Genomic DNA, 57,671 nt, shown 5'->3' with positions numbered 1-57,671 from the left:
GCTGAGCCGCTTCGTCGGTATGTTGACCGACAGCCGTAGTTTCCTGTCCTACACCCGCCATGAGTATTTCCGCCGCATTCTGTGCCAGATGATCGGCCGTTGGGTGGAAGACGGTGAAGCACCGGGCGACCTGCAACTGCTGGGTGAGATGGTGAAAAATATTTGTTTCGATAACGCCAAAAATTATTTCGGTATCGAGTTGTAAGAAAAAGGGAGGACGGGTGCCGTCACGCTCCCGTCTGTCAATGTGGTGATTTCGGGCTGGCGCAGGGTGCTGAATCTGGTGCCCTGACGCTGTCGTGCTGACCTGACGCTGTTTAATGATCTGATGGCTGTACCGACTGGCGTTTTTCCCTACTGGGTTTTGTCCCGAACCTACTGGGTTTCGTCCCGAAATAGTGTCGTGTTCTGAGGTAGCTTGTTAATGCAAACGCTTAATCGTCGTGATTTTCCTGGCCGTCGTCATCCTGACCGCGTTATTCAATTTGGTGAAGGCAATTTCCTTCGCGCCTTTGTTGACTGGCAACTGGATCTGTTGAATGAACATACTGATCTGGATGCCGGTATTGTTGTGGTTCGTCCGATTGATACCGATTTCCCGCCTGCTCTGGATACCCAGGATGGGCTGTATACCACCATTATTCGCGGCCTGAACGAACAGGGTGACGCGGTGCGCGAGCCGCGCCTTATCCGCTCGGTTAACCGTGAAATCAACGTGTACCGTCAGTTTGATGAGTATCTGGCACTGGCACATGACGCCAACATCCGCTTTGTATTTTCCAACACCACGGAAGCCGGCATTAGCTACCATGCCGATGACAAACTGGCCGACACGCCACCAGCCAGCTTCCCGGCGAAGTTGACCCGCCTGCTGTTTGAGCGCTTCAACCATTTTAATGGCGCTGCCGATAAAGGCTGGGTGCTGCTGCCGTGCGAATTGATTGATTACAACGGCGAAAAACTCAAAGAGCTGGTGCTGCGTTATGCGGCGCAGTGGGCGCTGCCGGCCGCGTTCACCACCTGGCTTAACGAGCACAACACCTTCTGTTCAACGCTGGTGGACCGCATTGTGACGGGGTATCCACGCAATGAAGTGGACGCGTTACAACAAGAACTGGGTTATCAGGACACCTTCCTGGATACCGCTGAATATTTCTACCTGTTTGTGATTCAGGGGCCGCAGTGGCTGGCAGATGAACTGCGCCTGAACCAACTGAAATTGAACGTGCGCATTGTTGATGACATCAAGCCTTATAAAGAGCGCAAGGTGGCGATTCTGAACGGTGCCCACACTGCGCTGGTACCCGTGGCGTTTCTGGCAGGTCTCGATACCGTGGGCGAATCGATGAATGATGCCCAGATAGGCAAATTTGTCGAAACCACAATTGCTGAAGAGATCGTACCGGTACTGGATTTACCACATGACGAGCTGATGTCGTTTGCCGAGGCGGTACTGAGCCGTTTCAGAAACCCGTTCATTCAGCATCAGTTGCTGTCTATCGCCCTGAACGGCATGACCAAATTCCGTACCCGCATTTTGCCGCAACTGTTGATGTACCGTGAACGTCATAATGCGTTGCCCAAGCGCCTGACGTTTGCGCTGGCGGCTTTGATCGCGTTTTATCGCGGCGAGCGTAACGATGACCGCTATCCGTTGCAGGACGACGCTCATTGGCTGGAGCGTTACGAAGTGCTGTGGAGCGGCGTGCGCGCCGGTACCACGTCGCTGGCGCAGGTCGTGAACGCGGTGCTGAGCGATGCGGAACACTGGGAGCAGGATTTGACGCTGGTGCCCGGTCTGGCGGCGCTGGTCACCGAACAACTGCAGGCTATCGTTGAGCGCGGCATGCGCGACGCGTTAGCAGGTTATTGCTAATCGCATAAGGTCGTCTCCATGCAGAGCATCATTAAAATTCACTCACTGGACAATGTTGCCGTTGCCTTGCGCGATCTGGCGCAGGATGAGACGGTGTCGGTTGGTGATGTCACCCTGGCGCTGCCGCAGGCGGTGGCGCGCGGGCACAAATTCGCCCTCAAGGCGATAGCGTCAGGCGAGATGATCGTGAAATACGGTCTGCCGATTGGTCATGCACTGGCGGCGATTGCCGCAGGTGAGCATATCCACTCTCAGAACGCGAAAACCAATCTGAGCGATCTGGATGAGTACCACTATCAGCCGGAGTTCATCCGTCTGCCGGAACAGATGGCGGATCGTGAAGTCCAGATTTACCGTCGTAAAAACGGCGACGTCGGGATCCGTAACGAACTGTGGATCCTGCCGACTGTCGGTTGTGTTAACGGGATCGCCCGTCAGATCCAGCAGCGTTTCCTCAAGGAAACCAATAACGCGGAAGGTATCGACGGCGTATATTTGTTCACTCACCCATTTGGTTGTTCTCAATTGGGTCAGGACCATGAAAATACCCGTACCATGCTGCAAAACATGGTGCGCCACCCGAACGCTGGGGCGGTATTGGTGATTGGTCTGGGGTGTGAGAACAATCAGGTGTCCGCGTTTCGTGACACGCTGGGCGAGTACGACGCTGATCGCGTTAACTTCATGATCTGCCAGCAGCAGGAAGATGAAGTGGAAGCCGGTCTGGAACGCTTGCACCAGTTGTATCAGGTAATGCGTGACGATCGCCGTGAGCCGGGTAAACTGAGCGAGCTGAAATTTGGTCTGGAGTGCGGCGGTTCGGATGGGTTGTCTGGTATTACCGCCAACCCGCTGCTGGGACGTTTCTCTGATTATCTCATCGCCAACGGCGGCACGACGGTGCTGACCGAAGTGCCGGAAATGTTCGGAGCCGAACGTATTCTGATGAGCCGCTGCCGTGATGAGAGCACATTCGAGAAAACCGTGCATATGGTCAATGATTTTAAACAGTATTTCATTGAACATAATCAGCCGATTTACGAGAACCCCTCGCCGGGCAACAAAGCGGGGGGTATCACCACGCTTGAGGAGAAATCCCTCGGTTGTACCCAGAAAGCCGGGCAGAGCAAGGTGGTGGATGTGCTCAAGTATGGCGAACGCCTGCATACGCCGGGGCTGAACCTGCTGAGCGCGCCGGGTAACGACGCGGTGGCGACCAGTGCGCTGGCTGGGGCAGGGTGTCATATGGTGTTGTTCAGTACCGGTCGTGGTACGCCTTACGGCGGCTTTGTGCCGACGGTGAAACTGGCGACCAACACCGAACTGGCGCAGAAGAAACCGCACTGGATCGATTTTGACGCCGGGCGTCTGATTCATGGGATGTCGATGGATGAGCTGCTGTCGCAGTTTGTTGAGCTGATTGTCGAGATAGCTAACGGTAAACTGGCGAAAAACGAAATCAACGACTTCCGCGAACTGGCGATATTTAAGAGCGGTGTAACGTTATAGAACCGATCGTGATAAGCCTGGCGTTGTAAATCTAAATAATTTCACATAAAATAAAACGGCGTTTCATTATCTGAGCGCCGTTTTTTCATCATGGCGCTTTAAGGCAGGAATCATGACTTCTTACGTGTTTGCCCAGGCTGTTGGTGTACTGGCTTTTTTTGTCGGTATCACCATGTTTTTCAACCGCAGTGAAAAAAAATTCAAAATCCAACTCTCCGTCTATAGCGCGGTTATCGCCTGCCACTTCTTCCTGATGGGCGCGAACGCGGCAGGCATCAGTGCTCTGCTCAATTCAGGCCGTACCCTGGTTACCCTGAAAACCAGCAATATCGTGGTGATGTTCGTGTTTATCGCCCTGACACTGTCGCTCGGGTTGCCGGGCGTAAAACACCCGATGGAACTGCTGCCGATTATCGGGACGGTGTGCAGTACCTGGGCGCTGTTCCGTGCACACGGACTGACGACCCGTTGCATCATCTGGTGTTCGACCGCGCTGTGGGTAACACACAACATTTGGTTGGGGTCGATTGGCGGCTCGTTGATCGAAGCCAGTTTCCTGGTGATAAACGGTTTTAATATCATCCGCTTCTGGCGTATGCAGCGTAACGGTATCGACCCGTTCAGGGTGGATGAGGCGCACTCCTCTACCAAAAGTGCCTGAGAACAAAAAATGCCTGAGAACCGCGCCTGAAAAAAGAACCCGACACACCTAAAAAAATGCCCCGTCTTCCGACGGGGCGCGTAGCGTGATAGGGCGACGTTGACAGGATGGCGTTACTGTCCGGCGCGCCGGTTAACCCAGATGTTGATAAGGATGGTGGCCAGCAGGATAGCGGCCACCACGCTGAGTGAAATGGCGACGGGAATGTGAAACAGGTCTATTAGCATCATCTTGATGCCGATGAACACGAGGATCACCGCCAGGCCGTATTTCAGCATAGAGAACTTTTGTGCCACGCCCGCCAGCAGGAAGTACATGGCGCGCAACCCTAAAATGGCGAACAGGTTTGACGTCAGCACGATGAACGGGTCGGTGGTGACGGCGAAAATCGCAGGGATACTGTCTACCGCGAAAATGACATCACTGATTTCCACCATCACCAGTACCAGAAATAGCGGTGTGGCGTACAGCAAACCACTCTGCCGGATGAAAAAACGATCGCCTTGCAGGGTATCGGTCATCCGCAGGTGGCCGCGCAGCCAGCGCACGACCGGTTTCTCGCCGATGGCGGCATCGTCTTCTTTCGCCAGCGCCATTTTAAGCCCGGTTATCAGCAGGAACGCACCAAACAGGTACAGTAGCCACTGGAACTGAGAAACCAGCCAGCTGCCCGCGAACACCATGATGGTACGCAGGACTATCGCCCCCAGCACGCCGTAGATCAGTACCCGGCGCTGATACTGCGCGGGGATGGCAAAATAACTAAACAGCATCAGCCAGACAAATACGTTGTCGACAGCCAGCGCTTTTTCAATCAGATAACCGGTAAAGAACGCCAGCGCCTGAGTATCTGCCACGTCACGGCCCGCCGTACCGCTGAGATACCACCAGAAGCCGAGGTTGAATAATATGGACAGGCTGACCCACACCAGCGACCAGACGGCGGCCTGTTTAAAGGTCATCACCGTCGAGCCTTTCTTGCCCTGATAAAACAGGTCAATAGCCAGCATGATTACCACGATGATGGCGAAGCTGCTCCACAGCAGCGGGGTTCCTATCGTTACCATAACTGTATCCTTAGTGCCTTTCCCATGAGGTGTTGTGTCGAGGCTCTGTTGTGTCAGAAAACAAAACGGCCTGTGTCAGAAGGCACAGGCCGTTTGCTATTCACGGTGCTGCAAATGGACCTCGCCTTCTGGCAAGGTCTCACTTACAACTTAATGCGGATAAAGTCATTAAGGTTGCCTGGTAACCGAGTGCGCTTGCACTGTAATGACGATTAACCAGCGAGAAGTTACTCCCCTTTGCACGACAAAAGATAGGATAGCTTCTGTTCAGGGTCAACCCCTGACTTGCCACGCATGACAATCTGCTACATACGTGTTCACCGCAATTGCCTGATACCTCAGTATAATAGGGCGTAGAGGTAACGAACTGTCGCTACGTTGCCGGAAAACCATTTACTGCGACGCTGTTTTAAGGGATAAACAGCGCCAGATTTTGTATTGCAGGAGAGGCCATGAGCCAACTTGAGCTGGAAACACATAACCTGACGCTGGTCCGCTATCCGCAGTCTGAACGGGAATCCTCGTTGCAGGCATGGGAAGCGGCGGATGAGTATCTGCTGCGGGAACTGACGACGATGCCGATTGGTCCCGGTCCCCGACTGATTTTCAATGATGCGTTCGGCGCACTGGCTTGTGGCTTGCAGTCGCAGGCTCCTTATTGCATCAGCGACTCGTTCCTGAGTCAGTTGGCGACCCGACATAACCTGTCGCTCAATGGTTACGCGCCGGAGTCGGTTACGTTGCAAGACAGCCTCTCCCCATTGCCGGGCGCACCGGCACTGGTGGTATTGAAAGTGCCGAAAACGCTGGCGTTGCTGGAGCATCAGTTGCGCCAGTTACGGGAGGTGGTGACGCCGCAAACCGTGATTATCGCGGGGGCGAAAGCGCGTGACATCCACACGTCTACGCTGCAACTGTTCGAGCACATTCTGGGGCCAACCCGTACCTCGCTGGCGTGGAAAAAAGCCCGTTTGATTCACTGTCAGCCGCAAGCGTGTGTTGTCGATGACAACCTGGTGGACAGCAACCCGGTGATGACAGTCTGGCCGCTGGATGATGCCGCAAGCCCTATCCACAATGCCCGCATCCACAATTACGCCAACGTCTTTTCCCGCAGCGGGCTGGATATCGGCGCACGGTTTTTTATGCAGCATCTGCCAGAGCAACTGGACGGTAAAATCATCGATTTAGGTTGCGGCAATGGCGTGATTGGATTGACCGCGCTGGCGCTGAACCCGCAGGCATCGGTCGGCTTTTTCGACGAGTCTTATATGGCGGTGGCTTCCAGTCAGCGCAATGTGGAAGACAACCGGCCGCAGGATAAGGACCGCTGCAGCTTTGTCGTGAACCATGCACTGGCAGGCGTCGGGCCGGACAGTCAGCAGGCGATACTGTGTAATCCGCCGTTTCACCAGCAACAGGCGATCACCGATGACATTGCCTGGCAGATGTTTGTTGATGCGCGTCGTTGTCTGACGGTCGGGGGGGAGTTGCGGATAGTCGGCAACCGTCATCTGGATTATTTCCACAAGCTGAAACGGCTGTTTGGCAACTGCCAGAACGTTGCCAGTAACGCGAAATTCGTCGTACTACGCTCGGTTAAAACCCGGTAATTCCCTGTGGCATTTGTTGTCGCACGGGAGTGCCATTATAATCCGCAGGTTACGGCAGAGAAGGCTCGGCAGAAGGAACCCCCATGTGTATCGAAGAGTTGGAATCACGGCTGGAAAGCGCATTGCAGGCGCTGGAGGCCAGTGTCAGCCGACAACAGCAGATCTGGCAGCGCGACTATCAGCAGCTCCACGTGCAACTGATACAGGCCCGTCAGCGCGAAGCGGATTTGTGCGCCAGAATCAATGAGCTGGTGACCAGGGTCAACATGATGGATCAGTCCCCTGAACGTAATCCGTTATTGCAGAAAATTAACCTGATCCGCTCTCACCTTGATGCGCTAGCCAACGAAGCCGCTGCGTTTTATCGTTCTCTGCCCTGACGAGTGATCAGGGCAGTACTGTCTCAGTTTCGGTATTATTGTTGTGGGTAATTATATTTATTTTTTATTTCCCTGGCTGAATTAATGTTCTGTTGATAATTTAATTATCCTCTTTATTATTTTTCTTTTCTGTATTTATTTTGTTTAAAGAAAATGTATGGTCCGTTGTGTGGTAAGTGAGCCGATACTAAAATAATGAGCGTCATAAATTCCTGTTGTAGGGTGAATATGTCTGAAGTATCAGGAAAGAAAAAAAGAGTTCCTCTCTTTTTATTCATTCATCTACACCCTAAATAATTCGAGTTACAGAAAAACAGCAATCGAGTGCATTCTCGTAAGCTTATTCTGGTAAGCCTCTGGGGTAAGCAAACGCAGCCAACGCACCTGTAACCTGAAGTATGCGGGATATTTCAACAGGAGCATTATTATGGCCTATCCAACGACAGGTACATCCGGTATGGTCGGTTTTGCAAAATCAGGCAGTACCACTGGCGGTACCGGCGGCACGGTGGTTTCGATTACCAGCCTGAACGACCTGAAAACCCATGTAGCGGGAACGGATGCAAAAATTCTGGTGATTAATGCCAATATCAGCGCCAGTTCATTAACCAAGGTATCGCTGGGTGCGAATAAATCGATTATTGGTTCTTATAGCAGTAATACGCTGACTAATATTCATTTTCGCAGCACGTCGAGCTCGAAGAATATTATTTTTCAAAATTTGACGTTTAAACATACCAGCACCATTAACGGTAATGATGATATTCAGATTTACCTCACGCATGGCAATAAATACTGGCTGGATCACCTCTCTTTCCCCGGTCATGATTATACGCTGACTGATGGCGGGTTGGATAAACTGATTTATATCGGAGAAAAAGCTGATTACATCACGATTAGCAATTGCCTGTTTAAAAACCATGAATACGGATTGATCTTCGGTTATCCGCAGGACGGCAGTAGCAATGGTTCCACCTATGACGGTTACCCACACCTGACTATTTGTCACTGCTATTTCAGCAATATCTACGTGCGCGCGCCGGGGTTGATGCGTTACGGCTATTACCACGCTTACAACAACTTCATCGACAAATACCAACTGGGGTTCACACTGGCGCAGAATGCCAAAATCGTGTCCGAATATAATTATTTTGGCACTACGACCAGTGGTAACAAAGGGATGCTCGACGACAAAGGGAATGGGACGTTTACCGATACCGGCAGTACACCGTCCATTACCAACCAAACCTCGTCGGCCAGCAAGTGGACACCGTCTTCCAATTACAGTTACACGTTGAAGACGGTCTCTGAGGCCAAAACTTTTGTCCAGAAATACGCAGGGGTACAAAGCAGCAGCCTGACGTTCGGCGGATAAGCGAGACCCACGGGCTGGCGACAGCCCGTTTTTACTCATTCCCTGGTAACGTCATGTTAGGTAGCTCAATACCTGATTGCTCACCCCTTGAACACACTAGGTCTTAACGCTAAGGTAAGCGCCTCCCGGTCGCCCCAGGTTTAACCATGATTACCCTTGCCCTGATTGATGATCATCTTATTGTCCGTTCTGGTTTTGCCCAGTTGCTGGGGCTGGAGCCCGATATGCAGATAGTCGGGGAGTTCGGCTCCGGGCGTGAGGCGCTGGCGGGATTACCGGGACGGGGCGCTCAGGTGTGCATCTGCGATATTTCTATGCCCGATTGCTCCGGGCTTGAGTTGCTTGGTCAACTGCCGAAGGGGATGGCGGTGATTATGCTGTCGGTGCACGATAGCCCGGCATTGATTGAGCAGGCGCTGAATGCGGGGGCGCGTGGCTTCCTCTCGAAGCGTTGCAGCCCGGATGAGCTGATTGCAGCGGTGCGTACCGTGGCGGGCGGTGGGTGTTATCTGACGCCGGATATTGCCCTGAAACTGGCGTCCGGCAGGCGGGATCCCTTGACGCGCCGCGAACGCCAGGTGGCGGAAAAACTGGCGCAGGGGATGGCGGTAAAAACCATCGCCGCAGAGCTGGGGTTGTCGCCAAAAACCGTTCACGTTCATCGCGCCAACCTGATGGAAAAGCTGGGCGTCAGCAATGACGTGGAGCTGGCCCGACGCATGTTTGATGGTTGGTGATGCGCCCGCTTATCACCTGGCTTATTGCCGCTTTCGCCAGCAGTTTTATCTTTTGTGCCGCGTGGTTTTGCCTGTGGAGCATCAGCCTGCATCTGGTTGCACGCCCGGATCTGGCGGTGTTGCTGTTTCCTTTCGGTTTGCGGCTGGGGTTGATGCTGCAATCGCCGCGCCGTTTCTGGCCGGTGTTGCTGGCGAGCGAATGGCTGCTGCTGGTCTGGCTTGCAAACGAAGTCGCGTTGACCCATCTCCCGTTGTTGCTCACGGGGAGCATACTGGCGTTGCTGCCGGTGATGCTGGCATCCCGACGTGCCCGTCAGGATGACTGGCACACGTTGCTGTTGCAAGGCGGTGCGCTGATTGCAGCCGCGTTGTTGCAATCCCTGCCGTGGCTTGGTCACAGTGAAGACTCACTGACCGTGTTATTGCTGACGCTGACCGGTGGGTTGACGCTCTCGCCGACCTGTTTGCTTATCTGGCATTACCTGTCCAGTTCGACCTGGCTACCGCTGGGGCCATCGCTGGTGTCGCAGCCGGTGAACTGGCGTGGGCGTCATCTGCTGTGGTATTTGCTGCTGTTTGTGGTCAGTCTGGGGCTGCAACTGGGGCTGCCGGCGGATTTGTCGCGCTTTACCCCGTTTTGTCTGGCGCTGCCGATCATCGCGCTGGCCTGGCATTATGGCTGGCAGGGGGCGCTGATTGCCACGTTAATGAATGCGATTGCGCTTATCGCCAGCCAGACCTGGCATGAGCATCCGGTGGATTTATTGCTCTCGTTACTGGCGCAGAGCCTGACCGGGCTGCTGCTTGGTGCGGGTATCCAGCGCTTGCGCGAGTTGAATGTGTCGCTGCAAAACCAACTGGCGCGTAATCGCCGCCTGGCGGAACGCCTGCTGGAGATGGAGGAATACGTGCGACGCGATGTCGCACGGGAACTGCATGACGATATTGGTCAGACGATAACGGCCATTCGCACGCAGGCAGGTATTCTTCAGCGGCTGGCCCCGGAAAACCGCCATGTCCGTCAGAGTAGCACGCTCATTGAGCAATTATCGCTGAGTGTGTATGACTCGGTGCGGCGATTGATGGGGCGTTTGCGCCCGCGCCAGTTGGACGACCTCACGCTGGAACAGGCGGTACGTTCGTTGATGCGCGAGATGGAGCTGGAAGAGCAGGGGATCATCAGCCACCTCGACTGGCATATCGACGAAGCGTCGCTCGGCGAAGGGTTGCGGGTCACGCTGTTTCGCGTCTGTCAGGAAGGGTTAAATAACATTGTCAAACACGCTAACGCCAGTGCGGTGACGCTACAGGCCTGGCAGCAGGATGAACGCCTGATGCTGGTCATCGAGGACGACGGTTGCGGGCTGCCGCCTGGGTCTGGCTCGGGTGGGTTTGGTCTGCTTGGGATGCGTGAGCGCGTGAGCGCGTTGGGTGGCACCCTGCAACTTTCCTGTACTCACGGTACGCGTGTCACCGTCAGTGTGCCACTGTCTGCCAGCAAGGAGTCTTGATGTCCGTCCCTCACCCCCGTTTCTCCCTTATCCGATTCCTGAATATTCCCGCCAGCGCGCCGCCGCTGCGCGACCGTCAGGCGATTGACGATGCCTATCGCTACTGGCGTCGTCATATCCTGATTACGCTGTATCTGGGCTATGCGCTGTTTTACTTCACCCGAAAAAGTTTTAACGCCGCGGTGCCGGAGATCCTCGCCAGCGGGTTAATGGCGCGTACGGATATCGGGCTGTTGGCCACGTTATTTTATGTGACTTACGGGGCATCGAAGTTCCTGTCGGGGGTGGTGAGTGACCGTTCCAATGCCCGCTATTTTATGGGGATTGGGCTGCTGGCGACCGGCGTGACCAATATTTTGTTTGGCTTTTCCTCATCGCTGTGGGCATTTGCGACATTGTGGATGGCGAATGCCTTTTTCCAGGGCTGGGGGGCACCGGTATGCGCCAGACTGCTCACCAGTTGGTATTCGCGCACCGAGCGTGGCGGCTGGTGGGCGCTGTGGAACACGGCGCATAACGTGGGTGGCGCGGTGATCCCGATGGTGGTGGGGGCGGCGACACTGCATTACGGTTGGCGTGCCGGGATGATGATCGCCGGTACACTCGCGATCGTCGCCGGGTTGTTTTTATGCTGGCGGCTACGTGACAAGCCGCAGACGCTTGGTCTGCCGCATGTCGGGGAATGGCGGCAGGATGCGCTGGAAATCGCCCAGCAGCAGGAAGGTGCTGGCTTGTCGCACCGGGAGATCCTGCATAAGTATGTGTTCACTAACCCGTACATCTGGCTACTGGCGTGCTGTTACGTGCTGGTGTACGTGGTGCGAGCCGCCATCAACGACTGGGGCAACCTTTACATGTCGGAAACGCTGGGGGTTGATCTGGTGACGGCGAACTCGGCGGTGACCATGTTTGAGCTGGGCGGGTTTATCGGCGCACTGGTAGCCGGGTGGGGGTCGGACAAAGTGTTTAACGGTAACCGCGGCCCGATGAACCTGATTTTCGCCGCTGGCATGTTGTTGTCTGTCGGCTCGTTGTGGCTGATGCCATTCGCCAGCTATGTGATGCAGGCTACCTGTTTCTTTACCACCGGGTTCTTCGTTTTTGGCCCGCAAATGCTGATAGGCATGGCCGCGGCTGAATGTTCTCACAAAGATGCCGCCGGTGCGGCCACCGGGTTTGTCGGGCTGTTTGCCTATCTGGGGGCGTCGCTGTCGGGCTGGCCGCTGGCGCGTATCATGGACATCTGGCACTGGACCGGCTTTTTCGCGGTTATCGCTGTCGCGGGCGGCGTCTCGGCACTGTTGTTACTGCCTTTCCTGCGTGCGTCGTCGCCGCGTACCACGACAGAGGTAGCGTGAACAGACGTAGCGGAACAGATGCAACATGAACAGATGCAACATAAATAGCTATAGCGTGATTCGCTTCACCCTTTCTCTCTGAACCGGCAAAAACCGGGAAAATTTCCTAGTTTAAGCAGGACGTTCCCTCAAGCCCGTGGTGTCAGGGCTTCTTACAATGTGGGCGAAAAGATCACTGCGGGTCGCAAGGCCGCAGGCTATCCCGTCCCGTAAGAGGAAACATCATGCTTAACTTTTTAACCCAGGTTCGTCGCCCGACGCTGGATCTGCCGCTCGATGTGCGGCGAAAAATGTGGTTTAAGCCGTTCATGCAGTCCTATCTGGTGGTATTCATCGGCTACCTGACCATGTATTTGATCCGTAAAAACTTTAACATCGCCCAAAATGACATGATCGGTACCTATGGGCTGAGCATGACGCAGCTTGGCATGATTGGTCTGGGTTTTTCGATAACCTACGGCGTGGGTAAAACGCTGGTGTCCTATTACGCCGACGGTAAAAACACCAAGCAGTTTCTGCCGTTTATGCTGATCCTGTCGGCGATTTGCATGCTCGGTTTTAGTGCCAGCATGGGAACCGGTTCCGTCAGCCTGTTTTTGATGATCGCGTTTTATGCGTTGAGTGGGTTCTTCCAGAGTACCGGCGGGTCATGCAGCTATTCCACGATTACCAAGTGGACGCCACGTCGCAAGCGCGGCACCTGGCTGGGACTGTGGAATATTTCCCATAACCTCGGCGGTGCGGGGGCGGCGGGTGTCGCTCTGTTCGGTGCTAACTATCTGTTCGACGGCCATGTCATCGGTATGTTTGTTTTCCCGTCCATCATCGCCCTGGTTGTCGGCTTTATTGGTCTGCGGTTTGGCAGTGACTCACCGGAATCCTACGGTCTGGGAAAAGCGGAGGAGCTGTTTGACGAGGCTATCTCTGAAGAAGATAAAGAAGCCGAAGACGGTACCATGACCAAATGGCAGATCTTCGTCGAGTACGTGCTGAAAAATAAAGTGATTTGGCTGCTGTGTTTCTCCAATATCTTCCTGTATGTGGTGCGTATCGGTATCGACCAGTGGTCCACGGTGTATGCCTATCAGGAACTGAAGTTACCGAAATCCGTCGCCATTCAGGGCTTCACCCTGTTTGAGGCCGGTGCGCTGGTGGGGACGCTGTTGTGGGGCTGGCTGTCGGATTTGGCGAACGGTCGCCGTGGGCTGGTCGCCTGCATCGCACTGGCGTTGATCATCGTGACACTGGGGGTTTATCAGCACGCCAGCAACCAATATGTTTACCTGTCGTCGTTGTTTGCGCTGGGCTTTCTGGTGTTTGGCCCGCAGTTACTGATTGGGGTGGCCGCAGTGGGGTTTGTACCGAAGAAAGCCATCGGAGCCGCGGATGGTATTAAAGGCACCTTCGCCTATCTGATTGGCGACAGTTTCGCCAAGCTGGGGTTGGGCATGATAGCTGACGGCACCCCGATTTTCGGGCTGACCGGCTGGGCGGGGACGTTTGCCGCGCTGGATGCCGCCGCTATCGGCTGCATCTGCCTGATGGCGATGGTCGCGGTGATGGAAGAGCGCAAAATTCGCCGCGAAAAGCAGTTGCGTCAGACGCAAACCGCCTGATACACATCGCGTAATCAGGCGTTCACGAAAAGGCGGGGTGATTAACCACTCCGCCTTTTTCTCATTCTGGCGTGTTGCTTACGCAATACTTCCGCTTTCTCCACAGTTGGCGCAATTGTGAATATCTTCCTTGCAAACCTTTACCCTGACACCCGGTTAATTGAATTTCACCGACCTATACTGCATCACAAAGGTTGATGCATTACAGGTTGACACACTGTGGTGTGTTGATCATTAAAACCGTAACGTGAAGGAAGGTCTTATGTCTAAATTAACCGTGATTATGATTGCCTCTGCATTGGCGTTGAGTAGCGCCGGGTTCGCCCACGCTCAGGATAACCCCACCCCGCCGGATCAGGGTGGCCGCATGATGAAACATCATGATGGCGCGCGTGGCGAACGCGGCATGGAGGAAAATATGATGTTTAAAGGGCTGAACCTGACCGATGAGCAGCGTCAGAAAATGCGCGACATTATGGCGAATGCGAAAAAAGACCGTGAGCGTCCTTCAGCGGATCAGCGAGCGCAATGGCACAGCCTGATTGCATCCGACAGCTTTGATAAAACCAAAGCGGAAGCAGTGGTCAATAACATGGTTGAAGCCAACAAAGCCCATGTGCTGACCCGTCTGGAGATTCAGAACAAAATGTACAACGTGCTGACGCCAGACCAGAAAAAACAGTTTAACGACAATTTTGCCAGACACCAGCAAGAACCCGCAGCACCGAAAGCGCCGTAATCACGGCTAGCCTGATGTCATCGAAACGCGCCCTGGGGCGCGTTTTTTAGTTGAGTACATGGGGCTCAGACCGTAAAGCGGCCGGATGATTTCGACAGTCTGAAAGTATGATGTTGCTCCGATCTCTTGCGTTCAGACAGGTTTTTTCCCATGAGCACTTTTCAATCCGTCTATCTTGCTCTATCAATAGCGCGTCATTGTGATTCAAGGAGTGCTGTTCATGGCGTCTTTCGCCCTAAAATCCGTTCTCTTTTTCGGTATTCTTGGCGTGCTGAGCGCCTGTAAACCGCAATCATCCGCCGAAAATTCGCGCCCGTTTACCACCTTTGAAGGTAAAACCATGGGCACGTTCTACAGCGTGAAGATAAGCGGGGCGTTGCCGGAAAGCAGCCAGCAGTTGCAACAGGAGATAGACACGTTGCTGGAGCAGGCGAACAACGAGATCTCTACATACCGCAGTGATTCGGTACTATCCCGTTTTAACCGCTATGCCGGGACAGACCCGCAGCCCATCAGTAACGGTATGGCGGATATTATTCTGACCGCACAACGTATCGGCCGGGCAACCGGTGGGGCGATGGATATCACGGTGGGGCCGCTGGTTAACTTGTGGGGGTTCGGGCCGCAGAAGCAGCCGACCAGGGTGCCCAGCCAGCAACAGATTGATGAAGCACGGCATAAAGTGGGGCTAAACCACCTGCGTCTGATCAGTGATAATCAGGGCGAATGGTTGCAAAAAGATCTGCCCGACATGTATGTGGATCTCTCCACGCTGGGCGAGGGATACGGTGCCGAGTTGCTGGCACAGCTGATGACCCGCAAAGGTATCACCAATTATCTGGTGTCGGTTGGCGGCGCGATTTCCAGTCGAGGTGTCAACGGTCAGGGGCAACCCTGGCGGGTCGCGATTCAGAAACCCACCGATAAAGAAAACGCCATTCAGGCCGCGGTTGACCTGCAGGGCTACGGTATCAGCACCTCCGGCAGTTATCGCAATTATTTCGAGCAGGATGGCACACGCTACTCTCATGTGATCGACCCGGCCACAGGACGGCCGATTACCCATCAGCTGGTTTCCGCCACCGTGATTGCCAGAACCGCGCTGGAAGCCGATGGCTGGGATACCGGGTTGATGGTGCTGGGTACGGAAAAAGCGTTGAAGCTGGCGGAACAGCAGGGACTGGCGGTTTACCTGATTACCAAAACCGATAAAGGATTCGAGGCGGTGATGACCCCGCAATTCAAGGCGTTTTTGTTACCGACGCCATAAGCCTTCCCGACGCCTGATGGTTTCCTTCAGGCGTCAGGTTTGGGAAGATGTTTTATTCCGCAAACGGGGCCGATAAAATAAAGCACCGAAATACGAATCGCCATGATTTCATGCTAATCCCCATAAGTGGGTTTTTATTTTACGGGGCATGATTATGAACCGGTGTTTTATTTATTAGAGGCAATTTGTCATATTTTTTTCTGGTGTTGACCTTGTTGTTACCGCTTTCGCAAACCCTGTTCTCCTGCCACCGTTATGCTTAGCGCCAAAGCCGTCTTCTGGCGCATGATGCCTTCGTCCAGCCCCTTACTGCCTCGAACCATCGTTTTTCTTGCTCAGGTAAATGAAGCGTTACCTTATTTAAAATAAATGTGAACAACTTATTTTCCCTTTTACCACGCTTTAAACAACACGATGACATAATAGTGGTTTATTAGTTAATTAACTAAATTGATTATTTAGAAACTAAAAAGCCAATCATATTAACGCTATGACATCGGCCCATTAAGCAAAACCAAAAACAATAAACCGATAACCCATTCAAAGCCTATAAAACATTGGTAATTTATGGAGTCTCTTATGAGCGTTAATAACCAGGTATTCAGACCGTTTACCTTGCCTAACGGCGTCGAGCTTAAAAATCGTCTGCTGATGGCACCGATGACCACCTGTACCGGCTTTTATGACGGCACCGTCACCAGGGAGCTGGTGGAGTATTATCAGGTGCGTGCCGGGAGTATCGGGGCGGTGATTGTGGAGTGCTGCTTTATCGATGATAAAGGTCTGGCATTTCCGGGTGCCATCGGTATCGACCACGACAATAAAATCGCCGGGCTTGCAAAAATCGCCTCTGCCATCAAGGAGAAAGGCTCAAAAGCCATTTTGCAAATCTACCACGGTGGTCGCATGGTGGAGCCGAAACTGATTGGCGGGCGTTCACCGGTTGGGCCCAGTGCGGTGGCCGCACCGCGTGAAGGCGCAGCGGTGCCGCAAGCACTCACGGGCGAGGACGTTGAGGCGATGATCGCCAAATTTGGCGAAGGGGTACGCCGTGCGATTGAAGCAGGGTTCGACGGCGTGGAAATCCACGGTGCCAATACTTATCTGATTCAGCAGTTTTACTCCCCGAACTCCAACCAGCGCACCGACGAATGGGGCGGCAGCCGCGACAACCGTGCCAGATTTCCTCTCGCAGTGCTGGATATCACCCACAAAATGGCACGCCAGTACGCGGACGCTTCTTTCATCATTGGCTATCGCTTTTCACCGGAAGAAATCGAAGAGCCGGGCATCCGCTTTGACGACACCCTGTACCTGTTGGAGAAACTGGCGGCACGCGGGCTGGATTATCTGCATTTCTCCATGGGGTATACCCTGCGTTCTTCCATCGTCGATACCACCGATCCTACCCCGCTGATTGGCAAATATGTCACGATGCGTTCTGACACGCTGGCTAAAGTACCGGTTATCGGCGTGGGCGGGGTGGTTAATCAGGCGGATGCCGATGCTGCGCTGGAGCATGGTTACGATCTGGTGGCGGTAGGGAAAGCCTGCATTGCTTACCCGGACTGGACTGATCGGCTCATCAGTCAGCAGAAGGTCGACTTGTTTATCGACAGTACCCAGCGTGAAGCCCTCACTATTCCGGAACCGTTGTGGCGCTTCTCTCTGGTGGAAGCGATGATCCGCGATATGAGCCTGGCGGCGAAAAAATTCAAAGCCGGTGTTTTTCAGGAAACCGTAGCGGATGATGCGGGTGAACTGGTTATCAACGTCAGCCTGGAAACGGACCGCATCGCGGATGTGACACTTGCGCCCCATGCGCAGTTGCATACTGACTTTGTCAGCAGCTTTGAGGTGATTCGCTCGCGAATTCTGGAGGCGAACAGCCCACATGTGGATGCGGTGACTGGCGCGACGGTGCAAAGTGAAGCGGTGAAAAAAGCCGTCTCCAAGGCACTGGCCCGCTCCTGCAAGGCGGCGATCGTGGAGGAAGGCGGCGATCCGGCTGAGATGAATTGCTATGACGTGGTGGTGATCGGCAGTGGTGGCGCGGGCCTGGCCGCAGCGATTCAGGCCTGTGATGACGGTGCCCGCGTGCTGATTGTCGAGAAGATGTCCAGCATCGGTGGCAACACCATCAAAGCGTCTGTCGGCATGAATGCAGCAGGCACGCGTTTCCAGAAAATGCGCGGTATTGTTGACGACAAGCAGCGTTTCTACGAGGAGACCCTGAAAGGCGGTAAACAAAAAAATAACCCCGATTTGCTGAAACGATTCGTCGAAGGTGCGCCAATGGCGATCGACTGGCTGGCAGAGCGTGGTATCGAACTGAACGACATTACTATTACTGGCGGCATGAGTGTGGATCGCACTCATCGACCGGCAGATGGCTCGGCGGTTGGCGGTTTCCTGATCAGTGGGCTGGTCAAAAATATCAATAAGCGCAACATCGATGTCATGCTGGAAACCGCGGTTATCGACATCCTTCACGACGCCGGTGCGGTGACTGGGGTGCGGGTGCAGAGTGAAGACAACGAGCAACTGACTATCGCCACCAAAGGGGTGGTCGTTGCCACCGGCGGTTTCAGCGCCAATCGCGACATGGTACTGAAATACCGCCCGGATCTGGATGGTTTTGTCACCACCAACCATAGCGGTGCGACTGGTTGTGGTATCGCCATTCTGGAGAAGGTCGGGGCGGATACGGTGGACCTGGGCGAAATCCAGATCCATCCCACGGTGGAGCAGAACACCTCTTATCTGATCTCTGAATCCATTCGTGGTGGCGGTGCGATTCTGGTGAATCAGCAGGGCCAGCGTTTCTTTAACGAAATGGAAACCCGTGACAAGGTGTCGGCGTCAATCATCGGTTTACCGGAGAAGTACGCTTATATCGTGTTTGATGAGCAGGTGAGGGCGAAAAATAAGGCGGCTGACGAGTATTTATCCCGTGGTTTTGTGGTCAGTGCGGCCTCTCCACGTGAACTGGCGGATAAACTGGCCATCGATGCTGATGCACTGCAGACGACGCTGGAACGCTATAACCAGTTTGTTGAAAAACAGCATGACGACGATTTCGGCCGTCAAACCGCGTTGCGTCATCCTCTCAATCAGGGGCCGTTTTACGCTATTCGCATCGCACCCGGTGTACATCACACCATGGGGGGCGTGGTCATCAATACCGATACCGCGGTACTGGACCGCAAGAAACGGGTGATTCGGGGGGCTTTCGCTGCCGGTGAAGTGGTGGGCGGTATCCACGGTAGCAACCGCATCGGCGGTAACGCCATCGCCGATATCATTGTGTTTGGTATTCAGGCGGGCCGTAACGCCGCGACTTACGTGCGCCTGTAAGTTCGGGGATTCGTGTAGGTAATTATGCCAGTCTGCGTCAGCCCCCGCTGCTGACGCAGACTTGATGTGTTCTTTTTCAGAGGTCCTACGATGCCGTCAGATGATCGAATTTATAACTATTCCACCGTGCTGATGGGGTCACCCATCCTGCTCAAGTTGTTTGAACCCAATGAGCCACTGGCATTGTCGGTGTTTGGCCGCATTAAACAGCTGGAAGACGTGTTAACCGTTAATCGGGATAACTCGGAGGTGATGGCTATCAATCAGGCGGCAGGGAAACACCCGGTTGTCGTCAGCCCGTGGTTATTTAATCTGATTGCACGTGCCAGAGACGTCAGCTTGTTGGAAGGCAGCTGTTTTAACGTCACTATCGGTCCGGTGGTGAAGCGCTGGAAAATCGGCTTTCAGGGTGAGCGCATTCCGCCCGCTGATGAGTTGCGTGCGTTACTGGCGCTGACCGACCCTCGTCACGTCATTCTCGATGCCAAAGAGCGTTCAGTGTGGCTGGAAAAAGTAGGGATGGGAATCGATTTAGGGGCGATAGCGAAGGGCTATATTGCGGATGTCATCAGGCAATTTCTCTACCAGCACCACGTCTATCATGCGCTGATCAATCTGGGCGGGAATGTCCTGGCCATCGGCAGGCCGCAAAGCGCCCATCAGGCCGCCTGGTCGGTGGGGTTACAAAAGCCGTTTGGCGAAAATCATGAACTGCTTGGGCTGATACAGGTGGTAAACAAGTCGATAGTGACATCCGGTATCTATGAACGCTATTTCACATTTGAAGGACGCATTTATCACCATATCTTTGATCCCAAAACAGGTTTTCCACTCGATAATGAAATACTGAGCGTCACACTCATCACGGATGCGTCCATTGATGGGGACATTTACACCACGCTGCTTTATGGCATGGGGGTAGAAAAAGGACTGGCTTATCTCTCACAACGTTCAGATATGCATGCCATTTTTGTCACCAGAGATAAAAAAATAATTCTTTCATCACAGCGTGATTTTGTATTTTTACCATTAGATAAAAGTTATATTGTAGTGGTGGCAGAGGATAAATAGTGAAAATAAATTTAATGAATAGGGCGTCAGTGGGGTGTTTAAAATAGTATCAATCATTAATTTAAGTTAATAATGACGTAAAGGATTTTAATAGCGTGATTGATTTCTGATTTAAATGATTTTCTGGCTGGATAATCGATTTTTTACATCGTTATGAGGTTTTATTTTCCTGATAATAATGCTGGTTATTCAACTTTTTGATATCGAAAATCCCTTTATTTATCCCCTATTGATTTCTTATCCTTGTAAACGGTTAAATTTTTTATTTTATTAATTAATGTTAAATATCATGCGGTTGTTGTTTATTGCTGAGCCGGTAGTCTGTGGTGTGGAACTGGGGTAAGTTGTGTGCCACACAGCAGGATACTTTTTTATTAAATATCTTTGTGATAATGCTATTCACTCCGTAAGTTATGTGTTTTTTAATTTCACCCTGCCTTCGGCAGGATGTTGAAACGCATAGACTTGTCTTCTGGTGTTTGTTTCATCCACCGGTTTTTTTTGATAATCAATAGTAAGACGGACTGTTATGAATAACATTAAAATTGGCACACGGCTTTGGATGGCATTGGGCTTCATGATGCTGCTGGTTATTATTATGGCATTGAGTAGCATCAGTCGCCTGCAATCCCTCGGTAATACGACGGTATCGATTACAGACAACATTTACACCAATGCTGAAGCCGCCTCTTCAATCGGCTTCTTCACCGCCGACATGAGTCGGCTTGCCCGCAACATCATTCTGATGGATGACCCGGAAAGAAAAGCGGGTTTCTTACGCGACTACAATACAGAAAAAAAACAGATTGACCTGCTGACAGAGCAGTTGCGAGGCCACGTTGAAACCGACACAGGCAGAGAGATTTTTACGGCCATGCAACGTAACGGCGAGCAGTTCTTCCCGTTTATTGATGATGTTGTGGCGCTGGGTATGCAGGGGAAAAAAGAAGAGGCGACCCGGCTCCTCTTCGGTCCTCGCTATCAGAGTCAGATTAGCTACATGGCGGCATTAAAAGACATGGTGCAATTCCAGCGTAAAAGAATGAGCGACGGCGCAGCGCGGGTCATTAATGAGCGTGATAACGCAGTGATATTGCTAGCGGTGACCACCGCTATTGCATTGCTCCTCGGGATATTCTTTGCGTGGGGGATCACCCGCAGTGTGACCCGTCCTCTACAACAGGCGCTGCTGTCAGCACAGCGAATCGCCCGGGGTGATTTGAGTGGCGAGGTGCCGACAGGGAGTCGGGATGAAACGGGTCGGTTGCTCAATGCGATTAGCGAGATGCAGGAATCCCTGACCCACACCGTCAGCACGGTCAGAAGTAATGCCGAGAGCGTGGCATCGGGCAGCATGCAGATAGCACAGGGCAATAGCGATCTGTCACAACGCACCGAAGCGCAAGCCAGTGCGCTGGAGCAGACAGCATCGACGATGAGCGAACTGGGTATTACGGTAAAAAATAACGCTGACAGTGCACGCGAGGCCAGACAACTGGCGGTAAATGTTCAGCGTGTTGCCCGGGAAGGGAGTGACGTCACGTCTGAGATAACCAGTACCATGCAATTAATAGACAGTAGCTCCAGACGCATTTCGGACATCACGACGGTTATCGATAGTATCGCCTTCCAGACCAATATTCTGGCGCTGAATGCTGCCGTGGAAGCGGCCCGTGCGGGAGAACACGGTAAAGGTTTCGCGGTTGTGGCAAGCGAAGTGCGAAGCCTGGCACAGCGCAGCGCAACGGCATCTGGTGAAATCCGGCAGTTGATTGCCTCCAACGTGGAAAACGTAGATCGTGGCAGCGAGCTGGTCAGCCGGGCCGGTGAAACCATGACCGGCATCGTGACCGCCGTAGGGCAACTGACGGACACGGTCGCGGAAATCAGCGTTGCCAGCGAAGAGCAGGCGCGGGGCATCGAGCAGGTTGGCGTGGCGCTGACCGAGATGGATCAAACCACACAGCAGAACGCGGCGCTGGTTGAGGAGTCTGCTTCGGCTTCACAGAGTCTGCAAGAGCAGGCAACACAGCTTCTGCAGTCTGTCTCAGTGTTCAATATTGGCACGTCTGCCGCACCGGTGTCGCTGGCACCACCTTCAGTGGCCAGACTGGCTAAGCCGAAATCAACGACAGCGCTACAGAGCGCTGCAACAGAAGGCTGGACGCGTTTCTAATCCAACCAGAATCGCGTGAGCGGTGATGGCGCAAATGCTACAGGTGAAAAATATCAGCGTTTGCGCCATTCATCCTGAGTCAGTGTAAACAGTAGGCTGGGCGGTCCACTGTCGACATCATGTAGTGTTCCGACATACCTCATGCCAGTTTTGTTCAGGACATTTTGTGAGTCCTTGTGATCTACCCTGACCACGGCTGAAATTTCGCTGACATCGATATCATCAAATCCGTAACGCAGAATACGGCGAGCAAACTCTGTTGCCAGCCCTTTTCCCCATGCTTGTGTCGCTAAACGATAACCAAGATTGTTGATAGTGATGTCAGCGAAAGTTTTGATGCTTAATCCTCCGAACCCAATAACCGTCAGCGGGTCATCACGCAGCGCAATGGCTACGTTTCCAAACCCTTGCTCGTCCCAGTGGCTAAGCCAGCGAGCCAGCACGGTACGGGTATATTCAATATCAGGATAAGGACCCGCAGGGTTAAACCGGTTAGTTGCAGGATCGCCATAGATACGGAACAGACAATCCACATCGGATGGGGAAACAGGACGAAGGTACAACCGCTCGGTATAAAGCTCCATGATGAAACCGTTAGTCTGCGCAGGGTGTATAGGTTATAACCGATTTTAATCAGGCGAGGAAGGAAGCCGCGGTAGTGAGGCGACTGTAGAATTCATATGGTGGTCTGAGAGGTTTATCGCCCGTGTTGAGAGACAAAAAAGGGACACTTGCCCCTGAATAGCAAAAAAGCCACCGCTAAGAGGTGGCTTAATTATATGATTTTAAATCTAAAATTTGGTGGCCCCTGTTGGGTTTGAACCAACGACCAAGCGATTATGAGTCGCCTGCTCTAACCACTGAGCTAAGGGGCCATGCGGGTGTTGATTATAGGTAATCCGGCTAGTCGGGTCTATAGTGCGGTGACCATATGGTCGTTTTGTATTCACTCTACAGTGGATTGTTATTCTTAGGGATTCATACACCCTTTGGTGGGGCAGGGTATGAGTACATTGGCTGGGTGAGGCGGATCGTTTCTGCACGGCAGACTGGCAGGGTGAGACTATTGAGGCCTAAATAAAAACCCCCCGGTCGAAACCGGGGGTGTGATAAGGAGTAAAACCTGTTTTCTTAGTCGTCCAGGAAGCTACGCAGTACTTCAGAACGGCTCGGGTGGCGCAATTTACGCAACGCTTTGGCTTCAATCTGACGGATACGTTCGCGGGTTACGTCGAACTGTTTACCGACTTCTTCCAGCGTGTGGTCGGTATTCATGTCGATACCAAAACGCATGCGCAGCACTTTGGCTTCACGTGCGGTCAGGCCAGCCAGTACGTCATGGGTGGCAGAACGCAGACTTTCCGAGGTGGCGGAGTCCAGCGGCAGCTCCAGCGTGGTATCTTCGATGAAATCGCCCAGATGCGAATCTTCATCATCACCGATCGGGGTTTCCATCGAGATAGGCTCTTTGGCGATCTTCAGTACCTTGCGGATCTTGTCTTCCGGCATCAGCATCCGCTCGGCCAGTTCTTCCGGCGTCGGCTCGCGACCCATTTCCTGCAACATCTGGCGCGAAATACGGTTGAGTTTGTTGATGGTCTCAATCATATGCACCGGGATACGGATGGTGCGCGCCTGATCCGCGATAGAACGGGTGATCGCCTGACGGATCCACCAGGTGGCGTAGGTGGAGAACTTATAGCCACGGCGGTATTCAAACTTGTCTACCGCTTTCATCAGGCCGATGTTGCCTTCCTGAATCAGGTCGAGGAACTGCAAACCACGGTTGGTGTATTTCTTGGCTATCGAGATAACCAGACGCAGGTTCGCTTCCACCATCTCTTTCTTGGCGCGACGCGCCTTGGCTTCGCCGATGGACATGCGACGGTTGATGTCTTTTACCTGCTCGATAGTCAGGCCGGTTTCTTCTTCGATCTGTTGCAGTTTTTGCAGGCTGCGATGTACGTCGTCTTCAACGTCGCGCAGTTTTTCACACCAGGGTTTGCCCATGGACAGTGCGGCTTCGAACCACTTGCTGTTGGTTTCGTTGCCGGTAAACAGCGTGACAAAGTTTTTCTTCGGCATTTTGCACAGCTCAACGCACAGCTTCATGATCTGGCGTTCCTGAGCACGCACGCGATCCATCATGGAACGCATGTTATTTACCAGCAGGTCGAACTGTTTTGGCACCAGACGGAACTGCTTGAACACCTCAGACAGTTTGTTGATTTCTTCAATAGCCGACGGATGGCTGCGGCCATGCGCCTTGATGCTGAGGCGGGTCGCTTCGTACTGATCGCGCAGTTCGGTGAATTTCTGACGCGCCAGCTCCGGGTCGATGCTGTTGTCATCGTCGGAATCGTCTTCGTCTTCTTCGTTTTCGTCGTCGTCGTCGTCGATACCGTCATCAGCCAGTTCGGCGTTTTCAGGTGCGGCGTTCGGTGCCAAATCTTCTTCGGCATTCGGATCGACAAAGCCGGTTATCAGATCGGACAGGCGGCTTTCTCCGGCTTCAACGCGATCGTACTGTTCCAACAGATAGGTGATCGCTTCTGGATACTCGGCAACAGAGCACTGAACCTGATTGATCCCGTCTTCGATTCGCTTCGCGATATCGATTTCCCCTTCGCGGGTCAGCAGTTCAACGGTGCCCATTTCACGCATGTACATGCGAACGGGATCGGTCGTGCGGCCAATCTCGGATTCGACGCTGGACAATACCTGTGCTGCGGCTTCCGCAGCGTCTTCGTCGGCGGTATTCTCAGCCAGCATGAGATCATCGGCATCCGGTGCTTCTTCCATCACCTGGATGCCCATGTCGTTAATCATCTGGATGATGTCTTCGATCTGATCGGAGTCGATGATATCTTCCGGCAGATGGTCATTGACCTCGGCATAGGTCAGGTAGCCTTGCTCCTTACCACGGGTGACAAGTAGCTTGAGCTGTGACTGCGGGTTTTGCTCCATAAGACGGTATCCACACTTCAGAATATTGGGGTTGGTGTCGGTCAGCGTAAATCGCTAACAATAGCATTAGGGGAATTTTTCTTATCGCCGCAGCCCCTGTAGCGGCACGCTGTAGGGATCAACCCTACTATTTATCGGCAGTTAAGCCGCAGGAAATCAGTTTTTTCGTGTCAGCGCCAGTTGCAGAGACCACAACTCTTTGCGCTCATTCATGCTCAGCCCGTGTGTTCTCTCGCGGGCAATAAGCGTATCCATCCGTTGCTGAAGCAACTGGTCGTAGAGCTCGGCCAGGCTGACCCGGAATTTCTCTTCGAGCTCGTCGTCTTCAATCATATGGTCCCAGGCGGCGAGGGTTTCAAGCTGCTTGCGATATTTACTTTCGCGATATTTCTCCAGCAGCAGCCCCATGTTCATGCCTGGGCTTTCATTGCAGGCTTTTACCAGATCTAAAAATAGCTCCAGCCCTGCCACTTTACTTTCTTCCACGCCATCCAGTGCCAGTGTCGGCACCTCGGCGGACAGCCTCGGGTTTTGTACTAAAAGTCCTATCAGTATACGCATAGTTGTGACTTTTAGCCGTGGAGGCTGGTAAGACGATGTTTGTTCCGCTGTCTTCGGTAACAAGCGGTCTAACTGGCTGTCATCCAGCAGCCCCAACTTATGACCGAGCTGTTGACGTAAGTATAAGCGTAACGTTTCACCCGGCACTTGACCAATAAGGGGTAATGCCAGCGTACTCAGCTTGGCTCGCCCGTCTGGGGTGCTCATGTCGACCTGTTGTAGCAGCAAATCGAACAAAAATGATGACAGTGGCATCGCCTGTTCAATACGCTGCTCAAACGCGGCTTTCCCTTCCTGGCGCACCAGCGTATCCGGGTCCTCGCCATCTGGCAGGAACATAAAACGCAATTGCCTGCCGTCATCCAGATAGGGTAGCGCGGTTTCCAGCGCTCGCCAGGCAGCGTCGCGTCCAGCACGGTCGCCATCGTAACAACACACCACCTGATCGGTAGCGCGGAACAGCAACTGAATATGATCCGCTGTTGTCGAGGTTCCCAGTGAGGCGACTGCGTAATCGATGCCAAACTGTGCCAGCGCAACCACATCCATATAGCCTTCGACCACCAACAACCGTTTCAATTCCGGGTTTTTCTGTTGTGCTTCGTACAGGCCGTACAGCTGTCTACCTTTATGAAAAATCTCGGTTTCCGGCGAGTTCAGGTACTTTGGGGTGCCGTCACCCATGACCCGACCACCGAACGCAATGACCCGCCCGCGTTTATCACGGATAGGGAACATCACCCGATCGCGAAAACGATCATAAGTACGACCATTCTCGTTAGTCACCAACATACCGGCATCAGTCAGCGTCGTTTTATCGTCGCTGTTGCGCCCGAAACGCTTTAACGCGTTATCCCACCCTGGAAGCGTACATCCGATGGCGAACTGACGGATGACATCATCGCTCAAGCCTCGTCTGGCCAGATACTCTCTGGCGGGCGTACCGGCGGGTTGGTTCAGAGTATGTTGGTAAAATGCGCTTAATTGTTCCATCAGCTCGTATAAACTTTGCCGTTGATGGCGTTCGAGCTGGGTCGGACCGGTGCCTGCTTCGTAAGGGACATCCAGACCGTGCATTGCAGCCAGTTCTTCAATGCTTTCAACAAATTCCAGACGATCGTAATTCATCAGGAAATCAATGGCGTTGCCGTGGGCACCGCAGCCAAAGCAATGGTAGAACTGCTTATCACCGTTTACGGTGAATGACGGGGTTTTCTCGTGGTGGAACGGGCAACACGCGTGGTAATTCTTGCCCTGCTTTTTCAGTTTAACGCGCGCATCGATCAGGTCGACGATGTCGGTACGGGCTAGCAGGTCATTAATAAATACGCGGGGAATACGTCCAGCCATAAGCCCCTTATCTATATACGTTTATAAACGACAATAAGCCGCGCATTCCTTTCGGAAATGCACGGCCTTCGTATGCAACTGCTAAGTCTGCGGATTAATCACGCGGTGGAGGATAACCCTCCTAAAAATTAATACAGACGAGTGCGGCGTGCGTTTTCTCGAGCCAGCTTCTTAGCGTGACGTTTCACAGCAGATGCTTTAGCGCGTTTGCGTTCAGTAGTCGGTTTTTCATAGAACTCACGACGACGAACTTCAGCCAAAACACCCGCTTTTTCGCAGGAACGCTTGAAACGACGCAGAGCAACGTCGAACGGCTCGTTTTCACGTACTTTAATTACCGGCATGTGCCTCTCACCTCAGTAAATTCGGTTTGTTGCTGGCCTTGTGCCAGCCTTTTCAAAATGGTGCGGAATTCTACTGCAACTGTGGCGCGTTTGTAAAGTCCATCAGCGATCATAAAACGCGCGATGCGGGGGTACGTGTCTGTGGGCGGGCTTATGATAGACTATGCGCCGCCTGAATCAAGCGGCCAGGTTGGTCGCGGTAAAAATGTAACCGAGAGTGAAAACAGCAATGCACGTATTGGGTATTGAAACATCCTGCGATGAAACCGGAGTCGCGATTTATGACACGCAGGCCGGGCTGCTGGCAAATCAGCTTTATAGCCAGGTAAAACTGCATGCCGACTATGGTGGCGTGGTACCTGAACTGGCGTCCCGCGACCATGTTCGCAAGACCGTGCCATTGATTCAGGCGGCGTTAAAAGAAGCAGGGCTACAGCAGGGTGATATCGATGCCATTGCATACACCGCAGGCCCAGGTCTGGTCGGTGCGCTACTGGTGGGGGCGACAGTGGGACGTTCGCTGGCGTTTGCCTGGAATGTGCCCGCCATACCGGTTCATCACATGGAAGGGCATCTGCTGGCTCCCATGCTGGAAGATAACCCTCCGGCGTTTCCGTTTGTCGCACTGTTGGTCTCTGGTGGGCATACTCAGTTGATCAGCGTGACCGGTATTGGCGAATACCGTTTGCTGGGCGAATCCATTGATGATGCGGCGGGTGAAGCGTTCGATAAAACCGCCAAACTCTTGGGGCTGGATTACCCGGGGGGACCGTTGCTGTCAAAAATGGCGCAAAACGGGCACCCCGGTCGTTTTGTCTTCCCCCGGCCCATGACGGATCGTCCCGGCCTGGATTTCAGTTTCTCGGGATTGAAGACCTTTGCCGCCAATACCATCCGTGAGAATGGCAACGATCCGCAGACACAAGCCGATATCGCACGAGCATTCGAAGATGCCGTCGTTGATACGCTGGCCATCAAGTGTCGGCGTGCGCTTGACGAGACCAGGTTCAGTCGGCTGGTGATGGCGGGCGGCGTAAGCGCTAATCGGACATTGCGCCAACGTCTGGCAGAGATCATGGCTAAACGTGGTGGTGAGGTGTTCTATGCGCGTCCTGAATTTTGTACCGATAACGGCGCGATGATTGCGTATGCGGGCGCAGTAAGGTTCGCTCAGGGCGTTACCGGGGAGCTTGGCATTACTGTTCGGCCACGCTGGCCGTTGGCTGAGTTGCCGGCCTTGTGATGCGTTGCTGATATCGTCTTGTCGCCCCGAACAGATCGCGGGGCGGCGGAAAATCAGAGTTCCTGTTCAAACAGAACCAGGATGGCTTCATACAGTTGCTTGACGCTAAATCCTCTGGCAGGCGTGGTGAAAATGGTGTCATCACCCGCAATCGTGCCAAGAATACCTTCCGATTTGCCCAGTGAGTCCAGCAGGCGTGCGATTAACTGCGCCGCACCCGGGCTGGTATGAATGACGACCACGGCATCGTTGTGATCAACATCCAGCACCAGATTTTTTAGCGGGCTGGTGGTGGTTGGCACCCCTAACTCAGCGGGCAGGCAATAAACCATTTCCATTTTGGCGTTGCGGGTACGCACCGCGCCAAACTTGGTCAGCATGCGTGACACTTTCGACTGGTTGATGTTGTCGAAGCCATCGTCCTGCAATGCCTGCACGATTTCGCTCTGAGAGCTGAATTTCTCTTCTTTTAACAGCGCTTTGAAGGCTTTTACCAGATCTTCTTGTTTAGGGGAGCTACGCATTCTGCACCGTGTCCGAGGAAAAGTGAAACATACCGCGATTATGCATTTAAATGAATTTTTATGCAATATGGGCGCGTATAAAACCGGATTGCGAGGGGCGTCTATCAAGCGAGAAAATGTGTAGGGCGATACTTTACCGGGACGTCAAAAAGTGTGCTCTTCATCACATAAAAGTAAAATAAATGTTATCAGAATGATGTTGTTTGGAGGCTGCTTACAGGTGTAATGTAACATACCCGTTAATCAGTCGTGGGCTTATGTCGGGGCACATCACAATTGCCTGTTACTTTAATTACCTTTCAGATATCAGGCGGATTGTTAGTTTATTATTAATCACATAGTGCGTTATCGCTGCGCACCGATCTACTGCAGCGGACCTATGTAGTGCCCCTCTGAAAGCAGGTCTGGTGCCTGGCTTGTCTCGCGAGCATAAACGTTTTTAACTAAACGCATCCACGGTAATTTTACTTAACATAATAAGGAGTTTAGGATGAAAGTTGCAGTTCTCGGAGCCGCAGGTGGTATTGGTCAAGCCCTTGCTCTTCTCCTCAAAACCCAGCTTCCTTCAGGTTCAGAGCTCTCACTTTATGATATTGCTCCGGTTACACCGGGCGTGGCGGTTGATCTGAGCCACATTCCTACCGACGTGAAAATCAAAGGTTTCAGTGGTGAAGATGCGACTCCGGCTCTGGAAGGCGCGGATATCGTGCTGATGTCTGCCGGGGTAGCCCGTAAGCCGGGTATGGATCGTTCCGATCTGTTTAACGTTAACGCGGGCATTGTGCGTAACCTGGTGTCTCAGGTTGCCAGTACCTGCCCTAAAGCCTGTATCGGTATCATTACCAACCCGGTCAATACGACGGTGGCGATTGCGGCTGAAGTCCTGAAACAAGCGGGCGTCTATGACAAAAACAAATTGTTCGGTGTCACGACGCTGGACATTATCCGCTCAAATACTTTCGTGGCTGAACTGAAAGGCAAACAGCCGCAGGATATTGAAGTACCGGTTATCGGTGGTCACTCCGGCGTGACCATTCTGCCGTTGCTGTCTCAGATTCCGGGCGTAAGCTTCACTGAGCAGGAAGTGGCTGACCTGACCAAGCGCATTCAGAATGCCGGTACTGAAGTGGTTGAAGCAAAAGCCGGTGGCGGGTCTGCAACTTTGTCCATGGGTCAGGCTGCCGCTCGCTTTGGTTTGTCTCTGGTACGTGCTCTGCAGGGTGAAAGCGGTGTGGTTGAATGTGCTTATGTTGAAGGTGATGGCAAACATGCCCGCTTCTTCGCACAACCGCTGTTGCTGGGCAAAAACGGTGTGGCTGAGCGTAAAGAGATTGGTACGCTGAGCGCATTTGAACAACAGGCTCTGGTCAGCATGCTGGATACCCTGAAACAGGATATCGCGCTGGGCGAAGAGTTCGTCAACAAGAAATAATCACGAGTTGTGATTACCTGTGTTGCTGATAAGGCCGGAGTGTATTCTCCGGCCTTCCTCTTTTTGGCAGCATTATTCGGGTTGTGAATCGGATGGAGGACGGATCAGTTTTTTGCGGTCGAGTAATTCTTGCGTTTGTGGATCGTAATAGCGGCTGGGCCATATTTCCGACGGATGAATCCCCAGCGCATCGGCTATTAACCATTCACCCTTTGGCCATGGACGGGATAGGGCATTAGCCAGTGTGGAAGAGCTCAAGCCGGCACCGCGCGATACTGCAGCAAGTGTTGTCCCTTTCTTTCTCAATGCTGCGATAATATCGGCTGGATGCCAGTCATTTTTCCTTGAATTCATAATCCTTCCCTTATTGCTATTAAGACGACAGCGTATTAATGGTATAACTAACAGCTAATGGTTAATGGTTTTGCTGACCTCAAGCCATTATTTGGAAATAATATAGCACCAATTTCCTTAATATTTCCAAATTAATTTCCAAATGGATCTGAATAGGTAACGTGTATCACTATCGGGATGAAAAGGACATGAAAAAAGAGTGGTTTGCGACCAGCGAATTGGTTGGTATTGGCGGACTCCCTAAATCACGGCAAGGATTGAATAAGCGAGCCCGAGAAGATGGTTGGGAAAAGCGTCGCCGTAAAGGTGTACAAGGACGTGGGGTAGAATATTCTATCCATAGCTTACCTCAGTCTGTTCAGCAAACGCTGCTACTGCAGGAAACGTCAGGTGAATATGCGGCAAAACCATCAGACATGCTGTCAGTCTGGATTCAAATTTACCACCAGTTGTCGGTCCCTGAACGGGAAAAATTGGTGGCGCATATCATGCGCGAAGGGGTGTCTTCTACGTTGAAGCAGTTAGGTCTGGCTAATACGTTAAGCGCAACTTTGATAAAAGATTTTTCTGATTAAATCTCTCAGCCATTCCCATTTGCTCTCTATTGTGGAATGGCTTTCTCTTATTTCCCTGCGGTTTCTCCAGCTTATTTCTTTTAGTGGAACTTTCACCGACACCACTACTCCCGCCTTTAACGCTATTGCGTTAGTGATTTGAATAAAATTAGTCTATTATATGGAAACGTAATCAGGTTTTTAGTCGCCTGGTTATGTATTCGTATCAGGAATGAGATGAAAGGGAGAGATTAGGATGGAAAAAACATGGTTTACGACGAATGAATTATTGGGCGTGGCAGGATTGCCGAAATCGCGTCAGGGGCTGAATAAAAAAGCCAAGGATCATGGCTGGGAAAGACGACGTCGCAAAGGCGTTCAGGGTAAAGGTGTTGAATACGCTATCTGGAGCTTACCGGAAGAAGTCAAAGCAACATTGATGAGCGCGACGTTGATGGGGACGTCGCTGATGCGTGAAACCTCGCCCGATTATGTCTCGGCGGCATTGAACGGTGCTCAGGAATACACCTGGATTCAAATTTATCATCAACTGTCGGCAGAAGAACGTAGCCGGTTAATTGGGCACATTCTGCGTGAAGGGGCGATGAGTGTACTGGCCCGTTTGGAAAACGGGCCGCATAAATGCAAAAGCCTGGACTGTGTAAATAAAGAAGAGTGATTTAGAAGTCGCGCTGCACTGCAAGGTGGGCCAGCCCTTCAAGCGCAGTGCGAAAATCACTGGCAGGCAGGCACTGAATCGCGGTGATAGCTTTATCGGCTTCTTCCTCGGCTCTTTGGCGTGTATAGGCGAGAGAGCCACAAGATTGCATGGCAGCTAATACCGGTTCCAGTAAATGGCGGCCATTGCCTTGCTCAATCGCCTGGCGAATCATAGTGCGCTGCTCATCATTACCGTGGTGCATGGCATGCAGCAACGGTAACGTGGGTTTGCCTTCGTTCAGGTCATCACCGGTATTTTTCCCCAGTGTTTTGCCGTCGGCGCTGTAGTCGAGCAAATCGTCAATCAATTGGAATGCGGTGCCGAGGTAGCGGCCGTATTCTTGTAACGCCATTTCCTGCTCGCTGCTGGCGTCTGACAAAATAGCGGAAGATTGCGCGGCTGCTTCGAATAACCGGGCTGTTTTGCTGTAAATCACCCGCATATAACTGTCTTCGGTGATGTCCGGGTCATTGCAGTTCATGAGCTGGAGTACTTCGCCTTCCGCAATGACGTTAACGGCGTCAGACATGACTGACATAACGCGCAGCGAAGCCAGGCTGGTCATCATTTGAAACGCGCGGGTATAGATGAAATCGCCGACCAACACGCTGGCGGCATTACCGAACGCCGCGTTCGCCGTGGCTTTTCCGCGGCGCATATCACTTTCGTCGACAACGTCATCATGGAGAAGCGTGGCGGTGTGGATAAATTCAATCAGCGCGGCAACGGTAATGTGCTTGTCACCCTGGTAATTCAGCGCTCTGGCGGCAAGTACCGCTATCATGGGACGGATGCGCTTGCCACCGCCGCCGATGATGTAATTTCCTAACTGATTGATCAGGACAACATCGGAGTTGAGCTGATCCAGTATGGTCTGGTTGACGGCGGCCATATCCTGTGCGCTTAACGCTGTGATTTGCTCTAAGTTCATTGTTTCTGCCAGCTGATTGCTTCTGTTTCTGCCGTGAAAATACTGCTGATATCGGCACCGAAAAGGGAACGTTAGGCCCGATTGTACTTGAAAAACGGCACAGATAAACGGCAGTTCATGGGTTGTATCCTTTTTCTTCACATTGATTGATTCTGCGCTTGTCATCAGTAGGTTTTTTGCGTAGAATTCGCGCCCTATTGTGAATATTTATAGCGCGCTTCACATCATTCAAAGAAGCACGCGGAAAGCGGAGTTTTATATGTACGCAGTTTTCCAAAGTGGTGGTAAACAACACCGAGTAAGCGAAGGCCAGACCGTTCGCTTGGAAAAGCTGGACATCGCAACCGGTGAAGCTGTTGAGTTTGACCAGGTTCTGATGGTTGCCAATGGTGAAGATGTCAAAATCGGCGTTCCTTTCGTCGACGGCGGCAAAATCAAGGCTGAAGTTGTTGCTCACGGCCGTGGCGAGAAAGTTAAAATCGTTAAGTTTCGTCGCCGTAAACACTACCGTAAGCAGGCTGGCCACCGTCAGTGGTTCACTGACGTGAAAATCACCGGCATCAGCGCTTAAGTTTTAGGAGAGCGGATTAATGGCACACAAAAAAGCTGGCGGTTCTACTCGTAACGGCCGCGACTCAGAAAGCAAACGTCTTGGCGTGAAACGCTTTGGCGGTGAATCAGTTCTGGCTGGCAGCATCATCGTTCGTCAGCGTGGCACCAAGTTCCACGCCGGCAGCAACGTAGGTTGCGGCAAAGACCACACCCTGTTTGCACTGTCTGACGGTAAAGTCAAATTTGAAGTTAAAGGCCCGAACAACCGTAAATACATCAGCATTGTTGCTGAGTAATTTTTAGGTATCAGGTTGAATCATAAAGCCCCGCACTTGTTGCGGGGCTTTTTACATTTAGATGTACGATAAAAACGCTGCACGTTAACGACATCAATAAAAAGAACAGGTGATGTGATGAAACAGAATGCTGGCATCGGGTTTTGTCTGGCGCTGACCACCGCCGTATGCTGGGGGGCGCTGCCAATCGCGATGAAACAGGTTCTGGCGACGATGGAGCCTTACACCATCGTCTGGTATCGGTTTCTGATTGCGTCCGTCGGATTGGGCATTTTCTTGTACAGCAAAGGCTCGTTGCCACAGCTGCGGGCGTTCGATCATCAACGTTGGTGGATTTTACTGCTGATAGCAACAGGAGGACTGTTGGGCAACTTCGTATTGTTCAGCTCTTCGTTGCAATATCTGAGCCCTACCGCGTCACAGGTGATCGGGCAATTGTCTACGGTAGGTTTGATGGTCGCCAGCGTCGTTATTCTGAAAGAGAAGATGCGCGTCAACCAGGTTATCGGTGCCGGAATATTGATCTGTGGATTGTTGATGTTTTTCAACAATAGTCTGATGGAGTTGTTTACTCGCCTGACGGATTACACCTTCGGGATCTTACTGGGCGTGGCGGCAGCTGCTGTGTGGGTTGCGTATGGCGTGGCACAAAAGGTATTGCTGCGACGTCTGACTTCGCAGCAACTGCTTTTTCTGCTCTATGCACTCTGTGTGTTGTTTATCACACCGTGGGCGAAGCCGGGTACACTGTTTCAGTTAACCGGCTGGCAATTAGCTTGCCTGGTGTTTTGCGGTGCGAATACGCTGGTTGGTTACGGTGCACTGGCGGAAGCCATGGCTCGCTGGCAAGCCGCACAGGTGAGTACCATTATTACGCTGACGCCGCTGTTTACGCTGTTTTTCTCGGATCTGTTGTCATTGGCCTGGCCATCGGTATTTGCTGCGCCATCGCTTAACCTGCTGGGATACGTCGGCGCGTTTGTCGTTGTGGCAGGGGCGATGTTTGCCGCGATCGGGCATCATGTGATCGCAGCAAGGCGTTCCAAATACCCACGGGTGTGAGGCTGCTGTGGTAAGGCATGGTTAAGGCCATGACGACGCTGATGTGGACTGATTATTTTTAATACAGGTGAAATCCTTTCGCCAAGCAGGTACAATCAGCGCCCTTTTATCGAAACAGTTCTGATGCGTCGGTTTTTCAGTGGCAGGTGGCATACTGTGGTTATCTGTCATCAACCCAATTCGTTGAGCCAAAGAGAACCAATAAATTATTCAAACGCGTCGGTCATTCTCTATTGGTTTTTTGCGGAGATAGTTCATGAAGTTTGTAGATGAAGCCACTATTTTGGTTGTGGCGGGTGACGGTGGCAACGGCTGTGTCAGCTTCCGCCGTGAAAAATATATTCCAAACGGTGGGCCTGATGGTGGTGATGGCGGCGACGGCGGTGATGTCTACCTGCTGGCGGATGAAAACCTCAATACCCTGATTGACTATCGTTTTGAGAAAAGTTTCCGCGCAGAACGTGGTCAGAACGGCCAGAGTCGTGACTGTACTGGTAAGCGCGGTAAAGACATCACCATCAAGGTGCCGGTTGGTACGCGTGTGTTGGATAAAAGCACAGGCGAAGTGCTGGGCGATATGACCCGTAATCAGCAGAAATTGATGGTCGCAAAAGGCGGATGGCACGGGCTGGGTAACTCCCGCTTTAAATCTTCCGTCAACCGTGCGCCTCGCCAGAAAACCAATGGTACGCCGGGTGAAGAGCGTGAATTGCTGCTGGAGTTGCTGTTGCTGGCGGATGTTGGCATGCTGGGGTTACCGAATGCGGGCAAGTCGACCTTTATCCGTGCGGTGTCGGCGGCCAAACCGAAGGTAGCCGATTATCCGTTTACAACGCTGGTGCCGAGTCTGGGCGTTGTGCGTATGGATAGCGAGAAAAGCTTTGTCGTGGCGGATATCCCTGGGCTTATCGAAGGGGCATCTGAAGGTGCCGGGCTTGGGATCCGTTTCCTGAAGCATCTGGAGCGTTGTCGTGTGCTATTGCATCTGATCGATCTGGCACCGATCGATGAATCTGATCCGATCGAAAATGCCAAAGTGATCGTCAATGAGTTGCAGCAATACAGTGCATCTCTGGCAGAAAAACCACGCTGGCTGGTATTTAACAAAGTCGACTTGCTGGAGAAAAGCGAGGCGGAAAGCCGTGCGAAGGCAATTGCCACAGCGCTGGGCTGGGAAGGCAAATATTATCTGATTTCGGCGGCTAACCGTGAAGGGGTGAATGCCCTGTGCTGGGATGTGATGAACTTCCTGGAAACGCAGCCGAAAGCAATGGCTGAAGTCGAAAGTAAGGCACCTGAAAAAGTCGATTTCATGTGGGATGACTATCACCGTGAGCAGTTGGAAGCGGCCCAGGCAGAAGCGGAAGAAGAGTGGGATGACGACTGGGATGAGGATGACGACGAAGGCGTCGAAATCGTTTATCAGCGTTAATGCCGCGACGATCATCAGGTCGCTAGTCGAAAGATTTGCTTGTTAGTTGTACATGTTTCCCCTATCTGCAACCGCAGATAGGGGATTTTTTTGTCTGGTTAATTGTTTTGGTTGATGTCTTTGTAAAGACGACTTTCAAAACGGACCAGCGGAATGCGTCGCTCTTTTTGATCTTCCGGTGGTACGGCATAACCAGAGAGATACTGCACGAAAGCCATGCGTTGACCACTGGCGGTGGTAATAAACCCTGCCAGGTTGTATACGCCCTGAAGAGAACCGGTTTTGGCTGAGACTTTGCCATCAAGCCCGGCTTCGTGCAGGCCCGCCCGATAGCGCAATGTGCCGTCATAACCGGCCAGCGGCAGCATCTTGATGTAATTCAGCTCATTATCGTGTTGGGCGATATATTGCAGTACCTGCATCATGGTCGCTGGGGCGATCAGGTTGTGTCGGGAGAGTCCTGAGCCATCAACGATAATGGTGTTGCCAAGATCAATACCCGCTTTCTGACGCAGGATTTGACGTACGGCATCGGCCCCGGCTCGCCAGGTGCCGGGCACTTTGAAGCGCTCATGCCCTATGGTGCGAAATACGGTATCGGCAATCATGTTGTCCGATTTTTTCAGCATAGTCGTCAGCAGGTCATGCAGCGGTTCGGATTCGGTCTGCGCCAGTACTGTGCCGGGTGCACCCGGTAATGTCTGGCGTCGCAGGTTTCCATCGACGCGGATATCAGCCTGTTCCAGCTCGTCTTTTACGATGGCCCCGGCATAGCTGGCACCATCCTGAATCGCAAACGCCAGCGGTAAGGGTTCCGCCCGTTGTGTCAGGCAACCGGTGAGGGTGTATCGGTTGAGTTCGCCCGGTACGACGTCCAGTTCGCAATACTGGGCGTCAGGCGAGCCTTTTGGCAGTGTGCGTACTTCACTGAACATATGCACCGGATAATAGGATGCCACCCGGATAAATGCGTTGTCACCGGCTTTGGGCGCGCTATAAAGCGAAATAGAGAAGCAGTTTTTATCGACGATGGCTGCGGCAGGCGGCGCACTGAAACATTGGGTCAGATCGTTCCAGGGCCAGCCGGGGGCTTTATCGTGGCTGGCGAACACGGATGTGTCGATAAAGACGTCACCACCGATTTCCCGGACACCTTGCTTTTTCAGTTCCTGTACCATATTGCGAATCTGCTGACGTTTCAGTGAAGGATCACCGCTAAAGCGTACTGTCAGATTGCCGCGTAATACTCCGCCGGTAAGCGCACCGTTGCTTTCTATCGTCGTGACGAAACGGTAATTCGGCCCCAACTGCAACAATGCTGCCAGCGCAGTAATAACCTTCTGCGTACTGGCAGGTAACGCCATCTGTTGGCTGTGGTAATCGAGCGTTGGCGTCGTGGCACCGATTTTTTGCACCACCAGTGCCAGATTGGCCCCATCTGGCAGGTATTTGGTGTACTCATCCATGGCGGCGGCGTTGGCATGCAGGGCAACTGCGCAGGTAAAACCGGTCAGAGTCGATAAAAAACGCATAATCTCAATCAAGTACAGGGTAACGTGGTGGTCATACTACGGCGCATCAAGGGATAAAGTAAACGATGACCCTGGTGGAACTCTGGGGTAAAATGCGTATCAAAATGCAAAAACGCGTCTGGCCTGGAAGTCATGTTCCGGGCGAGGCGGTTTTTGTTTAAATTGTCAGGTGCACTGGCATGGAAACATTCCGTCGCAGGTGATTTTATCGCGTCAGGATGACGGTAACGTGAGCCGTACGGATTTTTTTAGAGGTAGTGACGATATGAAACAATTTCCGATGACGTTGCGTGGTGCTGAAAAGTTACGCGAAGAGCTGGACTTCCTGAAGTCGGTGCGTCGGCCTGAAATTATCGCAGCGATCGCTGAGGCGCGTGAACATGGCGATTTGAAGGAAAACGCGGAATACCATGCGGCCCGTGAGCAGCAAGGGTTCTGTGAAGGCCGGATTCAGGAAATTGAAGCCAAGCTGTCTAATGCTCAGGTCATCGATGTCACCAAAATGGCGGCCAATGGTCGCGTTATCTTTGGTGCGACGGTGACAGTCATGAACCTGGATACGGAAGAAGAGCAGACTTACCGTATCGTGGGTGACGATGAGGCTGACTTCAAGCAGAACCTGATTTCTGTGAATTCGCCGATTGCCCGTGGCCTGATTGGCAAAGAAGAAGATGATGTGGTGACGATCAGCACACCGGGTGGCGTGGTGGAGTACGAAATTCTGAAGGTTGAATACCTCTGATAATGGCGAGCAAACAAGACGCCAGTCTGGATTGTAAAGAAAGGAAAAAGGCCGATATCGGCCTTTTTCTTCACCAGCGGGTCATGGAACCTTGCGGTGAAACAAGGTAACCTGAACCGAAAATGTTAACGAGGCAACACAATCTTGCGCTCTTTTGACGCACGATAGAGCACCAGAGTGTGGCCGATAACCTGAACGTTGCTGGCACCGGTTTCACGCAGAATGGCATCGACAATCAACCCTTTGGTTTCACGATCTTCGGTAGCGATTTTCACCTTGATCAGTTCGTGATGCTCCAGAGCCTGTTCGATTTCAGCCAGTACACCTTCGGTGAGGCCGTTGTTGCCCAGCATGACGACTGGCTTTAGCGGATGAGCCAGGCCTTTCAGGTGCTGTTTTTGTTTGTTACTCAGATTCATTGTCTTTTTTGCTTAGGTTAGGATTGAAAGCGGACTATTCTACCGCCATCTGATGATTATCACCAATCCGGCTATACTGATTGGCTATCGTTGGGCGCTGTTGTCCGCTGCTGGCATCTTAATTAACACTAGTTAGAAAAATCATAGTTGGAAAATCGATGGCTAACAAAAAGCGTTCTGCAAGTTCCAGTCGCTGGTTGCAGGAACACTTTAGCGATAAATATGTACAGCAGGCGCAGAAAAAGGGGCTTCGCTCGCGTGCTTGGTTTAAACTTGATGAAATACAGCAAACGGACAAGCTGTTTAAACCCGGAATGACTGTGGTAGATCTGGGGGCGGCACCAGGCGGATGGTCGCAATATGTCGTCAGCCAGATCGGCGGAAAAGGGCGCATTATCGCGTGTGATCTTTTACCGATGGATCCTATTGTTGGAGTCGATTTCCTTCAAGGGGACTTTCGTGATGAATTAGTGCTCAAAACCCTGCTGGAACGGGTTGGGGACGAAAAGGTTCAGGTGGTGATGTCTGACATGGCCCCGAACATGAGTGGTACGCCGGCGGTAGATATTCCCCGGGCGATGTATCTGGTTGAACTTGCACTGGATATGTGTCGGGATATATTAGCGCCAGGTGGGAGTTTCGTAGTGAAAGTATTTCAGGGCGTGGGCTTCGATGAGTACCTGCGCGAGATTCGCTCCCTGTTTACGACGGTAAAGATTCGTAAGCCAGATGCCTCCCGAGCCCGGTCCCGTGAGGTGTACATTGTAGCGACAGGCCGTAAACTATAGTACCCTGACGCTATTCTTTAACACAGTTGTAATATGAGGTTAATCCCTTGAGTGACATGGCGAAAAACCTGATTCTCTGGTTGGTCATCGCAGTTGTGCTGATGTCCGTATTCCAGAGCTTTGGGCCCAGCGAGTCGAATGGCCGTAGGGTGGATTATTCAACCTTTTTGACTGAAGTGAATCAGGATCAGGTCCGTGAGGCGCGCATCAATGGGCGCGAGATCAATGTTGTCAAAAAAGACAGCAGCCGTTACACCACGTATATCCCTGTCAACGATCCTAAACTGCTGGATAACCTTCTGACCAAAAACGTAAAAGTTGTTGGTGAACCGCCGGAAGAACCGAGCCTGTTGGCGTCGATCTTCATCTCCTGGTTCCCCATGCTGTTGCTGATTGGCGTCTGGATTTTCTTTATGCGCCAGATGCAGGGCGGGGGTGGCAAAGGTGCCATGTCGTTCGGTAAAAGCAAGGCACGGATGCTGACTGAAGATCAGATTAAAACCACGTTCGCCGATGTGGCGGGCTGTGATGAAGCCAAAGAAGAAGTCGCCGAGCTGGTTGAATATTTGCGCGAACCGAGCCGCTTTCAAAAGCTGGGCGGTAAAATTCCGAAAGGCGTACTGATGGTTGGCCCACCGGGGACTGGTAAAACCTTGCTGGCGAAAGCCATTGCGGGTGAAGCCAAGGTACCGTTTTTCACCATTTCGGGTTCCGACTTTGTGGAAATGTTTGTCGGTGTCGGTGCCTCGCGCGTAAGAGACATGTTCGAACAGGCTAAGAAAGCCGCGCCTTGTATCATCTTTATTGATGAAATCGACGCCGTCGGTCGTCAGCGTGGTGCAGGTCTGGGCGGTGGTCACGATGAACGTGAACAAACGCTGAACCAGATGCTGGTTGAGATGGACGGTTTTGAAGGTAACGAAGGTATTATTGTTATCGCCGCTACTAACCGTCCTGACGTACTGGACCCGGCGTTGTTGCGTCCCGGTCGTTTTGACCGTCAGGTTGTGGTTGGTTTGCCTGATGTGCGTGGCCGTGAACAGATTCTGAAGGTTCACATGCGTCGAGTGCCGCTGTCGCCGGACATTGATGCTTCCGTTATTGCTCGCGGTACGCCCGGTTTCTCCGGTGCCGATTTGGCCAACCTGGTCAACGAGGCCGCATTGTTTGCCGCTCGTGGCAATCGTCGTGTGGTCTCTATGGTGGAATTCGAAAAGGCCAAGGACAAAATCATGATGGGGGCGGAACGTCGCTCTATGGTCATGACCGAGGCGCAAAAAGAATCCACAGCGTATCACGAAGCTGGGCATGCCATTATCGGGCGTCTGGTACCTGAGCATGATCCGGTACACAAAGTGACAATTATCCCGCGTGGTCGTGCACTAGGGGTGACGTTCTTCCTGCCTGAAGGCGATGCTATCAGTGCCAGCCGTCAGAAGCTGGAAAGCCAGATTTCTACGCTGTACGGCGGTCGTCTGGCTGAAGAGATCATCTATGGGCCGGAACATGTTTCTACCGGTGCGTCCAACGATATTAAAGTGGCGACGTCTATTGCACGTAACATGGTAACGCAGTGGGGTTTCTCGGAAAAACTAGGGCCGTTACTGTACGCGGAAGAGGAAGGTGAAGTGTTCCTCGGCCGTTCTGTTGCTAAAGCCAAGCACATGTCGGATGAAACCGCACGCATCATCGATCAGGAAGTGAAGGCGTTGATCGAGCGTAACTATCAGCGTGCCCGTGAGTTGCTGATGGCGAATATGGACGTTCTGCACTCAATGAAAGACGCATTGATGAAGTATGAAACTATCGATGCGCCGCAAATTGACGATCTGATGTCTCGCAAGGATGTTCGTCCTCCGGCTGGTTGGGAAGAGCCGACACCGGGTAATAACTCTTCCTCGTCTGATAATGGCGGAACACCTAAAGCGCCGACAACGGCGGATGAACCCCATGCCCCAACATCGGGTAATACGATGTCTGGGCCGTTGAACGACAAGTAAGACAACTATGGTGTGACAGTCCTCATCTGGGCTGCCAATCCCCTCAAACCCCGGCTTGCCGGGGTTTTTTACTCCAGAAGGGCACACTGACCAAACGCACTGAGATACAGAACATGAAATTGAACGCGCGCGGATTAACGCTAGATCTCTCCTGTCCCCAGGTTATGGGGATCCTGAATGTCACCCCTGATTCCTTTTCTGATGGTGGTAAGCACAATACCCTCAACGCTGCATTGATCCATGCTGAACAGATGATCTCAGCGGGTGCGACTTTCATCGATGTTGGTGGTGAATCTACCCGGCCTGGTGCTGATGAAGTCAGCACGCAAGAAGAGTTGGATCGCGTTGTTCCGGTGGTGGAAGCGTTGGCACAACGTTTTGAAACCTGGATTTCAGTCGATACGTCTAAACCGGAAGTGATCACCGCCAGTGCGCAGGCAGGTGCCCATCTGATTAATGACATTCGTGCTCTCAGAGAACCAGGAGCGCTGGAGGCTGCGGTAGCAACAGGTTTGCCCGTCTGCCTGATGCATATGCAGGGATTACCCAAAACCATGCAACACACCCCGCATTATGATGATGTCGTGGGTGAGGTTATGGCATTTTTTGAGCATCATATTGCCCGCTGTACCGCTGCTGGTATGCCACGAGAACAGTTATTGCTGGACCCCGGGTTCGGGTTCGGCAAGAATTTGCAGCATAATTATCGGCTGCTGGGACGTCTGGAAAACTTACACCAATTTGGCTTACCGCTATTAGTTGGCATGTCCAGAAAGACCATGATTGGGCAACTGCTGGGTGTCCCGCCGCTTGAGCGGGTTTACGGGAGTGTGGCGTGTGCAGTGATTGCTGCCATGAAAGGGGCCCATATTATCCGCGTCCATGATGTGAAAGCGACGGTGGATGCGATACGTGTAGTCGAAGCAACTCTATCAGCGAAGGAATAACAACAAATATGAGTAGCCGCAAATATTTTGGCACTGATGGTATTCGGGGCAAAGTGGGCGATCTGCCGATTACACCTGATTTCGTACTGAAATTGGGTTGGGCAGCCGGTAAAGTACTGGCACGCCACGGTTCCAGAAAGATCATTATCGGCAAGGATACCCGTATCTCGGGTTATATGCTGGAGTCTGCGCTCGAAGCAGGTTTGGCTGCCGCAGGGCTGTCAGCATCGTTCACCGGCCCGATGCCAACCCCGGCGGTGGCGTATCTTACCCGGACTTTCCGTGCAGAGGCTGGCATCGTTATTTCAGCGTCTCATAACCCCTACTACGATAACGGCATCAAATTCTTTTCGATTGACGGCACCAAGTTGCCAGATGAAGTAGAAGAGGCGATCGAAGCGGAAATGGAAAAAACGCTGACTTGCGTAGAATCCGCCGAATTGGGTCGGGCGAGTCGTATCGTCGATGCCGCCGGGCGTTATATTGAGTTCTGCAAAAGTACGTTTCCGAGTGAGCTGAGTCTTAATGGCCTCAAAATCGTGGTGGATTGTGCGAATGGCGCAACGTACCACATTGCACCCAGCGTATTGCGCGAGTTAGGTGCCAAGGTGATTGCGATTGGGTGTGAGCCTGATGGGGTGAACATCAATGAGCAGTGTGGCGCGACCGATGTGACCCAACTTCAGGAACGCGTACTGTCTGAAAAGGCTGATGTGGGCCTGGCGTTTGATGGTGATGGTGATCGTCTGATTATGGTTGATCACCAGGGTAACAAAGTGGATGGCGACCAGATCCTGTATATCATCGCACGTGAAGCATTGCGTCAGGGCCAGCTCCGTGGTGGGGCGGTCGGCACGCTGATGAGCAACATGGGGCTTGAAGTCGCGCTAAAACAGCTTGGTGTGCCGTTTGCCCGCGCTAAAGTGGGTGACCGTTATGTTCTGGAGTTGATGCAGTCAAAAGGCTGGCGGCTGGGGGCGGAGAATTCAGGCCACGTTATCCTGCTAGATAAAACGACGACGGGTGATGGGGTTATCGCAGGCTTGCAGGTGCTGACGGCGATGGTTCGCAACCACATGAGCTTGCATGACCTGTGCAGCGGTATGAAACTCTTCCCGCAAATACTGGTGAATGTTCACTTTTCCGGTGAGGGTGACCCGTTGGAAAGCGATGCGGTGAAACAGGCGACCCAGGAAGTGGAAGCACAACTGGCCGGTCGTGGTCGGGTGTTGCTGCGTAAATCGGGTACGGAACCGCTAATTCGTGTGATGGTGGAAGGGGAAGATGAGGCGACCGTGACACAGATGGCAAACCACATTGCGGATGCAGTAAAAGCCGCAGGCTAAACGGCAACACGGCGGACTGAAACAGTGGCAAGGGGCTGAGACTCTTGCCACCACGCTGACAAATGTGTGAACCACTGAGTAATCAGTATTTTCCGGTCTTTTTTCCCGATACGCTGTTTTTTTCCTCAATCAGTTAATGGGCACCAAATTACCCTTGCGTACATCCGAGGCTTTAGTTAGTATTCAGACCCGCTTTATAGGGGATGTAACACGTCCTGTTGCGGATAGTCGCGGGTGAACCGCAAGAATTAGCGATGCCTTGCCGAATGGTGGGGATACATAACGGGTACAATTATGTACGAAGCTCTTCTGATAATTTTCCTGCTGGTAGCGATTGGCCTTGTTGGTCTTATCATGCTGCAGCAAGGTAAAGGTGCAGATATGGGAGCGTCGTTCGGAGCAGGTGCTTCCGCTACGCTGTTTGGTTCTAGCGGTTCCGGCAATTTCATGACCCGAATGACGGCGCTGTTTGCCACGCTGTTTTTCGTACTCAGTCTGATTCTGGGCAACATGAGTTCTGACCACAGCAAAAAAAGCAGTGGCTGGGATAACCTGAGTCAGCCGGCTGCTGCTGAGAAAGCAGATCAGCCTAAAGCACCAGCTGCACCGTCGAGCGATATTCCTAAATAATCGCAGACGTTTCATCAACAAAAATATTGATGATAAAAACAAATTGTGATGCCGAGGTGGTGGAATTGGTAGACACGCTACCTTGAGGTGGTAGTGCCCGATTGGGCTTACGGGTTCAAGTCCCGTCCTCGGTACCAATCCTATAGATAACTTGCATTTTCGCGGTTGTCAGCGTAGTATTTGCCACGTTTTCGGACGCGGGGTGGAGCAGCTTGGTAGCTCGTCGGGCTCATAACCCGAAGGTCGTCGGTTCAAATCCGGCCCCCGCAACCACTTAACTTCCCAGAAAAGTTTTTTTTCAAATAAACTGTTTTGCATCAAGCGTACTGTTTACGGTGAATTTTGAAAGAATACTTGATGGTAGTTATACCGCAGCAGTTTGCGGTAAATAGGGTCCAGTTGCATAAAGCCCCGATATATCGGGGTTTTTTGTTATCTGACAGCAGAATTACTGGGCTATTAAGCCCTTTTTTTATGTCTTGGGGGTGGGCTTGTCCACATTAGAACAAAAGTTAACAGAGATGATTTCGGCACCTGTTGAAGCCCTTGGCTATGAGCTGGTGGGTATTGAGTTCATCCGGGGACGCCAGTCGACACTGCGTATCTATATTGATAGTGAAGATGGTATCACTGTTGATGATTGTGCTGATGTTAGCCACCAGGTCAGTGCGGTATTGGATGTTGAGGATCCCATATCCGTTGCCTATAACCTGGAAGTGTCGTCACCGGGCCTGGACCGGCCGCTTTTTACTGCTGCACATTACGCGCATTTTGTGGGTGAAGAAGTGAGTCTGGTACTGCGCATGGCGGTTCAGAATCGCCGCAAGTGGCAAGGTATTATCAAATCCGTCGAAGGTGAGATGATTACCGTAACAGTGGAAGGCAAAGATGAAGTGTTCGCGCTGAGCAATATCCAGAAGGCGAACCTGGTACCCCACTTTTAAAGTTTGGATGAGGCAACTAGGATGAATAAAGAGATTCTGGCTGTTGTTGAAGCGGTTTCCAATGAAAAAGCCGTGCCGCGCGAAAAGATTTTTGAAGCGCTGGAGACTGCACTGGCGACAGCGACCAAGAAAAAATACGAGCAGGAAATTGATGTTCGTGTTTGCATCGACCGTAAAACCGGCGATTTCGATACTTTCCGCCGCTGGCAGGTTGTCAACGAAGTAACCCAGCCAACACGTGAAATCACGCTGGAAGCGGCGCAGTTCGAAGAGCCGAGTATTGATCTGGGTGGTTACATCGAAGATCAGATCGAATCCGTAACTTTCGACCGCATCACCACGCAGACCGCTAAGCAAGTTATCGTACAGAAAGTGCGTGAAGCTGAGCGTGCGATGGTGGTTGATCAGTTCCGCGAGCAGGAAGGCGAAATTGTTACCGGTGTAGTGAAGAAAGTGAACCGCGATAACATCACGCTGGATTTGGGTAGTAATGCCGAAGCGGTGATCGGTCGTGAAGATATGCTGCCGCGTGAAAATTTCCGCCCAGGCGACCGTATTCGCGGTGTATTGTACGCCGTTCGTCCGGAAGCGCGTGGCGCGCAGTTGTTTGTGAGCCGTTCCCGCCCTGAAATGCTGATTGAACTGTTTCGCATCGAAGTGCCGGAAATCGGTGAAGAAGTCATTGAAATCAAAGCCGCTGCCCGCGACCCAGGTTCCCGCGCTAAAATCGCGGTTAAAACCAATGACAAGCGTATCGACCCGGTCGGTGCGTGCGTGGGGATGCGTGGTGCACGCGTTCAGGCAGTATCCAGCGAACTGGGCGGCGAGCGTATCGACATCGTCCTGTGGGATGACAATCCGGCACAGTTCGTGATTAATGCTATGGCACCGGCTGATGTGGCATCCATCGTGGTTGATGAAGATAAACACACCATGGATATCGCGGTTGAGGCGGGTAACCTGGCTCAGGCCATCGGCCGTAACGGTCAGAACGTGCGTCTGGCTTCCCAACTGAGTGGCTGGGAGCTGAACGTGATGACCATTGAGGACTTGCAGGCTAAACATCAGGCCGAAGCCCATGCTGCTATCGATATTTTCACCAAACATCTGGATATCGACGAAGAGTTCGCTACTGCGCTGGTTGAAGAAGGCTTTTCTTCACTAGAAGAGCTGGCTTATGTCCCCATCCATGAGTTGCAGGAAATCGATGGTTTGGATGAAGAAACCATCGAGGCATTGCGTGAGCGTGCGAAAGCGGCGCTGACCACACTGGCTCTGGCGAATGAAGAGAACCGTGGCAACGGTCAGCCGGCAGAAGATTTGCTCAATTTATCTGGTCTGTCACGTGAGCTGGCGTTTAAACTAGCAGCTCACGGTGTTTGCACGCTGGAAGATCTTGCTGAGCAGGGCGTCGATGACCTGGCAGATATCGAAGGGCTTAATGAAGAACAAGCCGGTGAGCTGATTATGGCCGCACGTAATATCTGTTGGTTTGGTGGCAGTAACGAATAACGAACTGTAGCAGGAAAGGAACAGCATGACAGATGTAACCCTGAAATCACTGGCCGCAGAGATCCAAACGCCGGTTGACCGCCTGATACAGCAGTTTGCTGATGCGGGGATCACCAAATCTGCGTCGGACTCTGTGACTCAGAACGAAAAAGAAACACTATTGGCGCACCTGAACCGTGATCGCGGTGCTGCGCCAGGGAAATTGACCTTGCAGCGTAAGACACGTAGCACGTTAAATATTCCCAGCACCGGTGGTAAGAGCAAATCGGTGCAGATCGAAGTCCGCAAGAAACGCACCTATGTAAAACGCGATCCTCACGAAGAGCAGCAAGCTGCGGCTGAGGAAGAGCAGGCACGGCGTGAAGCGGAAGAACAGGCACAGCGCGCTGCTGAGGAACAAGCCAAACGTGAAGCTGAAGAAAAAGCCAAACGTGAGGAAGAAGAGAAGGCAAAACGCGCCGTTGCTGAAGAGCAAGCCAAACGTGAGGCCGCCGAAAAAGCTAAGCGTGACGTAGCGGAAAAAGAGAAAGTGAGCAATCAACAAAACGATAGTATGACTAAACCAGCTCAGGCTGAGAAAGCGCGTCGCGAAGCGGAAGCGGCTGAACTCAAGCGTAAGGCGGAAGAAGCGGCTCGTCGTAAGGTCGAGGAAGAAGCTCGTCGTATCGCTGAAGAAGCTCGCCGTATGGCAGAAGAAAATGCCGGACGCTGGGAAAAAGAAGGCAGCGAAGTTACCGAAGACGCCGATTATCACGTAACCACCTCCCATCATGCGCGTGAAGCGGAAGATGAGAACGATCGTCAGGTCGAAGGTGGCCGCGGTCGCGGTCGCGGTGGCAAAGTAACCAAACAGAAGAAAGGCAATCGCCTGTCTGAGTCGAAAGCTGACCGTGAAGAAGCCCGTGCGGTGACTCGCGGCGGCAAAGGCAAACGTAAGCCGAGTACGCTGCAACAAGGCTTTAATAAGCCTGTGCAGGCGGTCAACCGTGATGTTGTGATTGGCGAAACCATTACCGTTGCCGAGCTGGCCAACAAAATGGCGGTCAAAGGTTCTCAGGTCATCAAAACGATGATGAAACTGGGAGCGATGGCAACCATCAACCAGGTTATCGATCAGGAAACTGCTCAGCTGGTCGCGGAAGAAATGGGTCACAAAGTGATCCTGCGCCGTGAAAACGAGCTGGAAGAAGCGGTAATGAGCGACCGTGATACCGGTCTGTCCTCCGAATCAGAATCACGTGCGCCGGTGGTCACCATCATGGGTCACGTTGACCATGGTAAGACGTCATTGCTGGACTACATTCGTTCAACCAAAGTGGCGGCAGGCGAGGCGGGTGGTATTACCCAGCATATCGGTGCTTACCACGTTGAAACGGATAACGGCATGATTACCTTCCTGGATACCCCGGGGCATGCGGCGTTTACCGCTATGCGTGCTCGTGGTGCTCAGGCGACCGATATCGTGGTGCTGGTAGTGGCTGCTGATGACGGTGTGATGCCGCAGACGATTGAAGCTATTCAGCATGCCAAAGCGGCTAAAGTGCCGGTGGTTGTGGCTGTTAACAAAATCGATAAACCGGAAGCTGATCCGGATCGCGTTAAAAACGAACTCTCCCAGTACGGTATTATGCCGGAAGAGTGGGGTGGTGAATCCCAGTTTGTACATGTTTCTGCCAAGAGTGGCGAAGGCATCGACGAACTGCTGGAAGCTATCCTGCTGCAGGCTGAAGTACTGGAACTGAAAGCCATTCACAGCGGTATGGCCAGTGGTGTGGTCATCGAATCCTTCCTGGACAAAGGCCGTGGCCCGGTAGCTACCGTGTTGGTGCGCGAAGGGACGTTGAACAAGGGCGACATCGTACTGTGTGGCTTTGAATACGGTCGTGTTCGTGCCATGCGTGACGAACTGGGCCGCGAAATTACCGAAGCAGGTCCGTCTATTCCGGTAGAGATTCTGGGTCTGTCCGGTGTACCGGCTGCGGGTGACGAAGCGACGGTTGTCCGTGACGAGAAGAAAGCACGTGAAGTTGCGCTTTATCGTCAGGGTAAGTTCCGCGAAGTGAAACTGGCGCGTCAGCAGAAGTCCAAGCTGGAAAATATGTTCGCCAACATGACCGAAGGCGAAGTATCCGAACTGAACATCGTAATGAAAGCCGACGTTCAGGGCTCTGTGGAAGCCATTTCCGATTCGTTGCAGAAGCTGTCTACCGACGAAGTCAAAGTCAAGATTGTGGGTTCCGGCGTGGGTGGGATCACCGAAACCGATGCCACACTGGCTGCTGCCTCCAACGCGATTATCCTTGGCTTTAACGTCCGTGCGGATGCCTCTGCTCGTCGTATCGTTGAAGCAGAAAGCCTGGATCTGCGTTACTACTCCGTTATCTATGACCTGATCGACGAAGTGAAACAGGCAATGAGCGGTATGCTGGCACCGGAATACAAGCAGGAAATTATCGGTCTGGCGGAAGTGCGCGATGTGTTCAAGTCACCGAAGTTCGGCGCGATTGCTGGCTGTATGGTGACCGAAGGGGTGGTGAAACGTCACAACCCGATTCGCGTGCTGCGTGACAACGTGGTTATCTTTGAAGGTGAGCTGGAATCCCTGCGTCGCTTCAAGGATGACGTCAACGAAGTCCGTAATGGTATGGAATGTGGTATCGGCGTGAAGAACTACAACGATGTTCGCACCGGTGACATGATCGAAGTGTTTGAAACTATTGAGATCAAACGCACCATCGAGTGATACGTGCAACAACGTACCTGATGTTTTCATGCTGGGGGGCCGAGTGCCCCCCAATTTTTCTTTGAGGATTCATCATGGCAAAAGAATTCAGCCGCACGCAGCGTGTGGCGCAGGAAATGCAAAAAGAAATCGCCATTATTATTCAGCGTGAAGTGAAAGATCCGCGTGTCGGTATGGCGACAGTATCCGGCGTAGAAGTGTCACGCGATCTGGCTTACGCCAAAGTATTTGTGACCTTTTTGAATGACAACGAGCCGGAGCAGGTTAAAGCCGGGGTGAAGGCATTACAGGATGCATCCGGTTTTATCCGTATGCTGCTGGGTAAGGCGATGCGTCTGCGCGTCGTACCTGAACTGACCTTCTCCTATGACAACTCTCTGGTCGAAGGGATGCGGATGTCCAATCTGGTGACCCGCGTGGTTAAACGCGATGCCGAGCGTCGTACATCTGACACAGATGATGAGCAGGAGGCGTAATGTCGCGTCCTCGCCGTCGTGGTCGTGATATCCACGGCGTTCTACTGCTGGATAAACCACAAGGGGCGTCATCTAACGATGTCCTGCAGAAGGTAAAGCGCCTCTTCAATGCCAACAAAGCCGGGCATACGGGCGCACTGGATCCATTGGCGACCGGTATGCTGCCGATATGTCTGGGTGAAGCGACCAAGTTTTCCCAATACCTGCTGGATGCCGATAAGCGTTACCGGGTGATAGCCCGTCTGGGGCAACGGACCGATACGTCTGATGCCGACGGTAATGTTATCCAGGAACGTCCCGTCACATTTACGCATGACGCGTTAATGCTGGCGCTGGACAGCTTTCGCGGCGATACCCAGCAGGTACCGTCGATGTATTCTGCTCTGAAATACCAGGGCCGCCCGCTCTACGAGTACGCCCGTCAAGGGCTGGTTGTGCCGCGGGAAGCGCGTGACATCACCGTCTATGAGTTGCAGTTTATCCGCTGGGAAGCCGACGAACTGGAGCTGGAAATCCACTGCTCCAAGGGAACGTACATCCGTACCATCATTGATGATCTGGGTGAGAAGCTGGGGTGTGGCGCTCATGTGATGTATCTGCGCCGTTTGCAGGTGGCGACGTATCCTACCGAGCGTATGGTCACGCTGGAGCAGTTACAGACGCTGCGTGAACAGGCAGAAGCACAAGAACAACCAATTGGTGACTTGCTGGATGTACTGCTGTTACCAATGGATACCGCTGTGCAGGCGTTTCCAGAGGTGAATCTGTCACCGGTGGTGGCGGGTTACCTTAAACTCGGCCAGGCCGTGCGTGCTACCGCTGTACCGACCGATGGTATGGTGCGTATCACTGAGGGTGACGAACACCGATTCATCGGTATGGGTGAAATCGATGACGAAGGACGGGTGGCACCGCGCCGTCTGGTAGTAGAAAACCCTGAGCCGACGGGTGTCTGAGCGCCTTGCGATTATATAGCGCTAAGAGTAAAATAGCGCGGCTTAAATCTTGGGCTGCTGAATTAGAGATCGGCGCCCGTTCTATCTATATTATTTTGGAGTAAATCATGTCTCTAAGCGTTGAAGCAAAAGCGAAAATTGTTGCGGAATTTGGTCGTGGCACGAATGACAGCGGTTCTACCGAAGTCCAGGTTGCTCTGCTGACCGCGCAGATTAATCATCTGCAGGGTCACTTTGCTGAGCACAAGAAAGATCACCACAGCCGCCGCGGTCTGCTGCGTATGGTTTCTCAGCGTCGTAAGCTGCTGGACTACCTGAAGCGTAAAGATCTGGCACGCTACACTACCCTGATTGAACGTCTGGGTCTGCGTCGCTAATTCGACGAGTTTCAGGAGAAAGGGGCCTCTTTGGGCCCCTTTCTTCTAGGAAGTACCAGCAAAACAGAGTAATGTATTGCTGTTGTGAATAGGATCCGTAATTACAGCGATTCGCGCGGCTAATGAGAGGCTTTATTTATTACTGTTGCTATATAGAGGTGCATGGGAAATAGCTGCATCGAAAATAGCGTTATCAGAATAAAGTCTGTCATTAGTCGCGAGGATGTAATGAGCGGATCGGGTATTTAACTGGTGCGCCATATCAGGGATATGGTGCGCGCCTCTGGTAAAGGATAGTATTTTGCTAAATCCGATCGTTCGTAAATTCCAGTACGGTCAACATACCGTAACACTGGAAACCGGCATGATGGCTCGTCAGGCCACTGCCGCTGTTATGGTTAGCATGGATGACACCGCAGTATTTGTAACTGTTGTGGGTGCCAAACACGCTAAACCGGGCCAGGATTTCTTCCCGCTGACTGTTAACTATCAAGAGCGTACCTACGCTGCTGGTCGTATCCCCGGTGGTTTCTTCCGCCGTGAAGGCCGTCCGAGCGAAGGCGAAACGCTGATTTCCCGTTTGATTGACCGTCCGATTCGCCCGCTGTTCCCAGATGGTTTCGTTAACGAAGTCCAGGTTATCGCCACTGTGGTTTCCGTGAATCCGCAGGTTAACCCGGATATCGTTGCCATGATCGGTGCTTCTGCGGCGCTGAGTCTGTCGGGTATCCCGTTCAATGGCCCGATTGGTGCCGCTCGCGTTGGTTACATCAACGATCAGTACGTGCTGAACCCGACGACCGAAGAGCTGAAAACCAGCCGTTTGGATCTGGTCGTCGCTGGTACTGAAGGCGCGGTACTGATGGTGGAATCCGAAGCAGACCTGCTGAGCGAAGATCAGATGCTGGGTGCAGTGGTATTCGGTCATGATCAGCAACAGGTTGTTATCGAGAACATCAAGTCACTGACGGCAGAAGCGGGTAAACCGAAGTGGAACTGGCAGGCGCCGGAAGTGAACGTCGAACTGCACAACCGTGTGCAGGCGTTGTCTGAAGCGCGTCTGGGTGACGCTTATCGCATCACTGAAAAACAGGAACGCTACGCGCAGGTCGATACCATCAAAGCTGACGTGGTTGCAGCCCTGCTGGCAGAAGATGAAACGCTGGACGAAAACGAACTGCGTGACATCCTCGGCAGCATCGAGAAAAACGTGGTACGTAGCCGTGTGCTGCGTGGCGAACCGCGTATCGACGGTCGCGAAAAAGACATGATCCGTGGTCTGGATGTTCGTACTGGCGTGCTGCCGCGTACTCACGGTTCTGCGCTGTTCACCCGTGGTGAAACTCAGGCGTTGGTTACCGCGACGCTGGGTACTGAGCGTGATGCACAGACCATTGATGAACTGACTGGTGAGCGTACTGATCGCTTCCTGCTGCACTACAACTTCCCTCCGTACTCTGTAGGTGAAACCGGTATGGTTGGGTCGCCGAAGCGCCGCGAAATCGGTCACGGTCGTCTGGCTAAACGTGGTGTGCTGGCTGTTATGCCGAAACCGGAAGCCTTCCCGTACACCGTACGTGTTGTGTCTGAAATTACCGAATCCAACGGTTCTTCTTCCATGGCTTCCGTCTGTGGTGCTTCGCTGGCGCTGATGGATGCAGGCGTGCCGATCAAAGCGGCTGTTGCCGGTATCGCGATGGGTCTGGTGAAGGAAGGCGACAACTACGTTGTCCTGTCTGATATTCTGGGTGACGAAGACCACCTGGGCGATATGGACTTCAAAGTAGCCGGTAGCCGTGAAGGCGTGACCGCGTTGCAGATGGACATCAAAATCGAAGGGATCACCCGCGAAATCATGCAGGTGGCGCTGAATCAGGCCAAGGGTGCGCGTTTGCACATTCTGGGTGTGATGGAACAGGCTATCAGCACGCCGCGTGGCGATATCTCCGAATTCGCACCGCGTATCCACACTATCAAGATCAGCACTGACAAGATCAAAGATGTGATCGGTAAAGGCGGTTCTGTTATCCGTGCGCTGACTGAAGAAACCGGTACGACTATCGAGATCGAAGATGACGGTACGGTGAAGATCGCCTCGACCGACGGCGAAAAAGCGAAACACGCGATTCGTCGTATCGAAGAGATCACGGCTGAAATCGAAGTGGGCCGCATCTATCAGGGCAAAGTGACTCGTATCGTTGACTTTGGCGCGTTTGTTGCCATCGGTGGCGGTAAAGAGGGTCTGGTTCATATTTCTCAGATCGCCGACAAGCGTGTTGAGAAAGTGACCGACTATCTGCAGATGGGCCAGGAAGTACCGGTTAAGGTGCTGGAAGTGGACCGTCAGGGTCGTATCCGTTTGAGCATAAAAGAAGCAACTGCTCAACCTCAGGAAACCACACCGGTTTCTGAGGCAGAATAATAGCGGATAATCAATTGGCAGCTCCTTACAGTGTGAAGGAGCTGCGTGTATTATAAGGAACGGATATCCTTATGCTGAGCAGTCGGGGACAGGATGTTCATCCAATGTTTGTCTTCGGGAGTGGGAAATGAAGCCTTTCTTGCGCTGGTGTTATGTTGCGACAGCAATTATGCTGGCAGGATGCAGCAACACGGATTGGCGCAAAGATGCAGTGCTGGCGGTTCCGTTGCAGCCTACGTTGCAGCAGGAAGTCATCCTGGCGCGCATGGAGCAAATCCTGGCGAGCCGGGCAATTACTCCCGATGAGCGAGCACAGCTGTTATATGAGCGCGGAGTGCTGTATGATAGCCTCGGGTTACGGGCGTTGGCGCGAAATGATTTTTCACAAGCGCTTTCTATCCGTCCCGATATGCCGGAAGTGTTTAACTATCTCGGCATTTACTTGACGCAGGCAGGCAATTTTGATGCTGCCTATGAAGCGTTTGATTCTGTATTAGAGCTTGATCCAACTTACAATTATGCGCGTTTGAATCGGGGCATCGCTTTGTACTACGGCGGTCGCTACCAGTTGGCGCAGGATGATCTGCTAGCGTTTTATCGCGACGATCCTAATGATCCTTTCCGTTCCCTGTGGCTTTATCTGGTGGAGAGAGAAATCAATCCCGAGAAAGCCAAACTGGCGTTGAAAGAACGCTATGAGGGTGCAAAGAAAGGTGTGTGGGGATGGACGATTGTCGAATTCTACCTGGGCAACATCAGCGAAAAAGCGCTGATGCAGCGTGTACAGGAAGAAGCTAAGGATAACACTTCGCTCGCCGAGCATCTCAGTGAAACTGACTTCTATTTAGGTAAGCACTACCTAAGTCTGGGGGACAAGAACACCGCCGAGGCGTTGTTCAAGCTGACGGTTGCTAACAATGTTCACAATTTTGTTGAGCACCGCTATGCATTGTTGGAATTGGCGCAGTTAGGCCAAGAGCAAGACGACCTATCAGGATCGGACCAGCAATAGCTGACGAACACCTTTCAGCCAGAGATCATGACGATTTCTTCATCGCCTTAACGGGCGAGGCTTTTTTGTTCGCTTTTTAATCCAATTTGAGCCGGTTCACACTTTTCAATGAAAATGATTGAGTATTTTCTCGACAAGTTATGTAGACTGGCCGCCATTTTGAAGTGAGGCAAAGTTTACATGGCAGAGTTTGAAACCTCTTTTGCTAGCTTGGGGCTGTCTGCTCCTATTCTGAATGCACTGTCTGAGATGGGGTATGAAAAACCGTCCCCGATTCAGGCGGAATGTATTCCTCATCTGCTCAACGGGCGCGACGTACTGGGTATGGCGCAAACCGGGAGTGGCAAGACCGCGGCATTTTCCCTGCCGCTGCTGAACAATATCAAGGCTGATCTGAAAGCACCGCAGTTGCTGGTGCTGGCACCGACCCGTGAACTGGCGGTGCAGGTTGCAGAAGCCTGTAATGAATTTTCCAAACACATGCAGGGCGTCAATGTGGTCGCACTGTATGGTGGTCAGCGTTATGACGTGCAGTTGCGCGCGTTGCGTCAGGGGCCGCAGGTGGTTGTCGGTACGCCGGGACGTCTGCTGGATCACCTGAAACGCGGTACGCTGGACCTGTCAAACCTGAGTGGTTTGGTGCTGGACGAAGCTGACGAAATGCTGCGCATGGGCTTCATCGAAGATGTGGAAAACATCATGGCGCAGATCCCGGCTGAGCATCAGACAGCGTTGTTCTCCGCTACGATGCCGGAAGCGATTCGTCGTATCACTCGTCGCTTTATGAACGATCCGCAGGAAGTGCGTATTCAGTCCAGCGTGACCACGCGTCCGGATATCAGCCAGAGCTACTGGACGGTATACGGCATGCGTAAAAACGAAGCGCTGATCCGTTTCCTGGAAGCTGAAGATTTTGATGCTGCGATCATTTTCGTGCGTACCAAAAACGCTACGCTGGAAGTGGCCGAAGCGCTGGAGCGCAGTGGTTATAACAGCGCCGCGCTGAACGGTGACATGAATCAGGCGCTGCGTGAACAAACGCTGGAACGTCTGAAAGACGGTCGTCTGGATATCCTGATTGCGACTGACGTTGCTGCACGTGGTCTGGATGTTGATCGTATCAGCCTGGTGGTGAACTACGATATCCCGATGGATTCCGAATCCTACGTACACCGTATCGGCCGTACTGGCCGTGCCGGTCGTGCTGGTCGTGCGCTGTTGTTCGTGGAAAACCGCGAGCGTCGCCTGCTGCGTAATATCGAACGCACCATGAAGCTGACTATTCCTGAGGTGGAATTGCCGAACGCCGAACTGCTCGGTCAGCGTCGTCTGGCGAAATTTGCCGCTAAAGTGCAGCAGCAACTGGAAAGCAGCGATCTGGACATGTACCGTGCGCTGCTTGGCAAACTGCAGCCGCAGGAAGAGCTGGATATCGAAACACTGGCCGCCGCACTGTTGAAGATGGCGCAGGGCGAACGTCCGCTGATTCTGCCGCCGGATCCGGTGGTTGAGCGCCGTCCGCGTCGCGAATTCCGCGATCGTGATGAGCGTTTCGAACGTCGTGGCGAGCGCAACGATCGTGCTCCGCGTGGTGATGATCGCCCGGCTCGTCGCGAGCGTCGTGACGTGGGTGAAATGGATCTGTACCGGATCGAAGTGGGCCGTGATGATGGCGTTGAAGTGCGTCATATCGTGGGCGCGATTGCCAACGAAGGCGACATCAGCAGCCGTTACATCGGTAACATCAAACTGTTTGCTTCGCACTCCACTATCGAGCTGCCGAAAGGTATGCCGGGAGACCTGCTGTCGCACTTTACCCGTACGCGTATTCTGAACAAGCCGATGAACATGCAACTGATGGGTGATGCACAGCCGCATGAACGCCGTGAGCGCCGTGATGGTGGTGAGCGTAGCGATCGTGGTGCCCGTGGATTTGGCGATCGCACCGGTGGTGGTCGTGGTCGTCCGTTCAGTGGTGAACGTCGTGAAGGCGGCGAGCGCCGTGGTAACGGTAACCGCGATGGTCAGCGCGCACCGCGTCGTTTCAACGATGCCTGATAATGTCCGTTGCTGATAACCTCAGCGATTGATGTGAAAAACCAGCCTTCGGGCTAATGCCAGTCACTTAAGGTGACTGGCATTGTTTTTAAAAGGGTATTTGGGCTTTTTTTGCCTCACTTCTCTTT

50 protein-coding genes and 3 tRNA genes (1 of these 53 running past the window's edge) are annotated in these 57,671 nt (G+C 52.6%); 42 read left to right on the top strand and 11 right to left on the bottom strand.

The features are described from left to right. The 4 genes from uxaC to FAZ14_RS12160 form a co-directional block, all read left to right on the top strand. Positions 1-205 carry the end of a glucuronate isomerase gene (gene uxaC / locus FAZ14_RS12175; RefSeq protein ID WP_038903272.1) on the top strand. It extends 1,205 nt beyond the left edge of the window, so only the last 205 of its 1,410 coding nucleotides appear in the window; its start codon lies off the left edge, out of view; it ends in the stop codon at positions 203-205. Between the two features lie 219 nt (positions 206-424). After that, positions 425-1,876, top strand: coding sequence for a tagaturonate reductase (locus FAZ14_RS12170; protein WP_016943148.1), 1,452 nt, complete (start codon positions 425-427; stop codon positions 1,874-1,876). 18 nt (positions 1,877-1,894) lie between these two features. After that, complete coding sequence (locus FAZ14_RS12165) at positions 1,895-3,385, top strand: UxaA family hydrolase (protein ID WP_038907008.1); 1,491 nt, start codon at positions 1,895-1,897, stop codon at positions 3,383-3,385. 112 nt (positions 3,386-3,497) lie between these two features. Next, the gene (locus FAZ14_RS12160; RefSeq protein ID WP_012883303.1) at positions 3,498-4,046 is read left to right on the top strand and encodes a YgjV family protein; all 549 of its coding nucleotides are present in this window, start codon (positions 3,498-3,500) and stop codon (positions 4,044-4,046) included. A gap of 113 nt (positions 4,047-4,159) precedes the next feature. Here FAZ14_RS12160 and FAZ14_RS12155 read toward each other — a convergent pair whose 3' ends face one another. Beyond that, the gene (locus FAZ14_RS12155) at positions 4,160-5,113 is read right to left on the bottom strand and encodes a TerC family protein (RefSeq protein WP_153508608.1); all 954 of its coding nucleotides are present in this window, start codon (positions 5,111-5,113) and stop codon (positions 4,160-4,162) included. Between the two features lie 452 nt (positions 5,114-5,565). On the opposite strand from FAZ14_RS12155, the gene rlmG reads away from it, so the two are divergent. The 12 genes from rlmG to FAZ14_RS12095 all read left to right on the top strand — a co-directional run bounded on the left by rlmG (position 5,566) and on the right by FAZ14_RS12095 (position 22,316). Then, positions 5,566-6,726: a 23S rRNA (guanine(1835)-N(2))-methyltransferase RlmG gene (gene rlmG / locus FAZ14_RS12150; protein WP_153508607.1), complete on the top strand. Its 1,161-nt coding sequence runs from the start codon at positions 5,566-5,568 to the stop codon at positions 6,724-6,726. 83 nt (positions 6,727-6,809) lie between these two features. Then, complete coding sequence (locus FAZ14_RS12145; protein ID WP_016943144.1) at positions 6,810-7,106, top strand: MbeD/MobD family mobilization/exclusion family protein; 297 nt, start codon at positions 6,810-6,812, stop codon at positions 7,104-7,106. Between the two features lie 427 nt (positions 7,107-7,533). Then, positions 7,534-8,481 carry a pectate lyase family protein gene (locus FAZ14_RS12140; protein ID WP_153508606.1) on the top strand — a complete coding sequence of 316 codons (948 nt, stop codon included), beginning with the start codon at positions 7,534-7,536 and terminating at the stop codon, positions 8,479-8,481. Between the two features lie 146 nt (positions 8,482-8,627). Further along, positions 8,628-9,218: a response regulator transcription factor UhpA gene (gene uhpA, locus FAZ14_RS12135; RefSeq protein WP_016943754.1), complete on the top strand. Its 591-nt coding sequence runs from the start codon at positions 8,628-8,630 to the stop codon at positions 9,216-9,218. After that, positions 9,218-10,729 (top strand): signal transduction histidine-protein kinase/phosphatase UhpB, encoded by a 1,512-nt coding sequence (gene uhpB, locus FAZ14_RS12130; RefSeq protein WP_038924974.1) that lies wholly within the window; start codon positions 9,218-9,220, stop codon positions 10,727-10,729. Before uhpA ends, uhpB begins: the two co-directional genes overlap by 1 nt. Next, positions 10,729-12,087: an MFS transporter gene (gene uhpC / locus FAZ14_RS12125; RefSeq protein ID WP_153508605.1), complete on the top strand. Its 1,359-nt coding sequence runs from the start codon at positions 10,729-10,731 to the stop codon at positions 12,085-12,087. Before uhpB ends, uhpC begins: the two co-directional genes overlap by 1 nt. Positions 12,088-12,311: 224 nt before the next feature. Further along, on the top strand, positions 12,312-13,703 hold the full coding sequence (gene uhpT, locus FAZ14_RS12120; RefSeq protein WP_016943757.1) for a hexose-6-phosphate:phosphate antiporter: 1,392 nt from the start codon (positions 12,312-12,314) through the stop codon (positions 13,701-13,703). A 262-nt stretch (positions 13,704-13,965) separates the two neighbouring features. Continuing rightward, a complete protein-coding gene (gene spy / locus FAZ14_RS12115) occupies positions 13,966-14,442 on the top strand; it encodes an ATP-independent periplasmic protein-refolding chaperone Spy (protein WP_153508604.1) in 477 nt (158 codons plus the stop codon). A 220-nt stretch (positions 14,443-14,662) separates the two neighbouring features. Then, complete coding sequence (gene apbE, locus FAZ14_RS12110) at positions 14,663-15,712, top strand: FAD:protein FMN transferase ApbE (protein ID WP_153508603.1); 1,050 nt, start codon at positions 14,663-14,665, stop codon at positions 15,710-15,712. Between the two features lie 579 nt (positions 15,713-16,291). Beyond that, on the top strand, positions 16,292-19,069 hold the full coding sequence (locus FAZ14_RS12105; protein WP_153508602.1) for a flavocytochrome c: 2,778 nt from the start codon (positions 16,292-16,294) through the stop codon (positions 19,067-19,069). 90 nt (positions 19,070-19,159) lie between these two features. Beyond that, positions 19,160-20,140, top strand: a complete 981-nt coding sequence (locus FAZ14_RS12100) for an FAD:protein FMN transferase (protein ID WP_153508601.1) — start codon at positions 19,160-19,162, stop codon at positions 20,138-20,140. A gap of 529 nt (positions 20,141-20,669) precedes the next feature. Beyond that, positions 20,670-22,316, top strand: coding sequence for a methyl-accepting chemotaxis protein (locus FAZ14_RS12095; RefSeq protein ID WP_153508600.1), 1,647 nt, complete (start codon positions 20,670-20,672; stop codon positions 22,314-22,316). Positions 22,317-22,369: 53 nt separating this feature from the next. Here FAZ14_RS12095 and FAZ14_RS12090 read toward each other — a convergent pair whose 3' ends face one another. From FAZ14_RS12090 to rpsU, 5 genes are all read right to left on the bottom strand, one after another. After that, the gene (locus tag FAZ14_RS12090; RefSeq protein ID WP_153508599.1) at positions 22,370-22,900 is read right to left on the bottom strand and encodes a GNAT family N-acetyltransferase; all 531 of its coding nucleotides are present in this window, start codon (positions 22,898-22,900) and stop codon (positions 22,370-22,372) included. 215 nt (positions 22,901-23,115) lie between these two features. Continuing rightward, a tRNA-Ile gene (locus FAZ14_RS12085) sits at positions 23,116-23,191 on the bottom strand. 256 nt (positions 23,192-23,447) lie between these two features. Next, positions 23,448-25,283, bottom strand: coding sequence for an RNA polymerase sigma factor RpoD (rpoD, locus tag FAZ14_RS12080; RefSeq protein WP_016943764.1), 1,836 nt, complete (start codon positions 25,281-25,283; stop codon positions 23,448-23,450). 156 nt (positions 25,284-25,439) lie between these two features. Beyond that, a complete protein-coding gene (gene dnaG, locus FAZ14_RS12075) occupies positions 25,440-27,194 on the bottom strand; it encodes a DNA primase (RefSeq protein WP_038925129.1) in 1,755 nt (584 codons plus the stop codon). Positions 27,195-27,322: 128 nt separating this feature from the next. Further along, entirely contained in the window at positions 27,323-27,538 is a 216-nt protein-coding gene (gene rpsU, locus FAZ14_RS12070) for a 30S ribosomal protein S21 (protein ID WP_001144069.1), read from the bottom strand. A gap of 229 nt (positions 27,539-27,767) precedes the next feature. Here rpsU and tsaD point away from each other — a divergent pair, with 229 nt between their 5' ends. Then, the gene (gene tsaD / locus FAZ14_RS12065) at positions 27,768-28,781 is read left to right on the top strand and encodes a tRNA (adenosine(37)-N6)-threonylcarbamoyltransferase complex transferase subunit TsaD (protein ID WP_153508598.1); all 1,014 of its coding nucleotides are present in this window, start codon (positions 27,768-27,770) and stop codon (positions 28,779-28,781) included. A gap of 53 nt (positions 28,782-28,834) precedes the next feature. On the opposite strand, the gene argR is transcribed toward tsaD, so the two are convergent. Beyond that, positions 28,835-29,305 carry a transcriptional regulator ArgR gene (gene argR / locus FAZ14_RS12060; RefSeq protein WP_016943767.1) on the bottom strand — a complete coding sequence of 157 codons (471 nt, stop codon included), beginning with the start codon at positions 29,303-29,305 and terminating at the stop codon, positions 28,835-28,837. 490 nt (positions 29,306-29,795) lie between these two features. On the opposite strand from argR, the gene mdh reads away from it, so the two are divergent. Then, on the top strand, positions 29,796-30,737 hold the full coding sequence (mdh, locus tag FAZ14_RS12055; protein ID WP_016943768.1) for a malate dehydrogenase: 942 nt from the start codon (positions 29,796-29,798) through the stop codon (positions 30,735-30,737). A 72-nt stretch (positions 30,738-30,809) separates the two neighbouring features. Here the strand turns inward: mdh and FAZ14_RS12050 are convergent, their stop codons facing one another. After that, positions 30,810-31,091, bottom strand: a complete 282-nt coding sequence (locus FAZ14_RS12050) for a helix-turn-helix domain-containing protein (protein WP_016943769.1) — start codon at positions 31,089-31,091, stop codon at positions 30,810-30,812. 188 nt (positions 31,092-31,279) lie between these two features. On the opposite strand from FAZ14_RS12050, the gene FAZ14_RS12045 reads away from it, so the two are divergent. Beyond that, positions 31,280-31,666 (top strand): DNA-binding protein, encoded by a 387-nt coding sequence (locus FAZ14_RS12045; RefSeq protein ID WP_016943770.1) that lies wholly within the window; start codon positions 31,280-31,282, stop codon positions 31,664-31,666. 235 nt (positions 31,667-31,901) lie between these two features. After that, the gene (locus FAZ14_RS12040; protein WP_029456645.1) at positions 31,902-32,324 is read left to right on the top strand and encodes a DNA-binding protein; all 423 of its coding nucleotides are present in this window, start codon (positions 31,902-31,904) and stop codon (positions 32,322-32,324) included. Between the two features lies 1 nt (position 32,325). Here FAZ14_RS12040 and ispB read toward each other — a convergent pair whose 3' ends face one another. Continuing rightward, the gene (gene ispB, locus FAZ14_RS12035; protein ID WP_016943771.1) at positions 32,326-33,297 is read right to left on the bottom strand and encodes an octaprenyl diphosphate synthase; all 972 of its coding nucleotides are present in this window, start codon (positions 33,295-33,297) and stop codon (positions 32,326-32,328) included. Positions 33,298-33,556: 259 nt separating this feature from the next. On the opposite strand from ispB, the gene rplU reads away from it, so the two are divergent. The 4 genes from rplU to cgtA all read left to right on the top strand — a co-directional run bounded on the left by rplU (position 33,557) and on the right by cgtA (position 36,639). Then, entirely contained in the window at positions 33,557-33,868 is a 312-nt protein-coding gene (gene rplU, locus FAZ14_RS12030; protein ID WP_016943772.1) for a 50S ribosomal protein L21, read from the top strand. Between the two features lie 19 nt (positions 33,869-33,887). Further along, positions 33,888-34,145: a 50S ribosomal protein L27 gene (gene rpmA, locus FAZ14_RS12025; protein WP_012771136.1), complete on the top strand. Its 258-nt coding sequence runs from the start codon at positions 33,888-33,890 to the stop codon at positions 34,143-34,145. Between the two features lie 117 nt (positions 34,146-34,262). Beyond that, a complete protein-coding gene (locus FAZ14_RS12020) occupies positions 34,263-35,207 on the top strand; it encodes a DMT family transporter (protein ID WP_153508597.1) in 945 nt (314 codons plus the stop codon). Positions 35,208-35,463: 256 nt separating this feature from the next. Continuing rightward, positions 35,464-36,639 (top strand): Obg family GTPase CgtA, encoded by a 1,176-nt coding sequence (cgtA, locus tag FAZ14_RS12015; RefSeq protein ID WP_016943774.1) that lies wholly within the window; start codon positions 35,464-35,466, stop codon positions 36,637-36,639. A gap of 98 nt (positions 36,640-36,737) precedes the next feature. On the opposite strand, the gene dacB is transcribed toward cgtA, so the two are convergent. Further along, positions 36,738-38,171 carry a serine-type D-Ala-D-Ala carboxypeptidase gene (gene dacB / locus FAZ14_RS12010; RefSeq protein WP_016943775.1) on the bottom strand — a complete coding sequence of 478 codons (1,434 nt, stop codon included), beginning with the start codon at positions 38,169-38,171 and terminating at the stop codon, positions 36,738-36,740. 265 nt (positions 38,172-38,436) lie between these two features. Between dacB and greA the strand changes: the two genes are divergently transcribed. Then, positions 38,437-38,913 carry a transcription elongation factor GreA gene (gene greA / locus FAZ14_RS12005; RefSeq protein ID WP_019843796.1) on the top strand — a complete coding sequence of 159 codons (477 nt, stop codon included), beginning with the start codon at positions 38,437-38,439 and terminating at the stop codon, positions 38,911-38,913. A 125-nt stretch (positions 38,914-39,038) separates the two neighbouring features. On the opposite strand, the gene yhbY is transcribed toward greA, so the two are convergent. Next, positions 39,039-39,332 carry a ribosome assembly RNA-binding protein YhbY gene (gene yhbY / locus FAZ14_RS12000; RefSeq protein ID WP_012771131.1) on the bottom strand — a complete coding sequence of 98 codons (294 nt, stop codon included), beginning with the start codon at positions 39,330-39,332 and terminating at the stop codon, positions 39,039-39,041. A gap of 158 nt (positions 39,333-39,490) precedes the next feature. Between yhbY and rlmE the strand changes: the two genes are divergently transcribed. The 17 genes from rlmE (at position 39,491) to FAZ14_RS11915 (ending at position 57,543) form a co-directional block, all read left to right on the top strand. Beyond that, positions 39,491-40,120 carry a 23S rRNA (uridine(2552)-2'-O)-methyltransferase RlmE gene (gene rlmE / locus FAZ14_RS11995; protein ID WP_012883334.1) on the top strand — a complete coding sequence of 210 codons (630 nt, stop codon included), beginning with the start codon at positions 39,491-39,493 and terminating at the stop codon, positions 40,118-40,120. Positions 40,121-40,167: 47 nt separating this feature from the next. Continuing rightward, positions 40,168-42,120 (top strand): ATP-dependent zinc metalloprotease FtsH, encoded by a 1,953-nt coding sequence (ftsH, locus tag FAZ14_RS11990; protein WP_029456646.1) that lies wholly within the window; start codon positions 40,168-40,170, stop codon positions 42,118-42,120. A gap of 113 nt (positions 42,121-42,233) precedes the next feature. Next, a complete protein-coding gene (folP, locus tag FAZ14_RS11985) occupies positions 42,234-43,067 on the top strand; it encodes a dihydropteroate synthase (RefSeq protein WP_038925124.1) in 834 nt (277 codons plus the stop codon). Between the two features lie 8 nt (positions 43,068-43,075). Next, on the top strand, positions 43,076-44,413 hold the full coding sequence (gene glmM, locus FAZ14_RS11980; RefSeq protein ID WP_016943779.1) for a phosphoglucosamine mutase: 1,338 nt from the start codon (positions 43,076-43,078) through the stop codon (positions 44,411-44,413). 294 nt (positions 44,414-44,707) lie between these two features. Next, positions 44,708-45,043: a preprotein translocase subunit SecG gene (secG, locus tag FAZ14_RS11975; protein WP_012883338.1), complete on the top strand. Its 336-nt coding sequence runs from the start codon at positions 44,708-44,710 to the stop codon at positions 45,041-45,043. Between the two features lie 50 nt (positions 45,044-45,093). After that, a tRNA-Leu gene (locus FAZ14_RS11970) sits at positions 45,094-45,180 on the top strand. 59 nt (positions 45,181-45,239) lie between these two features. After that, positions 45,240-45,316: transfer RNA gene (locus tag FAZ14_RS11965), tRNA-Met, on the top strand. A 218-nt stretch (positions 45,317-45,534) separates the two neighbouring features. Further along, positions 45,535-45,987, top strand: a complete 453-nt coding sequence (gene rimP, locus FAZ14_RS11960; RefSeq protein WP_026357807.1) for a ribosome maturation factor RimP — start codon at positions 45,535-45,537, stop codon at positions 45,985-45,987. A gap of 21 nt (positions 45,988-46,008) precedes the next feature. Next, complete coding sequence (gene nusA / locus FAZ14_RS11955) at positions 46,009-47,499, top strand: transcription termination factor NusA (protein WP_038903304.1); 1,491 nt, start codon at positions 46,009-46,011, stop codon at positions 47,497-47,499. A 25-nt stretch (positions 47,500-47,524) separates the two neighbouring features. Continuing rightward, on the top strand, positions 47,525-50,242 hold the full coding sequence (gene infB, locus FAZ14_RS11950) for a translation initiation factor IF-2 (protein WP_016943783.1): 2,718 nt from the start codon (positions 47,525-47,527) through the stop codon (positions 50,240-50,242). A gap of 74 nt (positions 50,243-50,316) precedes the next feature. Further along, complete coding sequence (gene rbfA / locus FAZ14_RS11945) at positions 50,317-50,718, top strand: 30S ribosome-binding factor RbfA (protein ID WP_016943784.1); 402 nt, start codon at positions 50,317-50,319, stop codon at positions 50,716-50,718. Beyond that, positions 50,718-51,674 carry a tRNA pseudouridine(55) synthase TruB gene (gene truB, locus FAZ14_RS11940; RefSeq protein WP_016943785.1) on the top strand — a complete coding sequence of 319 codons (957 nt, stop codon included), beginning with the start codon at positions 50,718-50,720 and terminating at the stop codon, positions 51,672-51,674. The genes rbfA and truB overlap by 1 nt, the downstream gene beginning before the upstream one ends. Positions 51,675-51,781: 107 nt before the next feature. Next, positions 51,782-52,051 carry a 30S ribosomal protein S15 gene (gene rpsO, locus FAZ14_RS11935; protein WP_012771120.1) on the top strand — a complete coding sequence of 90 codons (270 nt, stop codon included), beginning with the start codon at positions 51,782-51,784 and terminating at the stop codon, positions 52,049-52,051. 301 nt (positions 52,052-52,352) lie between these two features. Beyond that, the gene (gene pnp, locus FAZ14_RS11930) at positions 52,353-54,473 is read left to right on the top strand and encodes a polyribonucleotide nucleotidyltransferase (protein WP_016943786.1); all 2,121 of its coding nucleotides are present in this window, start codon (positions 52,353-52,355) and stop codon (positions 54,471-54,473) included. Positions 54,474-54,600: 127 nt separating this feature from the next. Continuing rightward, positions 54,601-55,485, top strand: coding sequence for a lipoprotein NlpI (nlpI, locus tag FAZ14_RS11925; RefSeq protein ID WP_016943787.1), 885 nt, complete (start codon positions 54,601-54,603; stop codon positions 55,483-55,485). Between the two features lie 108 nt (positions 55,486-55,593). Continuing rightward, entirely contained in the window at positions 55,594-55,653 is a 60-nt protein-coding gene (gene yrbN / locus FAZ14_RS20475) for a protein YrbN (RefSeq protein ID WP_107760761.1), read from the top strand. 12 nt (positions 55,654-55,665) lie between these two features. Further along, on the top strand, positions 55,666-57,543 hold the full coding sequence (locus FAZ14_RS11915) for a DEAD/DEAH family ATP-dependent RNA helicase (protein ID WP_153508596.1): 1,878 nt from the start codon (positions 55,666-55,668) through the stop codon (positions 57,541-57,543). The last annotated feature ends 128 nt before the right edge of the window (positions 57,544-57,671 follow it).

Origin of the sequence: Dickeya oryzae (assembly GCF_009372235.1) — a bacterium.
Classification (GTDB): domain Bacteria; phylum Pseudomonadota; class Gammaproteobacteria; order Enterobacterales; family Enterobacteriaceae; genus Dickeya; species Dickeya oryzae.
This window is presented reverse-complemented; position numbering and strand designations above follow the sequence as displayed.

What these genes read in the sequence shown, in the direction of transcription:
- FAZ14_RS12170 (WP_016943148.1), top strand. Translation starts at nt 425, where the DNA reads ATGCAAACGCTTAATCGTCGTGATTTTCCTGGCCGTCGTCATCCTGAC.
- FAZ14_RS12165 (WP_038907008.1), top strand. Translation starts at nt 1,895, where the DNA reads ATGCAGAGCATCATTAAAATTCACTCACTGGACAATGTTGCCGTTGCC.
- FAZ14_RS12160 (WP_012883303.1), top strand. Translation starts at nt 3,498, where the DNA reads ATGACTTCTTACGTGTTTGCCCAGGCTGTTGGTGTACTGGCTTTTTTT.
- FAZ14_RS12155 (WP_153508608.1), bottom strand. Translation starts at nt 5,113, where the DNA reads ATGGTAACGATAGGAACCCCGCTGCTGTGGAGCAGCTTCGCCATCATC.
- rlmG (WP_153508607.1), top strand. Translation starts at nt 5,566, where the DNA reads ATGAGCCAACTTGAGCTGGAAACACATAACCTGACGCTGGTCCGCTAT.
- FAZ14_RS12145 (WP_016943144.1), top strand. Translation starts at nt 6,810, where the DNA reads ATGTGTATCGAAGAGTTGGAATCACGGCTGGAAAGCGCATTGCAGGCG.
- FAZ14_RS12140 (WP_153508606.1), top strand. Translation starts at nt 7,534, where the DNA reads ATGGCCTATCCAACGACAGGTACATCCGGTATGGTCGGTTTTGCAAAA.
- uhpA (WP_016943754.1), top strand. Translation starts at nt 8,628, where the DNA reads ATGATTACCCTTGCCCTGATTGATGATCATCTTATTGTCCGTTCTGGT.
- uhpB (WP_038924974.1), top strand. Translation starts at nt 9,218, where the DNA reads ATGCGCCCGCTTATCACCTGGCTTATTGCCGCTTTCGCCAGCAGTTTT.
- uhpC (WP_153508605.1), top strand. Translation starts at nt 10,729, where the DNA reads ATGTCCGTCCCTCACCCCCGTTTCTCCCTTATCCGATTCCTGAATATT.
- uhpT (WP_016943757.1), top strand. Translation starts at nt 12,312, where the DNA reads ATGCTTAACTTTTTAACCCAGGTTCGTCGCCCGACGCTGGATCTGCCG.
- spy (WP_153508604.1), top strand. Translation starts at nt 13,966, where the DNA reads ATGTCTAAATTAACCGTGATTATGATTGCCTCTGCATTGGCGTTGAGT.
- apbE (WP_153508603.1), top strand. Translation starts at nt 14,663, where the DNA reads ATGGCGTCTTTCGCCCTAAAATCCGTTCTCTTTTTCGGTATTCTTGGC.
- FAZ14_RS12105 (WP_153508602.1), top strand. Translation starts at nt 16,292, where the DNA reads ATGAGCGTTAATAACCAGGTATTCAGACCGTTTACCTTGCCTAACGGC.
- FAZ14_RS12100 (WP_153508601.1), top strand. Translation starts at nt 19,160, where the DNA reads ATGCCGTCAGATGATCGAATTTATAACTATTCCACCGTGCTGATGGGG.
- FAZ14_RS12095 (WP_153508600.1), top strand. Translation starts at nt 20,670, where the DNA reads ATGAATAACATTAAAATTGGCACACGGCTTTGGATGGCATTGGGCTTC.
- FAZ14_RS12090 (WP_153508599.1), bottom strand. Translation starts at nt 22,900, where the DNA reads ATGGAGCTTTATACCGAGCGGTTGTACCTTCGTCCTGTTTCCCCATCC.
- rpoD (WP_016943764.1), bottom strand. Translation starts at nt 25,283, where the DNA reads ATGGAGCAAAACCCGCAGTCACAGCTCAAGCTACTTGTCACCCGTGGT.
- dnaG (WP_038925129.1), bottom strand. Translation starts at nt 27,194, where the DNA reads ATGGCTGGACGTATTCCCCGCGTATTTATTAATGACCTGCTAGCCCGT.
- rpsU (WP_001144069.1), bottom strand. Translation starts at nt 27,538, where the DNA reads ATGCCGGTAATTAAAGTACGTGAAAACGAGCCGTTCGACGTTGCTCTG.
- tsaD (WP_153508598.1), top strand. Translation starts at nt 27,768, where the DNA reads ATGCACGTATTGGGTATTGAAACATCCTGCGATGAAACCGGAGTCGCG.
- argR (WP_016943767.1), bottom strand. Translation starts at nt 29,305, where the DNA reads ATGCGTAGCTCCCCTAAACAAGAAGATCTGGTAAAAGCCTTCAAAGCG.
- mdh (WP_016943768.1), top strand. Translation starts at nt 29,796, where the DNA reads ATGAAAGTTGCAGTTCTCGGAGCCGCAGGTGGTATTGGTCAAGCCCTT.
- FAZ14_RS12050 (WP_016943769.1), bottom strand. Translation starts at nt 31,091, where the DNA reads ATGAATTCAAGGAAAAATGACTGGCATCCAGCCGATATTATCGCAGCA.
- FAZ14_RS12045 (WP_016943770.1), top strand. Translation starts at nt 31,280, where the DNA reads ATGAAAAAAGAGTGGTTTGCGACCAGCGAATTGGTTGGTATTGGCGGA.
- FAZ14_RS12040 (WP_029456645.1), top strand. Translation starts at nt 31,902, where the DNA reads ATGGAAAAAACATGGTTTACGACGAATGAATTATTGGGCGTGGCAGGA.
- ispB (WP_016943771.1), bottom strand. Translation starts at nt 33,297, where the DNA reads ATGAACTTAGAGCAAATCACAGCGTTAAGCGCACAGGATATGGCCGCC.
- rplU (WP_016943772.1), top strand. Translation starts at nt 33,557, where the DNA reads ATGTACGCAGTTTTCCAAAGTGGTGGTAAACAACACCGAGTAAGCGAA.
- rpmA (WP_012771136.1), top strand. Translation starts at nt 33,888, where the DNA reads ATGGCACACAAAAAAGCTGGCGGTTCTACTCGTAACGGCCGCGACTCA.
- FAZ14_RS12020 (WP_153508597.1), top strand. Translation starts at nt 34,263, where the DNA reads ATGAAACAGAATGCTGGCATCGGGTTTTGTCTGGCGCTGACCACCGCC.
- cgtA (WP_016943774.1), top strand. Translation starts at nt 35,464, where the DNA reads ATGAAGTTTGTAGATGAAGCCACTATTTTGGTTGTGGCGGGTGACGGT.
- dacB (WP_016943775.1), bottom strand. Translation starts at nt 38,171, where the DNA reads ATGCGTTTTTTATCGACTCTGACCGGTTTTACCTGCGCAGTTGCCCTG.
- greA (WP_019843796.1), top strand. Translation starts at nt 38,437, where the DNA reads ATGAAACAATTTCCGATGACGTTGCGTGGTGCTGAAAAGTTACGCGAA.
- yhbY (WP_012771131.1), bottom strand. Translation starts at nt 39,332, where the DNA reads ATGAATCTGAGTAACAAACAAAAACAGCACCTGAAAGGCCTGGCTCAT.
- rlmE (WP_012883334.1), top strand. Translation starts at nt 39,491, where the DNA reads ATGGCTAACAAAAAGCGTTCTGCAAGTTCCAGTCGCTGGTTGCAGGAA.
- folP (WP_038925124.1), top strand. Translation starts at nt 42,234, where the DNA reads ATGAAATTGAACGCGCGCGGATTAACGCTAGATCTCTCCTGTCCCCAG.
- glmM (WP_016943779.1), top strand. Translation starts at nt 43,076, where the DNA reads ATGAGTAGCCGCAAATATTTTGGCACTGATGGTATTCGGGGCAAAGTG.
- secG (WP_012883338.1), top strand. Translation starts at nt 44,708, where the DNA reads ATGTACGAAGCTCTTCTGATAATTTTCCTGCTGGTAGCGATTGGCCTT.
- nusA (WP_038903304.1), top strand. Translation starts at nt 46,009, where the DNA reads ATGAATAAAGAGATTCTGGCTGTTGTTGAAGCGGTTTCCAATGAAAAA.
- infB (WP_016943783.1), top strand. Translation starts at nt 47,525, where the DNA reads ATGACAGATGTAACCCTGAAATCACTGGCCGCAGAGATCCAAACGCCG.
- rbfA (WP_016943784.1), top strand. Translation starts at nt 50,317, where the DNA reads ATGGCAAAAGAATTCAGCCGCACGCAGCGTGTGGCGCAGGAAATGCAA.
- truB (WP_016943785.1), top strand. Translation starts at nt 50,718, where the DNA reads ATGTCGCGTCCTCGCCGTCGTGGTCGTGATATCCACGGCGTTCTACTG.
- rpsO (WP_012771120.1), top strand. Translation starts at nt 51,782, where the DNA reads ATGTCTCTAAGCGTTGAAGCAAAAGCGAAAATTGTTGCGGAATTTGGT.
- nlpI (WP_016943787.1), top strand. Translation starts at nt 54,601, where the DNA reads ATGAAGCCTTTCTTGCGCTGGTGTTATGTTGCGACAGCAATTATGCTG.
- FAZ14_RS11915 (WP_153508596.1), top strand. Translation starts at nt 55,666, where the DNA reads ATGGCAGAGTTTGAAACCTCTTTTGCTAGCTTGGGGCTGTCTGCTCCT.